At 50.2% G+C, this 57,671-nt stretch carries 47 protein-coding genes and 1 tRNA gene (1 of these 48 only partly in view); 16 read left to right on the plus strand and 32 right to left on the minus strand.

Features of this window, described 5'->3' with window-relative positions:
- Window positions 1–1,156: the 5' portion of a DUF885 domain-containing protein gene (locus ABFZ84_RS13020; protein WP_369314451.1), read on the minus strand. It extends 623 nt beyond the left edge of the window; only the first 1,156 of its 1,779 coding nucleotides appear in the window; the start codon lies at window positions 1,154–1,156; its stop codon lies off the left edge, out of view.
- 180 nt (window positions 1,157–1,336) lie between these two features.
- Here ABFZ84_RS13020 and ABFZ84_RS13025 point away from each other — a divergent pair, with 180 nt between their 5' ends.
- The gene (locus ABFZ84_RS13025; protein WP_369314452.1) at window positions 1,337–1,780 is read left to right on the plus strand and encodes a YHS domain-containing (seleno)protein; all 444 of its coding nucleotides are present in this window, start codon (window positions 1,337–1,339) and stop codon (window positions 1,778–1,780) included.
- Between the two features lie 159 nt (window positions 1,781–1,939).
- Here the strand turns inward: ABFZ84_RS13025 and ABFZ84_RS13030 are convergent, their stop codons facing one another.
- Window positions 1,940–3,676: a M28 family metallopeptidase gene (locus ABFZ84_RS13030; RefSeq protein ID WP_369314453.1), complete on the minus strand. Its 1,737-nt coding sequence runs from the start codon at window positions 3,674–3,676 to the stop codon at window positions 1,940–1,942.
- A gap of 108 nt (window positions 3,677–3,784) precedes the next feature.
- Complete coding sequence (locus tag ABFZ84_RS13035) at window positions 3,785–4,681, minus strand: FliM/FliN family flagellar motor switch protein (protein WP_369314454.1); 897 nt, start codon at window positions 4,679–4,681, stop codon at window positions 3,785–3,787.
- Window positions 4,682–4,811: 130 nt separating this feature from the next.
- Between ABFZ84_RS13035 and ABFZ84_RS13040 the strand changes: the two genes are divergently transcribed.
- From ABFZ84_RS13040 to ABFZ84_RS13060, 5 genes are all read left to right on the plus strand, one after another.
- The gene (locus tag ABFZ84_RS13040) at window positions 4,812–5,696 is read left to right on the plus strand and encodes a flagellar motor protein MotB (RefSeq protein ID WP_369314455.1); all 885 of its coding nucleotides are present in this window, start codon (window positions 4,812–4,814) and stop codon (window positions 5,694–5,696) included.
- A gap of 95 nt (window positions 5,697–5,791) precedes the next feature.
- Entirely contained in the window at window positions 5,792–7,096 is a 1,305-nt protein-coding gene (locus tag ABFZ84_RS13045; protein WP_369314456.1) for a flagellar hook protein FlgE, read from the plus strand.
- A gap of 31 nt (window positions 7,097–7,127) precedes the next feature.
- Window positions 7,128–8,597, plus strand: a complete 1,470-nt coding sequence (gene flgK / locus ABFZ84_RS13050) for a flagellar hook-associated protein FlgK (protein ID WP_369314457.1) — start codon at window positions 7,128–7,130, stop codon at window positions 8,595–8,597.
- Window position 8,598: 1 nt separating this feature from the next.
- Complete coding sequence (locus ABFZ84_RS13055; protein ID WP_369314458.1) at window positions 8,599–9,600, plus strand: flagellin; 1,002 nt, start codon at window positions 8,599–8,601, stop codon at window positions 9,598–9,600.
- 2 nt (window positions 9,601–9,602) lie between these two features.
- Entirely contained in the window at window positions 9,603–10,718 is a 1,116-nt protein-coding gene (locus tag ABFZ84_RS13060) for a flagellar basal body P-ring protein FlgI (RefSeq protein WP_369314459.1), read from the plus strand.
- A 49-nt stretch (window positions 10,719–10,767) separates the two neighbouring features.
- Here ABFZ84_RS13060 and recO read toward each other — a convergent pair whose 3' ends face one another.
- The 11 genes from recO to folK form a co-directional block, all read right to left on the minus strand.
- Window positions 10,768–11,496 (minus strand): DNA repair protein RecO, encoded by a 729-nt coding sequence (recO, locus tag ABFZ84_RS13065; protein WP_369314460.1) that lies wholly within the window; start codon window positions 11,494–11,496, stop codon window positions 10,768–10,770.
- Between the two features lie 26 nt (window positions 11,497–11,522).
- A complete protein-coding gene (gene era / locus ABFZ84_RS13070; protein WP_369314461.1) occupies window positions 11,523–12,461 on the minus strand; it encodes a GTPase Era in 939 nt (312 codons plus the stop codon).
- Window positions 12,462–12,515: 54 nt separating this feature from the next.
- Window positions 12,516–13,214, minus strand: coding sequence for a ribonuclease III (rnc, locus tag ABFZ84_RS13075; RefSeq protein ID WP_369314462.1), 699 nt, complete (start codon window positions 13,212–13,214; stop codon window positions 12,516–12,518).
- Window positions 13,211–14,068 carry a signal peptidase I gene (gene lepB, locus ABFZ84_RS13080; RefSeq protein ID WP_369314463.1) on the minus strand — a complete coding sequence of 286 codons (858 nt, stop codon included), beginning with the start codon at window positions 14,066–14,068 and terminating at the stop codon, window positions 13,211–13,213. The genes rnc and lepB overlap by 4 nt, the downstream gene beginning before the upstream one ends.
- Before the next feature lie 48 nt (window positions 14,069–14,116).
- The gene (acpS, locus tag ABFZ84_RS13085; RefSeq protein ID WP_369314464.1) at window positions 14,117–14,515 is read right to left on the minus strand and encodes a holo-ACP synthase; all 399 of its coding nucleotides are present in this window, start codon (window positions 14,513–14,515) and stop codon (window positions 14,117–14,119) included.
- A gap of 21 nt (window positions 14,516–14,536) precedes the next feature.
- Window positions 14,537–15,292 (minus strand): glutathione S-transferase family protein, encoded by a 756-nt coding sequence (locus ABFZ84_RS13090; protein ID WP_369314465.1) that lies wholly within the window; start codon window positions 15,290–15,292, stop codon window positions 14,537–14,539.
- 11 nt (window positions 15,293–15,303) lie between these two features.
- Entirely contained in the window at window positions 15,304–16,074 is a 771-nt protein-coding gene (locus tag ABFZ84_RS13095) for a pyridoxine 5'-phosphate synthase (protein WP_369314466.1), read from the minus strand.
- Window positions 16,071–16,655: an orotate phosphoribosyltransferase gene (gene pyrE / locus ABFZ84_RS13100; RefSeq protein WP_369314467.1), complete on the minus strand. Its 585-nt coding sequence runs from the start codon at window positions 16,653–16,655 to the stop codon at window positions 16,071–16,073. Before pyrE ends, ABFZ84_RS13095 begins: the two co-directional genes overlap by 4 nt.
- Window positions 16,642–18,924: a RelA/SpoT family protein gene (locus tag ABFZ84_RS13105; protein ID WP_369314468.1), complete on the minus strand. Its 2,283-nt coding sequence runs from the start codon at window positions 18,922–18,924 to the stop codon at window positions 16,642–16,644. The genes pyrE and ABFZ84_RS13105 overlap by 14 nt, the downstream gene beginning before the upstream one ends.
- Window positions 18,925–19,057: 133 nt before the next feature.
- Window positions 19,058–19,423: a DNA-directed RNA polymerase subunit omega gene (gene rpoZ / locus ABFZ84_RS13110; RefSeq protein WP_369314469.1), complete on the minus strand. Its 366-nt coding sequence runs from the start codon at window positions 19,421–19,423 to the stop codon at window positions 19,058–19,060.
- Window positions 19,424–19,551: 128 nt separating this feature from the next.
- On the minus strand, window positions 19,552–20,040 hold the full coding sequence (folK, locus tag ABFZ84_RS13115) for a 2-amino-4-hydroxy-6-hydroxymethyldihydropteridine diphosphokinase (RefSeq protein ID WP_369314470.1): 489 nt from the start codon (window positions 20,038–20,040) through the stop codon (window positions 19,552–19,554).
- A gap of 65 nt (window positions 20,041–20,105) precedes the next feature.
- On the opposite strand from folK, the gene ABFZ84_RS13120 reads away from it, so the two are divergent.
- The 3 genes from ABFZ84_RS13120 to ABFZ84_RS13130 are packed head-to-tail and all read left to right on the plus strand — an operon-like array spanning window position 20,106 to window position 21,983.
- On the plus strand, window positions 20,106–20,741 hold the full coding sequence (locus tag ABFZ84_RS13120; RefSeq protein ID WP_369314471.1) for a LabA-like NYN domain-containing protein: 636 nt from the start codon (window positions 20,106–20,108) through the stop codon (window positions 20,739–20,741).
- Window positions 20,742–20,752: 11 nt separating this feature from the next.
- Entirely contained in the window at window positions 20,753–21,454 is a 702-nt protein-coding gene (locus tag ABFZ84_RS13125) for a uracil-DNA glycosylase (protein WP_407067093.1), read from the plus strand.
- A gap of 31 nt (window positions 21,455–21,485) precedes the next feature.
- A complete protein-coding gene (locus ABFZ84_RS13130; protein WP_369314472.1) occupies window positions 21,486–21,983 on the plus strand; it encodes a hypothetical protein in 498 nt (165 codons plus the stop codon).
- Between the two features lie 5 nt (window positions 21,984–21,988).
- Here the strand turns inward: ABFZ84_RS13130 and smpB are convergent, their stop codons facing one another.
- On the minus strand, window positions 21,989–22,462 hold the full coding sequence (gene smpB / locus ABFZ84_RS13135) for an SsrA-binding protein SmpB (protein WP_369314473.1): 474 nt from the start codon (window positions 22,460–22,462) through the stop codon (window positions 21,989–21,991).
- Entirely contained in the window at window positions 22,462–23,343 is an 882-nt protein-coding gene (gene dapA / locus ABFZ84_RS13140) for a 4-hydroxy-tetrahydrodipicolinate synthase (RefSeq protein WP_369314474.1), read from the minus strand. Before dapA ends, smpB begins: the two co-directional genes overlap by 1 nt.
- 134 nt (window positions 23,344–23,477) lie before the next feature.
- Here dapA and ABFZ84_RS13145 point away from each other — a divergent pair, with 134 nt between their 5' ends.
- Window positions 23,478–26,216, plus strand: a complete 2,739-nt coding sequence (locus ABFZ84_RS13145) for a lytic transglycosylase domain-containing protein (RefSeq protein ID WP_369314475.1) — start codon at window positions 23,478–23,480, stop codon at window positions 26,214–26,216.
- A gap of 90 nt (window positions 26,217–26,306) precedes the next feature.
- A tRNA-Ser gene (locus tag ABFZ84_RS13150) sits at window positions 26,307–26,398 on the plus strand.
- Window positions 26,399–26,744: 346 nt separating this feature from the next.
- Here ABFZ84_RS13150 and ABFZ84_RS13155 read toward each other — a convergent pair.
- Window positions 26,745–27,620: a formylglycine-generating enzyme family protein gene (locus ABFZ84_RS13155; protein ID WP_369314476.1), complete on the minus strand. Its 876-nt coding sequence runs from the start codon at window positions 27,618–27,620 to the stop codon at window positions 26,745–26,747.
- An 843-nt stretch (window positions 27,621–28,463) separates the two neighbouring features.
- Here ABFZ84_RS13155 and ABFZ84_RS13160 point away from each other — a divergent pair.
- Window positions 28,464–28,784, plus strand: coding sequence for a YdeI/OmpD-associated family protein (locus tag ABFZ84_RS13160; protein ID WP_369314477.1), 321 nt, complete (start codon window positions 28,464–28,466; stop codon window positions 28,782–28,784).
- Window positions 28,785–28,852: 68 nt separating this feature from the next.
- On the opposite strand, the gene ABFZ84_RS13165 is transcribed toward ABFZ84_RS13160, so the two are convergent.
- The 5 genes from ABFZ84_RS13165 to ABFZ84_RS13185 all read right to left on the minus strand — a co-directional run bounded on the left by ABFZ84_RS13165 (window position 28,853) and on the right by ABFZ84_RS13185 (window position 32,474).
- Window positions 28,853–29,281 carry a TrmH family RNA methyltransferase gene (locus ABFZ84_RS13165; RefSeq protein ID WP_369314478.1) on the minus strand — a complete coding sequence of 143 codons (429 nt, stop codon included), beginning with the start codon at window positions 29,279–29,281 and terminating at the stop codon, window positions 28,853–28,855.
- 3 nt (window positions 29,282–29,284) lie between these two features.
- A complete protein-coding gene (locus ABFZ84_RS13170; protein ID WP_369314479.1) occupies window positions 29,285–29,518 on the minus strand; it encodes an RNA methyltransferase in 234 nt (77 codons plus the stop codon).
- 107 nt (window positions 29,519–29,625) lie between these two features.
- Window positions 29,626–30,708 carry a hypothetical protein gene (locus ABFZ84_RS13175; RefSeq protein ID WP_369314480.1) on the minus strand — a complete coding sequence of 361 codons (1,083 nt, stop codon included), beginning with the start codon at window positions 30,706–30,708 and terminating at the stop codon, window positions 29,626–29,628.
- A gap of 237 nt (window positions 30,709–30,945) precedes the next feature.
- Window positions 30,946–31,530: a nucleotidyltransferase family protein gene (locus tag ABFZ84_RS13180; protein WP_369314481.1), complete on the minus strand. Its 585-nt coding sequence runs from the start codon at window positions 31,528–31,530 to the stop codon at window positions 30,946–30,948.
- Window positions 31,527–32,474, minus strand: coding sequence for an XdhC family protein (locus tag ABFZ84_RS13185; RefSeq protein ID WP_369314482.1), 948 nt, complete (start codon window positions 32,472–32,474; stop codon window positions 31,527–31,529). Before ABFZ84_RS13185 ends, ABFZ84_RS13180 begins: the two co-directional genes overlap by 4 nt.
- Window positions 32,475–32,658: 184 nt before the next feature.
- On the opposite strand from ABFZ84_RS13185, the gene ABFZ84_RS13190 reads away from it, so the two are divergent.
- From ABFZ84_RS13190 to ABFZ84_RS13205, 4 genes are all read left to right on the plus strand, one after another.
- Entirely contained in the window at window positions 32,659–33,114 is a 456-nt protein-coding gene (locus ABFZ84_RS13190; RefSeq protein ID WP_369314483.1) for a (2Fe-2S)-binding protein, read from the plus strand.
- Window positions 33,111–35,411, plus strand: a complete 2,301-nt coding sequence (locus ABFZ84_RS13195; protein WP_369314484.1) for a xanthine dehydrogenase family protein molybdopterin-binding subunit — start codon at window positions 33,111–33,113, stop codon at window positions 35,409–35,411. The genes ABFZ84_RS13190 and ABFZ84_RS13195 overlap by 4 nt, the downstream gene beginning before the upstream one ends.
- 201 nt (window positions 35,412–35,612) lie before the next feature.
- The gene (locus tag ABFZ84_RS13200; protein WP_369314485.1) at window positions 35,613–37,832 is read left to right on the plus strand and encodes a TonB-dependent receptor; all 2,220 of its coding nucleotides are present in this window, start codon (window positions 35,613–35,615) and stop codon (window positions 37,830–37,832) included.
- A 23-nt stretch (window positions 37,833–37,855) separates the two neighbouring features.
- Window positions 37,856–38,662 carry a DUF547 domain-containing protein gene (locus ABFZ84_RS13205; RefSeq protein ID WP_369314486.1) on the plus strand — a complete coding sequence of 269 codons (807 nt, stop codon included), beginning with the start codon at window positions 37,856–37,858 and terminating at the stop codon, window positions 38,660–38,662.
- A gap of 44 nt (window positions 38,663–38,706) precedes the next feature.
- Here ABFZ84_RS13205 and ABFZ84_RS13210 read toward each other — a convergent pair whose 3' ends face one another.
- The 10 genes from ABFZ84_RS13210 to ABFZ84_RS13255 form a co-directional block, all read right to left on the minus strand.
- Window positions 38,707–39,810, minus strand: a complete 1,104-nt coding sequence (locus ABFZ84_RS13210; protein WP_369314487.1) for a hypothetical protein — start codon at window positions 39,808–39,810, stop codon at window positions 38,707–38,709.
- A 74-nt stretch (window positions 39,811–39,884) separates the two neighbouring features.
- Window positions 39,885–41,090: a M14 family metallopeptidase gene (locus tag ABFZ84_RS13215; RefSeq protein WP_369314488.1), complete on the minus strand. Its 1,206-nt coding sequence runs from the start codon at window positions 41,088–41,090 to the stop codon at window positions 39,885–39,887.
- Window positions 41,091–41,123: 33 nt separating this feature from the next.
- Window positions 41,124–44,960, minus strand: a complete 3,837-nt coding sequence (locus ABFZ84_RS13220; RefSeq protein ID WP_369314489.1) for an autotransporter domain-containing protein — start codon at window positions 44,958–44,960, stop codon at window positions 41,124–41,126.
- Window positions 44,961–45,038: 78 nt separating this feature from the next.
- A complete protein-coding gene (locus tag ABFZ84_RS13225) occupies window positions 45,039–48,161 on the minus strand; it encodes a TonB-dependent receptor plug domain-containing protein (RefSeq protein WP_369314490.1) in 3,123 nt (1,040 codons plus the stop codon).
- A 170-nt stretch (window positions 48,162–48,331) separates the two neighbouring features.
- Entirely contained in the window at window positions 48,332–50,377 is a 2,046-nt protein-coding gene (locus ABFZ84_RS13230) for a CapA family protein (RefSeq protein WP_369314491.1), read from the minus strand.
- A gap of 245 nt (window positions 50,378–50,622) precedes the next feature.
- Window positions 50,623–51,129, minus strand: a complete 507-nt coding sequence (locus ABFZ84_RS13235; protein ID WP_369314492.1) for an Lrp/AsnC family transcriptional regulator — start codon at window positions 51,127–51,129, stop codon at window positions 50,623–50,625.
- Between the two features lie 42 nt (window positions 51,130–51,171).
- The gene (locus tag ABFZ84_RS13240; RefSeq protein WP_369314493.1) at window positions 51,172–52,143 is read right to left on the minus strand and encodes a tetratricopeptide repeat protein; all 972 of its coding nucleotides are present in this window, start codon (window positions 52,141–52,143) and stop codon (window positions 51,172–51,174) included.
- Between the two features lie 141 nt (window positions 52,144–52,284).
- A complete protein-coding gene (locus ABFZ84_RS13245; RefSeq protein WP_369314494.1) occupies window positions 52,285–55,626 on the minus strand; it encodes a TonB-dependent receptor domain-containing protein in 3,342 nt (1,113 codons plus the stop codon).
- 144 nt (window positions 55,627–55,770) lie between these two features.
- On the minus strand, window positions 55,771–56,805 hold the full coding sequence (locus ABFZ84_RS13250; protein WP_369314495.1) for a FecR family protein: 1,035 nt from the start codon (window positions 56,803–56,805) through the stop codon (window positions 55,771–55,773).
- Window positions 56,802–57,389 carry an RNA polymerase sigma factor gene (locus ABFZ84_RS13255; RefSeq protein WP_369314496.1) on the minus strand — a complete coding sequence of 196 codons (588 nt, stop codon included), beginning with the start codon at window positions 57,387–57,389 and terminating at the stop codon, window positions 56,802–56,804. Before ABFZ84_RS13255 ends, ABFZ84_RS13250 begins: the two co-directional genes overlap by 4 nt.
- Window positions 57,390–57,671 lie beyond the last annotated feature (282 nt).

The raw sequence follows: 57,671 nt of genomic DNA on the forward strand, positions 1-57,671 counted from the left end.
GACCCGTCGTATAGTTTGCTGCAATTTCTTCGGGAACTGGCTCAACCGAATAAGGTTGGCGTGGAAGTTTACCGAAATAGGCAGGCAGCCGACCATCAATGTCTTTGGATAACCATGCTGCGCGCTCTAGCAATGCCTCGGGGGTTTTCGCGTAAAATTGTTCGTCCGTACGAAGAAATTCGATAAACTCTTTGAACGATCCTTTGAAACCTGTCTGTTTAATGACCGCGTCCATTTCTTTACGAATGCGTGCCACTTCTTTAAGGCCGAGCTTGTGAATCTTCTCAGGTGTCGCATCATCTAGCGTCGTATAGTAACGAACCAACGCAGCGTAATACGCCTCGCCATTTGGTAAATCATAAGCGCCCAAACTGTCGCGCGCGCCGGGCACATATTCTTCAGTCATAAAATCAAGCAGTTTTTGATAGGCCGGAATAATTTGCGACTGAACTACTGCACGCCCTTTGGCCCTTAGCGCTTTTTGTTCGGACGCAGAGATATTCGCCGGGAACTGCGTGAATGGCGCGTAAAATGGATGATCTTCTGGATTGTCTTTAACCTGCCCCTCAAAAGACGGAATAATAAAGGGCAATATTTCTTTAGGCTGCGTAAAGCCGTCGCGTAATCCCTGGCGCATATTTTCTATATTCTGATCTATATAGTCGGGCATCGCCGATAGCCGCGCTAAATAGTCATCATAGTCTTTCGCTGTGCGAAAGGCTGTTGATCCGACGATATAACCAAAATCCGTATGAAACCCAGTGTCCGCCAAAAATGGTATGCGCCAACTATCAAACACGGAAAGCGCAACATCATGTTTTAGAATAAACGCTAAAAGCTGTGCACTGACTTGTTGGTCCGGGTCTAACGCGTTAACATTAATAGCATTGAGCCGCGCAAGAAATGCCTCGGCTTCCGCCCGACGACGCGCTTGATCCGCTGGGGCCACACTCGGCACATCGCGCTCAAAACCGCTAACACCCGAATATGTCGCGTTAAACGGAAACTCCTCCATCTCATTTGACCAATAATCATCAAACAACGCATCGAGATCATCCGCCGGTGCCGCATAAGCCGACAATGAAAAGGCCGCAGCACTTACGGCAACACCAATCGCCTTACCCAAATTCGTCACACCGAACATCTTTACGCCCATTGAAAATCTCCTATCCCCTTGGTTCTTGTGGATATGCTAACATGATCGCTTTGTTGTTCCAGCCAAAACCGCTAGCCGCTGGCTACTATCTCCGCTCTCCCTGTCGTGAAGCAAAGTGTTTTGTGGATGTTCCGACACCGCCCTAAGCTATCGCTAGTTACAACAACAAGGATTTTCCACATGTTCCGCCACCTCATTGTACTTTTCGCCGCTATGGCTGCGGTGTTAGGCTTCGCCTTCGCAAAAGACCCGATCAACACAGGCCGATTTTCCAACCTTGCTATTGGTGGTTATGACGCTGTTTCCTATTTCACCGATGGCACTCCTACTAAAGGCGACAAAGAATTTACCTTCGAATATCAGGGCGCTGAATGGCGCTTTTCGTCTGCCAAAAATCTGGAAACTTTTACCGCTGATCCGACTGCGTATGCGCCCCAATATGGTGGTTATTGTGCGTGGGCAGTTTCGCAAAATTATACCGCGCCGGGTGATCCAAAAATCTGGAAAATCGTCGATAACAAGCTGTATTTGAATTATAACAAAAAAGTACAGGATGATTGGAAAAAAGACATTCCCGGTTTCATCAAGCTCGCTAACGAAAATTGGCCCGGTGTCATCAACTAAAACATCCTCCATTACTCACTGATACGCATATTAAACGCGCACAGGGATTGGTGGATAACTACGCACCGAAAGCGGGTTTCAGCACGAATTTCTATCACGCAATGTCACGAAACCACATTGATCAACCGGCGATTGCGTATCGCCGGTTGATTTTTTTGGTTACTGGCCGCGTTGCGCGTCGCGCAATGAACGGAACTCATTGCCTTCGTACCAGTTTGGCCAAGCATCCGTATACGCCATGTCTGCACCAATCTCAGAAAAAATTGTCATAGACTGGGTCATGCCGGTCAAATTCCAGTCAGGCGAATACTCATCCGACGGCTGGTGATAACGGTTGACGGTATAATCGTCGGCCATAGCACGGCCCGCTTCTTCGCCACCGTCAACCAGGTCGATCCCACTATCGGCATACAGCATTGGCACACCTTTTTTCGCAAGCGAGATGTGATCAGAGCGGTAGAAATAGCCTTTTTCCGGCTCTGCATCTGGGCGCAAATAGATATCGCGCTTATCTGCGGCTTTCTTGAGGAGGTCCTCAAGCTCTGACGCACCATAACCAACAACGATGATATCATTCGCTGGCGGTAAAGGCAGAACGCCGTCAATATTGATACCGCCTACAATGTTGGCAAGCGGCACAATAGGGTCTTCGGCGAGATAGGCCGAACCCAAAAGACCGGACTCTTCAGCCGTAACCGCAACAAACATCAAAGAGCGCTTTGGTTTTTCTTCGGTATTCATGAAAGATTCAGCAATCGTAAGAATTCCGGCGGTTCCCGTTGCGTTATCGACAGCGCCATTAGAAATTGCATCGCCTTCGGTCACGCTCGCATTGTGGCCAAGGTGATCCCAATGCGCCATGTAAAGCACATATTCATCTGGGTTTTCCGTTCCCGGAATAACACCTGCAACATTCGCAGACTCGCTCCGGCGAACAGTGTTTTTGAGCGTGCCTGATGATTTAAGATCACCCATCGCCACAGCTTTAAAGCCGCGTTCTTTGGCTGACTCAGTAAGGTCATCGAAATCAAGATCGGCTTTTTCAAATAACCCGCGAGCAACATCTTCCTGTAGCCAACCTTCGACCGCAACGCGCCCCTCGCCGCCATCTGGCCGTTCAAGATCGAGCTGAGCGCCAGTCCAACTGCCTTCAACAACATTCCAGCCATAGGCCGCCGGTGCGGTCTGATGCACGATGAGCGCAGCCGCGGCACCCTGGCGGGCGGCTTCTTCATATTTATATGTCCACCGACCATAATAAGCCATGGACCGGCCTTTGAAGAATTCCGGGTCATCGCTCGCATATCCCGGATCGTTGACGAGAATAACAACGGTTTTACCCTCTACGTCGATATCTGCATAATCATTCCAGTCATATTCCGGAGCGACCACGCCATAGCCAACGAAAACTAAATCACTATCCGTATAGGAAACATCCTCCATGACGCGCTTGGTCCAATAAACCGCCTCAGACCCGTATTCAACGACTTCGCCGTCAATGGTCAGGTTCGATTGCGTTGGGTCTACTGTCAGCTCAACAAGCGGTACTTTTTGTTCATAGCTATCGCCATTGCCCGGCTTAAGGCCGATGCTTTTCATCTCATTCGCCAGCCATTCACGAGTTTTCATCCCGCCTTCGGTCGCCGGCGCGCGCCCCGCAAATTCATCCGAAGAAAGCGTCGCAATGCGCGCCCGTAAATTCTCTTCGTTAATCGGTGCCAAAATGGGTGTTAGAACGGCAGACGCCTCCGCGGCTGGGTCGGGTGTCGCAGCAGGTGTTGATTGTTCGGTGCTAGGTGTTGTTGTCGTCGATGCGCCGCCATTATCGCTTTGGCCACAGGCCCCAAGCGTAAGCGCAGTCAAAGCCGCAATGGCGGCTGGAGTTCTGAAAGTCATGAAAAGGCCCCTCAGGAATCAATTGCAGAAGCCGCGACTTTGCACCCCTCTCCGCCACCGGTCAAATGACGAATAATCCAGCATATCCTCCCATTTTCAGGGGTGATTTTAGATTTTAATGTCGGTAACTTTAAGCGCCCGAGCACCTTCACGATTTCCAAGAGCACCATTAAGCGCAAGCTTGGATTTCGTTTTGAGTGCCGGATACATCGCAACATCATCAATGGTTGCCGCATTGAGGTTAATCACCTCACCAGCCTGCAAGTTCATCAACCGCTTTATGTCGATCATTTGTTCGGTCAGAACAGCGCGCATCGCAATCGGTGATGTGGCGGCAAGTTTGGCCAAATCGCGGGTCCATTTTTGTTCCGCCAAAACAAGCGTCGTTTCATAATAACGGCGCATCGCAATAAGTGATTTCTCAGCGACGATCATCGTTACGGAACCGATGGCTTCACCCTCGATGGTCTGTATATCAATCGAAAACAAAATAGATTTTTGCTGATCGTCATTAAATTCAAATCGCCGCGGATCGCCACCACTGGCCAATAATTCAATACCGCCCTTTAAGAGCCCGCATTTATCTGCGTTCTCGAATGAACATTCAGCCGTTCTAATCGCAAGTTTTTTTGCGAGACGCCGATCAATAGCGCTGACATTTTCGGGCGTCGGATCGGGAAGGTCACGCGACCCTGAAAGCGACCACCCGGCAGCACGTAGCGATGTGTCGATGTCAAAGATAAGAATGAACTCGGCTTCGCCATTTTGACGAAAATGATAAATTGCTGATTCAGAACCATATTTTGAAAGTGCGTCACCAAGACGACAAAACTCAGCCGGTTTACCTTCTGCGGATTCGCATTTCTCTCCGTAATATTCGGAAAAGGCCGCGACGGCCTGAGCGCCAATTTGCGTTGGGGAATCTTTAATCAAATCAACCGGCCCTTTATCGCGACCGGAACATTCCATTTTACGCTTAATAATCTTGGCGCTGTCTTCGCCCATGAAACTCTACCTTAGATATAAAAGTGCCGTCTTGGGTCCATATCAAACATGAATAGCTATAAATAGAGTAAACGCATAAAAGGCGCATAAAGGATTTATCGCTAACCCTTTTCTGTAAGTGCAGAAAGTTGTGTTGGGTAAATCGATGGCCGGTGGGGCAAAAGCAGTAGCGCCAATCATAATCAAGAAGAAAAAGGTGATCGCCGGAGGCGGCCACCATGGTGGCGCGTGGAAAGTTGCTTATGCCGACTTTGTGACGGCGATGATGGCGTTCTTCCTATTGATGTGGCTATTGAATGCCACCACCGAAGACCAGCGCAAAGGTCTTGCAGACTATTTCAACCCTTCAATCCCAATCAGTAAGGTTTCTGGCGGCGGCAGCGGCGCGCTTGATGGGTCATCAGTGTTTGAATCGCGTGACCTCGCCCGTGATGGTGCTGGCGCAAGCGAAGAATACCCCAATTCACAAGAACGCCCGATCGAAGGCGGCGAAGAACCAGTTGAAGGCCCGGCGGACGGGACTGGCGTTGCCGCAGAACTTGGTGCGGGTGCGAATGAATTGGCAATGATCGAGACTGCGATCAATTCACAATCTGTTAACACACCTGAAGATGGTCTTGCGAAACATATCCAAACCCGCATGACACCCGACGGACTTGTCATCGAACTTGTCGATGTGGACGGCGAGTCTCTTTACAATATCGGTTCGTCAAATCCCTCTCAACTATTACACGATTTGCTGTCTGTGATTGGGCCGGTTCTTGGTACCGTCAGTAATAAGATGGCAATCGTTGGCCATACTGACGGACGCGCTTTCTCACGGTCAGCAAATTATTCGAACTGGGAATTATCGACCGACCGTGCGCATGCCGCCCGTCGCATGTTGATAAAAAATGGCATTCCCGTTCAACAGATTGTTCAGGTTACCGGCAAAGCCGACACAGAACCTTTCTCCGAAAACCCACTCGCCGCAGAAAACCGACGCATTGCCATTACTCTTCTGAACCCAAATTAATTGAAAAAGAGCGCTTCTCATTAGGGCTTCCTTAAATCAAGCGGAGATATGACTAACGATAGTAGTAAAATTTATTCCGGAATGGAGCTTCTTTTATGGGCATTTCGTCGTCGCTAAACGCAGGTGTGATGGGACTCGCCGTTAACGCAGTCAAACTCGGCACCATTTCCGATAATATCGCCAACTCTCAAACCTATGGTTATAAGCGCGCCGACACGCTCTTTGCTGATATGGTGCTTGCACAGACCAAGGGTGACTATTCCGCGGGCGGCGTTCGCGCTGTTACGTATCGCGATGCAAGCGCCCAAGGGCCATTGATCGGCACAACAAATTCAACTGACATTGCGATCGACGGTCGCGGCATGTTGCCCGTCACTGATCTCGGCGGCGTTAATGCAAATAACGGTGATCGGTCGTTGATGTTAACGTCCACCGGTTCATTTAACACCGACGATCAGGGATACCTTCGTACCTTGAGCGGTCTCTATCTGATGGGTTGGCCCGCAGATGTGAACGGCGACGTCGGCGCACCACCACGAGATAGCTCAGCCGGTCTGGAGCCAGTGCGTGTAAACCTCAATCAAAACGCGGCCTCCCCGACACAAAACATCCAGTTGGGTGTGAACCTCCCAGCGACACAAACCGAAGCGGGTTCAGCGGGTACAGTCTATGACCTGCCCGTTGAATATTTTGACACGCTTGGCCGGTCACAATCATTGAATTTTGAATTTTCACCAACGGTACCCGCGACGGGCGCGAGTAACGAATGGACCGTCAATGTTTATGACGACGCCGGTGATCCAGCCGTATCAATCGCGACATTTACCGTGACCTTTGACGACAGTGTTTCTGGCGGCGGTAATATCGCATCGGTGACTGCGGGTGCAGGCGCAACTTATGATGCTGGTACAGGCCGCGTCGGTATCGCAACAGCCGGTGCACCCATGGAGATTTTTGTGGGTAGCGCAGGCGAGCCTTCGCCGCTCACGCAGCTTTCAGCTAACTTTGCACCGCTTAGCGTGACCAAAGACGGATCGCAAATCGGTAATTTGAGCAGCCTCGAAATTGACGAAGGCGGCTTTTTGCAAGCTGTTTACGACACAGGTTTCCGCCGCACACTTTACCAAATTCCCGTTGCTGACGTTCCGAATTTTGCCGGCCTAAATGCGGTTGGTAACTCTTCATATGTCGTGACGCCATCAAGTGGTGACGTCTATTTCTGGGATGCTGGCGACGGTCCTGCTGGTTTCACCAATGGTTATTCACTGGCTGAATCAACCACTGATATCGCATCGGAACTCACTGACCTGATCCAAACGCAGCGTGCATATTCGTCAAACGCTAAAATCATTCAGACTGTTGATGAAATGCTGCAGGAGACCACAGACATTATACGGTAACAGTAACCAGTAGTAGGAAGGGAACGTCAGTATGACCATCTCCCAAGCGCTCTATAATGCAAGTTCTGGCCTCACGGCAGCGTCGCGCCGCGTAAGCGTGACCTCCAATAACATCGCTAACGCACTTACGCCGGGTTATGCTCGGCGTACGGTGCATTTGGCCGAACAAACCACAGGCGGCGAAGGTGCTGGTGTGGGTGTTGCTGGTGTATCGCGCGCGGGTAATCCTGCGATCACTTATGAACGTCGGATTGTTGATGGTGAGCTTGCCTATTTTAGCTCTAATGCTGGTGCGATGACACGGGTTTCCGACCTTCTTGGCAGCGTCGAAGACCCCTCTTCCCTATTTCAGAAATACAATAATTTTGAAACCTCGTTGCGAAACCTCGCAGAAACGCCTGACAGTGCGGCGCTTCAGCAAAAGGTTGTCACGTCCGCACAGGATTTGGCCCGGGCATTGAACCGTACCGCAGAAGGTTATCAACAAATTCGTACCGATGCGGACCGCGAAATTAGTAATCGCGTGGACACGGTCAATGATGCACTAAAAACCATCGAAGATCTGAACGATTCAATCAGCCGTGGCATGGCGACCGGCAAAGATGTGAATGCGCTTCTTGATCAGCGCCAACAGCTAATTGATCAGGTCAATGAGAATATCCCTGTTCGCGAAATTCAGCGCGAATATGGCAAAGTTGACCTCATGACCACCGAAGGTACATTCCTGCTCGCTGGCTCGGCGCGTACTGTCGAATTTAATGCCTCGCCTGTTGTCACAGCAGACCTAACATATGACAACGGTGCAGGGTCCTTATCTGGTCTTAGCGTTGACGGCCAAGATATCACGCCGGGCGGTACAAGCGGTCAGGCACCTCGCGATGGCGCAATTGCCGGACTATTTAATGTCCGTGACGAGACCGTTCCGGAAATGGCATTGGCGTTAGATGCGCTGGCGTTCGATATTGCTGGCCGACTTTCTGATCCTTCCGTTGACCCTACCCTCAATCCTGGCGATCCCGGCCTCTTCACTGATGCCGGTGCGGCAACTGACGTTGCTAATCTTACCGGACTTGCAGGGCGTTTGGCCGTAAATGCCGCCGTTGATTCATCGCAGGGTGGATCTGCGTCACGGATACGCGACGGCATTGGCGCAGTTGTTCAACAAGCTGCCGGTACGGACTCTTTTGTTCGTTCGTTGCTATCCGCCCTCGCCGATTCTCGCCCTCAACATGCCGCGCTACAAACGGCCGGCGATTTAAGCGCCGCTGAATCGTTCTCGCATATGACGTCATTGGCCGCCGGAGCGCGCGTTGATGCATCGTCAAAACAAACCACAGCCGCGACCTTGGCAACCAGCCTGGTAGAGGCCGAACAAGCCGAAAGCGGTGTTGATACCGACCGAGAACTTCAAGATCTATTGGTTATTGAACAAGCCTATGCAGCCAATGCGCGGGTGCTTGAGACAATCGATCAAATGATGCGCCGACTGATGGAGCTATAACATGAACTCATATGGTTTTCCTTCGCTTCTTCAATATAGCCGCCTGAACACATCCATTGCAGACACCAAAGCAAAGGCCGAAACAGCCCGCATTGAAGTCGTCACTGGACGGATCGCCGATCTCGCGGCAGAGCTTGGCGGCAGCGTTGGTGATGCTCAGTTACTTCGCAAAGCAATTTCCGATGTTGAATTGATGGGCGCATCAGCCCAGCGCGCGCTTGGACGCGCCCAAATCGCACAGGTTGCGCTCAGCCGTTCAACAGAAGGCGTCGAAGTCACCGGCACCAATCTACTTAGCGCGATTGGCCGAAACGACGAACAGAGCATCGGCATCGCCGCAACCCAAGCCGAGCTTCAACTTGATGCGGCCATTTCATCGTTCAACACCAGATACGAAGGCCGCAGTCTTTTTTCTGGTGACGCTACAAATACACTCGGCCTTGCCGACAAAGAGACATTACTGACAGACATTCGCGCAATCTTCGCCGCCGCCCCTGACGCAGCGACACGCGAAGCGCAGCTTGATACCTATTTCAATGATCCCGCTGGCGGATTTGAAACAAACATTTACCTTGGCGGTGATGGCAACGCACCGCGTACGGAAATTTCCGACGGTGAGCTTGTCGAATATAGCGCCAAAGCCAATGAGCAACCGGTCAAAGATTTGCTCCGCAGTCTCTCGACACTCGTGATCGCTGACGAAAGTGATGCGTGGCCGGACCGTGAGGACGCCCTGACAAAAGCGGGCGCAGGAATGATCGCGGCATCCGAAGACATGGTTGAGGTCCGCGCCCGCGTTGGTGCCGCTGAAGAACGTATGGTCTCCGCTGTTTCTCGCCTTGAAGCCGAAGCCACTGCGCTCGGTGCCACCTATAACGAACGCACCGCGCGCGACCCCTATGAGGCGGCATCAATGCTGCAACAATTAGAATCACAACTCGAAGCCTCCTATCTCGTGACATCACGCATTTCACAACTCTCATTCGTCAATTACGTAAGATAAACATGATCCAAAATTTCAAACTGTTCTTCGTGGCTTTTCTTTTGGGCTTTGTGTGGTGCGTTGATGCTGCCGCCGAAGTCCGCCTTAAAGATATTATCAATATCGAAGGGGTTCGCGGAAACGATCTCGTTGGATATGGCCTTGTTGTCGGCCTTGATGGAACGGGTGACGGTATGCGCAATTCTCCTTACACGGAAGAAGCGTTGTCGAGTCTTCTGGAGCGTCTGGGGATTAACGTACAAGGCGAGGATTTTCGTCCACGCAACGTCGCGGCGGTTGTGGTCACAGGCACTTTACCGGCATTCGCGCGGGCCGGATCGCAAATTGACATAACCGTTTCCGCGATTGGCGATGCAAAAAATCTTTTGGGCGGCACACTTATTATGACACCGCTTCATGCTGGTGACGGACAAGTTTACGCTGTGGCCCAAGGCCCCGTCCTCGCGAGCGGCTTTAGCGCCGAAGGCGAAGGGGCATCGGTTACCTTTGGTGCGCCGACCAGCGGTTCTATCCCCCAAGGGGCGCGGATCGAACGCGAAATTGATTTTGACTTTGGCTCAATGGAAACGCTTCAGCTTGCTTTGCGCTCACCTGACTTTACGACGGCAACACGGGTCGAAACAGCAATCAACAATGCATTTGGCGGAAAACCAATCGCTACACTCAAAGACCCCGGCACGATTGAACTTGCTATGGCCAACACGGGCCTTAGTCCCGTGCATATGATCGGCCGCATCGAGAATTTAAGCATCACACCAGAACAAAAAGCGCGGATCGTCATCGATCAGAAATCCGGTACGGTTGTTCTTGGTGCCGATGTAAAAATATCAAAATTCGCAGTGACCCAAGGTAATTTGACCATCACCGTGCGCGAGACACCATTTGTCTCTCAACCGAACCCCTTCTCACGCCAGGGTGAAACCATTGTTCTACCTGATACGACGATCACTGTAGATCAAAACCCAGAACGCCGGATCGCCGAAGTTGACGAGAATGTTTCTCTTTCCGATCTGATCGAAGGCCTAAACGCACTTGGTGTTGGCCCACGTGAGTTGATTGATATCTTGAAATCCGTCAAAGCGGCGGGTGCACTCCATGCTGAGTTGGTGTTGATGTAATTATGGATTGCGGATCAAGTCCGCAATGACGGTCCCGCTAGCGGTAGTTTCAAACCGAATGAACTTCCAACAACTCAACGACCCGGCGGCGCGCTTCGGGTAGTTGTTTGTTTGACACATGTAAGATACGCGTCTCGATGAAATGCCCTGTGGTTGCAAGTGCATCCAAGGCATCTGTTAACGTCGCTGTTGTCGCCGCCCCCCGTAAAAACGCCGGTAGCGGCAAAAGTTTATCCTTATACGGCTCACCGGCTTCCTCGCTGACTGCGCAGGCAGATCGCGGCGACACGTAAATTAGGTTTTCTCGCTCGCCAGTCGCTGCGCATCGGTCAAGCGTCAGCCCGAAACCAAGTTCCGCCAACAGACCCAACTCCCACCGGGCCATAAGCGCTGGCCAAACATCGATGTCATCAAGCGTCGCCATCAACACCGACATCGCCGAATAGGCCCGCCCGTGCGCTTCGCGTTCGGGCAGTGTCGCTAGTGCCACAGCACAAGCCGCTGATAGCGCCGCCAACGATAAACGCTCTCCCATCGCTTCGCCAGCACGAGCATGAACCATCTCTAGCGTGAAATGCCCAAGCGTGTCTTCGCCGCGCCCCTTCCAATCGGCGTTGACCACATTGCCCGGTTGCAACAATGGCCGCATTCGCCGCCCTTGCCCGCCATAAACAAGCCCGGCCCAACGGCCATGGTCTTCGGTGAAGACGTCCACGATGGCGTGTGTCTCTCCATGGGCCCGCGCGTCGAGGATTATGCCTGTGTCAGTGAATTCCACTACCTAGCCCTTGAAAAGCATGATTATTACTCAACCACATCGAGACCCATTTGGCGTAGGCGCGCGGCCTCCTCTGACCAGCCTTCGCGGACTTTGACGTGTACGAATAAATGCACCGGAACGCCGAGTTGTTCGGTGAGCTCTTCGCGGGCGGCCTGCCCGATGATTTTCAAGGTCTGACCGTTTTTTCCAAGCACGATACCTTTTTGGCTATCGCGCGCCACATAAATGGTTTGGTCGATGCGAATGCCTTTTTTTGTTTCTTTCCAGCTTTCAGTCTCAACCGTCGAGTCATAGGGCAGCTCTTGGTGCAGACGTAAAAATACTTTCTCGCGTGTGACCTCGGCGGCCATAAGTCGGTCAGAAATATCAGAGAGCTGATCTTCTGGGTATAACCACGGCCCGCTTGGCGCAGATTTCACCAGAAATGCTTTTAGGTCTTTAAGGCCATCGCCATTTTTGGCCGAGATCATAAAGACATCGGAAAAGACACCCGCTTCATTGAGGCTTTGCGCCAGTGCCAACAACTTGGGCCGGGCGATATCATCAATTTTATTGAGGACCAAAACGGCTTTACGCTCTGATTTGATCAGACCATCAATGATCCGCTCTGCGTCGGCGCGCGATTTTCCGGCCTGTCCACGTTCGGACTCTCCGTCGAGAAACATCGGCGCGTCAATCACCAGCAAGGTTTGATCCGCGCCCGAAAGCCCGTCCCATGCAGCGGCGACCATGGCACGATCAAGACGACGACGCGGCGCAAAAATACCCGGCGTATCAATGAACACCAGTTGCGATTTGTCTTCGGTAATTATGCCCCGCACGCGCGCACGCGTGGTTTGTACTTTTTGCGTCACGATTGAAATTTTCGCGCCAACAAGCGCATTGACTAAAGTGGATTTACCAGCATTTGGCGCGCCGATGACCGCAATCATCGCGCAATTCGTTTCTGCGTTATCCGTCATTTCTGATACCTGCTAAAAGCCGTCAGTGTTGTTACTATTACCGGCTATAAAAATTCATTCTTTTCCCGACCACATGCCTTCGCGTTTTAAGAACGCGCGGGCGGCCGCCATTTGGGCTTCGCGTTTTGAACGCCCCTCGCCATTCGCGGGTTTTGCACCCTTGACCCGGACCTCGATCGTAAAGGCCGGTGCGTGGGCTGGTCCTTCGGCTTCGAGCACAGAATAGACAGGCGTGCCGAGCTTTTTCTGTTGGCTCCATTCTTGAAGCGCAGTTTTTGGATCTTTGTGAAGCCGCGAAAGGGTCTCTATATTCTTGGTCCAGAAAAGATCATAGACCTTCCGCGCCGCATCAAGCCCGCCGTCAATATAGAGCGCACCCAAAAGGGCCTCCATCACATCGCCCAAAATAGCTTTCTTGCGGCGGCCGCCCGCGCCATCTTCCCATTCAGACATCAGAATAAACTGATCAACGTCAAAAAACAGTGCGGCCTTCGCGCAGGTTTCCTTGCGGACGAGCGCATTGAGACGCGGAGCCAAATCGCCCTCGTTATATTCCGGATAGCTCCGCCATAGCTCCTCGGCGGTCAATAGCCCCAAAACCCGGTCCCCGAGAAATTCGAGCCGTTCGAGATCGCGAATTGAAGTGCCAGCGCCAGACAGGCTGGAATGGGTCAGCGCACGCTTTAACAATCTCGGATCAGCAAAGGTGTATCCGAATGTTTTTTCTAACGCCGCGAAATCTGAATTGCTCATTCAACCTTGTCGAGGATACGGCCATAGCGGATCGCGAATGGCCATTTCCAAACTTCCCAGAATTTTGTTTTTGCACCGTCTACGGAGAAAAAGAAGCGCTCTGCACGACCAACAACAGCATCTAATGGAATGTAACCCACCGCAGAGACCACGCGGCTATCTTGGGATTGATCACGATTATCACCCATCATGAAATAATGCCCAGCCGGGACGTGATAAACCGCCGTCGTATCGAGTTCACCATCATCACCCGAACATTCCTGCACGAGGTATGAAACGCCATTATCGAGTGTTTCTTTATAGGTCGGTGCGTCGCCGCCACCGCACACATCTTCGGCCACTTCGACGAATTCTTTTTGAACGGCGCTACCATTGATATAAAGGTGCCCACCCAGCATCTGGATCTGGTCACCCGGCATACCGATTACGCGCTTGATATAATCTTTGTTGCCGTCTTTTTTGTTTTTGAAAACGACAATGTCACCGCGCTCTGGCGAACCCGCAAAAATACGCCCGTCAATCGGCATCCGTGTCAACGGATAAACCAATGACGCTTTCGAATAGCCAAAGGTCGGTTTAGACACCACAAGAAAGTCACCCACCAAAAGGTTCGGCTTCATCGACCCCGACGGAATATTGAACGGCTGGAAAACCACGATCCGCAAAACCAGTGCGATGGCCACCGCCACCAACACAGTTTTTGCTAAATCCCACGCTTCTTCAGCGGCAGTCATGGGCGGCTGAGATTGTTCCATTGACGATTTCTCGGGCTTGCTTGGGGTTTTGGCGATCACTGCATCCTCAGAAGCGGTAGGATTTACAACCGCTTCGCCGCCATTGTCAGGTGTCGCCATACGCCAGATACCTCGTTTTGCCCCGACATTACGCAAGGGAAGATTACTCTATTTAACCTGCGCCTCGATAATGACAATGGCTTGGGCGTTAGGAAAATCATCTGTGATGGTCAAATGAATGGATGCTTCATGGCCTTCGGGGGTCATTTCCGCCAGTCTTTTTGCAGCACCGCCGGTTAATTTCATGGTCGGCTTACCGCCAGGCAGGTTCACGACCCCCATATCTCGCCAATAGACCCCACGCGAAATTCCAGTGCCTAACGCCTTGGAACACGCCTCTTTTGCGGCGAATCGCTTGGCGTACGACGCAGCGCGATTGTGGCGACGGTCTGACTTGATTTTCTCGACGTCTGTATAAAGCCGGTCTGTGAACCGCTTGCCATGGCGGGTAAGCGTTTTTTCAACCCGGCGAATATCAATGATGTCGTTGCCGATCCCAATAATCATGTCTTTTCCTCAGGGTTGGCCCTAAAACAGGCTCATCGGGCCGCGCGTAGGCTCCATAGCCCGCAGATAGGTCTCGTCCGTAACAGGGACACCGATTTCAGCGGCCAGATCACGTTGTTCGGGAACAGGCGTCTTAATTAACGCCGTTGCCCATTCGGTTGACCGCGCAAGCGCCGGGTGCGCCTCTGTTCGGGCAATCCATGCAGCGGCTTTGGGCCATTGCTCAGGATCAGGCTTCCACCGCGCGACCTGCATATTCCAAAAAATAACCGCGATCGAGATATCGCCCAATCCGATGTCCCCGAACAAAAAGCCATCGTCGGGCGCTATGGTCTCGAGATAATTCATGATTTCAACAACCGGCCCGGCCAATGCCTCACGGTAAGCTTTTACGTCACGCTTTTCATTCCAAAGTCCCGGTTTGAGAACGACAGAACCAAAACATTTCCAGAGAAAAATATCGGCCATACGGGTATCTGAAAATTCCTCAAGCCACCGCGCGGTCGCGCGATCACCGGGTGCCGAAGGAAACATACTTGGGGTCGGAAACGCTTCTTCGATATAAGCGGCGACAACCGAGCTATCGATAATTGTATTCCCATCATGAAGAAGTACGGGAATGCGGCGAAGCGGGTTCACTTTTAGAAAGTCTTCATCCGTATAGAAAGCAATGACAGGATCAATTTTATAACTAACGTTTTTAAGGTCCAAAAGCGCCAGCACTTTTCGCACGAACGGCGACGCCGGCGTGCCGATAATTGTTACCTCGTCAGCCATAATGACACCTTTCAATAATGTCCGCCCGTGCGCACATCCTGCATCAATTTTTTCATCTCACGCACAGCAGCGTCAAGCCCCATGAACACTGCCTCCCCCACCAAAAAATGCCCTATGTTCAGCTCGACAATTTCTGGAATGGCCGCGACCGGTTGAACATTGAGGAATGTCAGCCCATGACCCGCGTGGACCTCTAAACCCAGCTCATCAGCAAATTTTGCCGCCTCGCGAATTTTCTCTAACTCGGCGATAATCCGCGAATTCGTCGTTTCTGCCGTCGCTTCGTAATAAGCGCCCGTATGAATTTCGATTACCGGTGCCCCCGCCGATTTCGCCGCTTCTATTTGCTCGCGCTCGGGATCGACAAACAATGATGTGCGAATACCTGCATCCGTCAGCTCACGCACAAATGGCGCGATAAAATTATGTTGACCAGCGACATCAAGACCACCCTCGGTGGTGCGTTCGTTGCGGTTTTCAGGCACGATACAACAGCCGTGCGGCTGAACTTGCGTACAAAGTTGTAGCATCTCGGCGGTTGCTGCCATTTCGAAATTTAGCGGAAGTCCGATTTCTTCTTTGAGGCGGCGCATATCATCATCCCGAATGTGACGACGATCCTCGCGCAAATGCGCCGTAATACCATCCGCACCCGATGCTTCGACCAGTAATGCTGCGCGCACTGGATCAGGGTGCGGACCGCCGCGTGCATTTCTGATGGTCGCCACATGGTCGATATTGACACCGAGGCGAATTGGTTTTGTCGCTCCCGATTGGCTCACTGACTAACTCCGCGACTACCGGGCTTCATGGCTGGCGTGCCCTCGAGGTGTGGTGGTAAGTTATCCGGCTCCCACGCTTCCACTTTAAGCTCAACCAGCGGCAATATTGGCGCACCGACATCCACCGCACCCGCCGAGCGATCAACCAGACACCCCAACGCCAAAACTTCGCCGCCCGCTTTGGTGACAGCTGTGATTGCTTCGCGTGCGGAAAGGCCCGTTGAAACAATATCCTCAACCACCACTACGCGCGCACCCTTTTCGACCGAAAATCCACGACGCAGCTGGAATTCGCCATCAACGCGCTCAAGAAACATGAATGGTGCTTTCAAATGGCGCGCCGTTTCATAGCCATAAATAATCGCGCCCATCGCTGGAGAAATCACATAGTCGATATTCTTAACTTGGTCGGCAATTTTCTCGGCCAATGCACGACATAACCGTTCGGCGCGGTCGGGATGCATCGAGACAATGGATTTGTTCAAATAGGTGTCACTGTGCAACCCTGACGACAGAATAAAATGACCCTTCATCAACGCACCAGCGTCTTCAAATTCTTTTAGTGCATCAAAGTTCTTCATGATCACCCGCTCCTATCCGGTCCGCATCTATAACGCTGACACAGGCGCGAACGCCCGCAAGCATCTGGGTAAATTGTCGTGTGTCTTTCACTTCCACGTCCATGATAAAATCGACAAACTCCTTGGATCGGTTTTGAATTCTAATATTCGCAATCGAAACGCCATATCGGGCAACAATGCCCGCAATTTCACTCAACACGCCAAGCCCATTGCGCGTTGTTACCCGGAAACGCGCAAAGGCTGTCGCCTCAGCTTCGCGCTTGAGCCATTGTAGATCAAGCCAGCGCTCTTGGGGTGGGTCTTCTTCGGCTAATGTTTCACAATAGATCGTATGAACTTTGATCGTCGCGTTTCCGTCTTCGTCTGTGCCTTTAATTCCGACGATGCGTTCACCCGGCAGCGGCGTACAGCACCGCGCTATGCTTACCGTCGAGCCAGGAGTAAAACCAGTAATCGCTTCGCGCGGATGGAACGATCGTAAAGACGCTGCCCGAATTTCGCTTTCACTCTCTTTTGAAGCGCCGGGATAAACCGCCTCTATCACCTGCCCCACCGCAAGATCACCGCGACCTATACTCACCAAGACATCTTCAACGGTCTTTTTGCCCAAACGCTTCAGGCCCTCGCGCACACCCTTGAGCGAAAATTCAAGATGGGCACCAGTGAAGACCGTTTCAGCGATTGAACGCCCCAAGGCCAGATGCTCGTCATACTGCATCTTTTTAATGCGGCGACGGATTGCGCTACGGGTTCGCCCCATAACCGCAATGCTTTCCCATTCAGCGGGAACTGGCGCATTTTCGGACCGCAGAATTTCAACAACATCACCGGTATTGAGGGGTGTACGGAGTGGTCGTGGCACCCCGTTGATTTTTGCGCCGATACATTGATCGCCCACATCCGTATGAACGCCATAAGCAAAATCGAGCGGCGTCGCGCCTTTCAAAAGGGCGATCACGCGGCTCTTGGGCGTGAAGCAGAAAATCTGGTCTTGGAACAATTCAAGCTTTGCATATTGCAATGCTTCATCCGGGTCCTCGCCCGATTGGAACATTTCAACCAAGCGTCGCGGTGTTTCATATGGGTCAAATGGCCCACGCGCCACAATCTCTACACCGCCACCTTCGCCGGGGTCTTTATATTGCCAATGCGCGGCCACACCGCGTTCAGCGGTTTCGTGCATTTCATAGGTACGGATTTGAATTTCGATGCGCTGCCGCCGCCCTTCCGCGCTCGGCGGTCCAATCACTGCCGTATGAATTGAGCGGTAATTATTTGGCTTCGGCGCGGAAATGTAATCGTCAAACTCTTCGGGAATAAGCCGCCAATTAGAATGAATAACCCCAAGCGCCGCATAGCAATCAGCCTGTTCTTCGACCTTTACCCGGAACGCATAAATATCGGCCAGCTCATCAAAGGACACATTTTTTTGTGCCATCTTCCGCCAAATCGAAAATGGGCGTTTCTCGCGACTGCTGACTTGGGCTTTAATGCCCGCTGCTGCGAGTTTCTCTCGTAACACATTTGCAAGTTCCAACACGCCACCAAGCGAATTGGTCTGCAAATCTTCGAGACGCTGGGTGATGGTCGCGTGCGCGTCCGCGCTAAGCTCACGGAAGGAAATATCTTCCAATTCTTCGCGTATTTTTTGAACGCCAATCCGACCCGCCAGCGGCGCATAAATGTCCATGGTCTCACGGGCGATGCGCTGCCGCTTTTCCGCTTTTGGAATATAATGAAGCGTACGCATGTTATGCAGCCGGTCAGCAAGCTTCACCAAAAGAACACGCACATCCTCAGCCATGGCCATGACGAGCTTGCGGAAATTCTCTGCTTGTTTGCTAGCTTCTTGTTTTAGCTCAATCTGTGAAACTTTGGTGACGCCATCAACGAGTTGCGCAATCTCATCACCAAACAGCTTTCGAATGTCCTCAATTGTCGAGTCGGTGTCTTCGACAACATCATGGAGCAAGGCGGTCGCCACCGTCGCAGGGTCAGCACGCAGCTCGGTCAAAATTGCAGCCACAGCCAAAGGGTGAGAAAAATACGGATCGCCAGATGCCCGCGTCTGACCGCCATGGGCCTTCATGGCATAAACATAGGCGCGATTTAAAAGATCTTCGTTTGCATCAGGATCATACGCTTTGACGCGATCAACCAATTCAAACTGACGAATAAAACCGATGGGTTGGCGCGACACAGCTTTAGGCTGCTCCTGTTCTACAGGAGCGCTTTCGCTGGTGTCGCCGGCCGTCTGTTTATCCGCCATATCCCATCGGCCATCACAAAGTTACAATGGCCGTTGGCAGTATCTGCGGAAATTGAGGGCAGTTACAAAAACCAGCGGCCCGAAAACATTAGCCCTTAGCCCCTCAATCGTAATTCTTCGGGGCCCGGCAACTTTAGCCTTTAGGCAAAGTCTGCGGCGATGTGATGCCAGAAGCCTGAATAGCTTTGAGATATTCGTCTTCGGTCAGCGTATCGAATTCCGGCACATCCGCTTTTTCTTGCGCTGCGTCGGTTTCATCACCTTCATCCATCTCAACCTGTTTCTGGAGAGATACAACGAGATCTTCTTCGACTTCTTCCGGCTGCAATTCGCTTTCAGCAATTTCGCGAAGCGCAACAACAGGATTTTTGTCATTGTCGCGTTCGACCAAAAGCGGTGTGCCGGATGCCAATACACGGGCGCGATGCGCCGCCAGCAGGACCAGTTCAAAACGGTTCGTTACTTTATCAACGCAGTCTTCAACGGTGACGCGGGCCATTCACTTCTCCAGATCGCATAGATTTCGCGGGCTCCGGTCAATGGACCGAGGCAAGTCCTCTGCCTTATCCCCGCTTACGCGCTGAGACAAGCGTTGCACCGCAAAAAACCTTGAATAATCCGCCAAATTTAAGAAATCAACCGTATCTCGTCGGTATTGAGCCCCGCGAGCAAGTCTTTTGCCGGCAACCCACTATTCGGTTCAATCCAGTCCGGCACGATCTCCAAGAGCGGCACCAAAACAAAAGCACGATCAGCAATACGTGGATGCGGCAGGACCAAGCCGCCATCCGCGCCTTCAAAGCGCTCATTATTATAGGTCAATAAATCAAGATCGAGCGTGCGCGGGCCATTTTTCCTAGCCCGGATACGGCCAAAGCCGGCTTCAACCGAATGAAGCGCCGCTAAAAGCGCTTCCGGCCCCAAATCGCTCTCGATTTGTGCTACTGCATTTATAAAGGGAGGGTCTGTCGGGTCTGGCCATGCCGGGCTCTCATATAGTGACGATGCCGCCACAACCCGCGCAAAGCGTTCAATCGCGCCAAGCGAGCGTGCAACAATCTGTTGCGAATCAAGGCCACTCACAGGCAGACTTGAACCAATTGCGATTAAAAGCATTTATTACTCAAATGGATAGAGTGACAATTTTCCATATTTAATAAATGACATTTATAGAGGCGTTTATGAACTCATTTCTTGGACTTCGTGAACAAGAAAAGACCGCGTTTTTTATTGATGGCGCTAATTTATACAAAGCCGCAAGAAACCTCGGATTTGATATAGATTACAAAAGCTTGCTTTCAAAATCACAGAGCAGCTGTCAACTTGTGCGCGCATCCTACTACACAGCTATTCAGGAGGACCGTGATCAAGATTACTCTCCTCTGCGCCCTTTGGTCGATTGGCTCGACTATAATGGCTACACCATGGTCACCAAGATCACGCGCGAATTCACTGATTCTATGGGCAAAAAGCGCTTCAAAGGATCAACCGATGTAGAGCTTGTGGTTGATATGATGTTATTGGCTGACCGGCTCGACCATTTAGTCTTGTTCTCAGGCAACGGTGACTTCCGCCGAGCAATAGAGGCAATTCAGTCCAAGGGTGTTCGTGTCTCCGTCGTCTCGACGGTGAAATCGTCGCCGCCCATGGCATCTGACGAACTGCGCAGACAAGTCGATAGCTTTTTTGATCTGGCAGATCTTGAAACAACCATTGGTCGCCGCACGCCGCAGCGCAAGTCTCGTCCAGAAATAGTCCCCGATGATGATGACGAATTCGAGGACGATTATGAAGATGACTACGAAGACGTCGATTAGGCAATAAGAGCGTGGCAAAACCCAAAACCAAGAAACAGCTACCGGCTGCCGGTCTAACTGCACCCGATCCAACCACGCCTGATCCGCCAACCGATTGCCGCCTGTGTGATCGGCTGGCCGAATTCCGTGACGCGAACCAGCAGGCATATCCCGATTATTTCAACGGTGCAGCCCCCTCTTTTGGTGATAAACGCGCGCAGTTATTGATCGTTGGCCTCGCACCGGGCCTACACGGCGCAAACAGAACCGCTCGCCCGTTTACCGGCGATTATGCGGGCGATCTTTTATACGCGACCATGGCGAAATTTGGCTTCTCAACCGGCGAATACAAAGCCGACCCAAATGACGGTCTAAAACTTAAAGATGCGATGATCACGAATGCTGTGCGATGCGTGCCGCCTGCGAATAAACCCATCGGCGCTGAAATTAAAACGTGTCGGCAGTTTTTGATCAATCAACTCGCGGCGCTGCCAAGACTAAAAGTCATTATGTGCCTTGGCCGAATTTCCCACGATTCAACGCTCGCCACATTGGGGCTCAAACCGAAAGACGCCCCATTCGGACACGGCGCACAGCACGTTGTGAACCAATCAGGCTTACAATTGTTCGACAGCTACCATTGCTCGCGTTACAATACGAACACACGACGCCTTACGCCCGAAATGTTCGAATCCGTTTTCGCAGCAATTCGTGAAACGATAGATCAACGCTGACGCCAAAAAGAACAGTGCTGGAGACGCTTTTATGAGCAACAGGAACTGGGGCTTGCCTCCCAAAGGCGGTCAGCTTGCGTTTCGTGATGCTAAAACCGCAAAGCCGTTATTGACGCTCTTTATCAGCGCAGTTTTTGGCGTTATCGGTGCCGCCGTCGCGGTAATCAGCTTCGCCGAAGCCCGTGACACACTCTCTGATCTTTTCCATGGGCTTAGCCTTGCGGGCGCGATCGTCGCTGCGGGTTTTGGTTGTTGGACCTATATTTGGATCGCACGCCCGCGCTTTGCTGCACAATTTACAACGCGCGGTGATGCTTTTTCAAAACTGCTACGGTTCTATGCCCGTGCAATGGTTGCGCTTGCAGCGATGCTGGGCCTCGCACTATTGCTTAGTGGCATAGAACCGAAAATCATCAGTGTATTGCTTTTATGCGCTTCGGGCGGGGCTGGTGCGGCAGCGGCATTTCAAACAGTATTAGCATTCGTTCCGTATTACGAAGAAGATGCGAACGGCGCTAAAAAATCCTGAACGATTTATCCGCGATCGCGCAAAAGTCGTTGCTTTTGACGACCCCAATCACGATCCTTTGCGGTCTCCCGCTTATCATGCAGCTTTTTACCTTGCGCCAATCCTATTTCTAACTTCGCACGGCCGCGCTCGTTAAAATACAGCCGCAATGGCGTCAACGTATAACCTTTGCGTTCCACCGCTTGGGAAAGCCGAGCAATCTCGCGTTTATGCAACAGCAATTTGCGCCGCCGTTTAGGCTCATGATTTTCGCGATTGCCCGCAGAATATTCAGGAATATTCGCATTCACCAACCAGATCGCGCCATCTTCAGGCGACGCATAGCTTTCGGCGATATTTGCTTTTCCTTCGCGCAGAGCTTTGACTTCGGTTCCCGTCAGCATCAATCCGGCCTCGATCACGTCCTCGACAAAATATTCATGCCGAGCGCGGCGGTTCTCCGCAATGATCTTCCGGCCTTCGGGTGCCTTTGGTGCCATTAGCCGATAAGGCCAAGCTCACTGAGCGCGGCCTTCACCTTTGCTTTTGACGCGTCACTCGGAGTTACAAGCGGCAAACGTAACTCATCAGTACACAAACCCAATAGTGAAATCGCGTATTTGACTGGGCCAGGGCTTGAATCCGAAAACAATGCATCATGCAGTGGGGCCAAGCGGTCTTGTAGCTCACGCGCAGTTACATAATCATCATTCAAACATGCTTCTTGCATATGGGCACAAAGCTCTGGCGCGACATTAGACGTCACGGAAATACAGCCGACACCACCCATGGCATTAAAACCAACAGCGGTCATATCTTCGCCCGAAAGCTGGGTGAATTTCTTACCGCATTCAACGCGTTGAAGCGCAACCCGCGCCAAATCGCCAGTTGCGTCTTTAATACCAACAATGCGGTCGAGCTTGGAAAGCGTCGCCATTGTCTCGCGGGATAAACCCACGACCGTTCGTGCGGGTACGTTGTAAAGAATAATAGGAATGTCTGTCGCGTCATGCAGTGCGGTGTAGTGCGCGACCAACCCGGCTTGGCTTGGCCGATTGTAATAACCGGTTACAGACAAAATTGCATCGACACCTGTCTTCTGAAGCCGCTCAGCCATCGAAATCGCATAGGATGTTTCGTTCGATCCAGCCCCGCCGATAACCGGCACGCGACCAGCCGCGACCTTCACGCAAAGACGCACAACTTGCTCGTGCTCTTCATCTGTCAGGGTCGCTGATTCGCCCGTCGTCCCCACCGGCACCAAACCATGGGTTCCTGCCGCGATCTGTCGCTCAACTAAATCCGCAAAGGCGCGTTCATCGACTGCGCCATTCTTGAAAGGTGTAATTAAGGCCGTAATCGACCCTTGAAATGCTGTCATTTGCTCGTTTTTCTCAAATTTAAGGTTTGCATAGTCCTCTAGCACCAATTCAGCAAGGCAGTACTGTTTTGAACAAACCCAAGATGGGGTAATGTCAGGACTGCGAGCGAGTTTCAAGGGGATGATCGTTGCGTATGTCTGGCACTGATTTTGTGAAAACCGAATGGCGGCTATTCCGGGGGCTAGCCTTTCCACGCTTTATGCACCGAAAGTCCGCCGAATTACGCAACAACATGAGGCGCAAACCGATTGCATGCGCAATCAAAGCCGGATTGGTCTCCTTGGCGCTATACGCGCCGTTTATGGCCACCGCCAGCGCCCAGCCCGCGAGCTTTACTGCCGGCCCACGAATCAAACCACCGGCGCCCGGCCCAACCTATGTCTCCCTCGCCGATAAAAAGCGACTGGTTGCGGTAAAAGAAGCGCTCAAATCACGCGACTTTTCCACAGGCAAGGCACTGGCCGATCTCGTGGAAGATCCCATTGCCCGCGCGCTTGGCCAGTGGATGTATTTCATGGCGCAAGACCCAAATGTGGATTTTAATGAAGCCGACCAGTTTCTTGATGCCAATCCTGACTGGCCCGCACTGTCGCGTATTCACAGCTATGTAGAAAAACACATCCCCAGTTCAGCACCAGCCGATCAGGTCCTCGCCTTTTTCGATACGCGTGAACCCGTCACCGGCAAAGGCAAACTACAGTTGGTGCGGGCGCTTTTCGCGGTAGGTGACAAAACAGGCGGCGAGCATTTTTTGCGTAATGCGTGGATCAATGACAGTTTCACCGTCGCCGAAGAACGGCAAATCCTTTCGACCTATAAAAGCCGTCTCACCAAAGACGATCACGCCGCACGCGTTGACCGGCTGTTATGGGCGCGACAGGTTACGAATGCTCGCCGGATTTTCCGCGAACTAGACAGCAAAGAGCGCCGCAAGGCCGAAGCTCGCGCAGCGTTGTTGATGGCGGCATCAAGCGCCCCCAAAATGTACGCGGCCCTCCCCGAAGATGCCCAACTCGATTCCGGTGTTCTGCTCGCGGCTGTGCGCCATTTCCGCCGCCGTGGTGATGAGCAATATGCAATTTCGCTTGCCGACAAAGCCCCGACCGATCCCTCTTTGATCCGGAATGGCGAACGCTGGTGGGATGAGCGACAATTATTGATGCGTTGGGCGCTCAAAAATGGTCGCTTCTCTGACGCCTACTCTCTGGCGGCTGGCCACGGTCTTGAAGATGGCGGCGATTTTGCTGAAGCTGAATTCTATGCGGGCTGGGTGGCGCTTCGCTTTCTCAATGCGCCTGACCGTGCCGAGTCACATTTCCTTGCCCTCGCTTCTGCCGTTGGGTCACCGATATCGGTTTCACGCGCCTATTATTGGCTCGGTCGTGCCGCCAAAGCCCAAGGCAATGACATTCGCGCCCATAATTATTTCGTCGAAGCCGCGAGTCATTACTATTCCTATTACGGACAACTTGCAGCCGAAGAAGTCGGCGGCGCACTCAGCAATTCAAAATTCTCAACACCGATAGAGGCTTCATATACCGACCGCGCCTTGTTCGCGTCACGTCCGACTGTTGCTGCGCTACGTATCCTGACCGATCTCGACTTTGACTATGAGTTTATGGTCTTCGCCTATCATGTGGATGACCAGCTAGAGCGTCCCGGCGAGTATCTTGAATTTGCTAAACTGACCGATGGCGAAGGTGCACCGCATCTAACCGTTCGTGCGGGCAAAGTTGGCATTCAGCGCGGTGCCTTCGCGCCCGAAGTAGCCTATCCGATGGTTTTTGTACCAGATGAGGCAAAGCGTTTTGTTGCGCCGGAAATTATTCTTGGTTTATCGCGGCAAGAAAGCGAATTTAACCCCCGCGCCTATTCCCGCGCCGGCGCACGCGGCGTGATGCAAATTATTCCGAGCACGGCACAAATTACTGCGCGCAAAGAGGGCCTAACCTATTCGCGCACAGCGCTGCTCGACGATCCGGTCTACAATATGACCATCGGGTCTGCGCATCTCTCACACTTAATCGACCGTTTTGATGGTTCACTTATTATGACCCTTGCAGGATACAATGCCGGGGCATCAAGGGTTACGCGATGGGTTCAAGAATATGGTGACCCCCGCAGCCCCGATGTAGACCCGCTCGATTGGGTAGAGCTAATCCCGTTTTCTGAAACCCGCAATTATGTGCAACGTGTTCTTGAAAATGTGCAGGTCTATCGCGGTCGCATTGGGGATAGCGCTATCCCCGGACGGCTTTATGCTGATATCGAACGCGGCGGCCCCAAGGGACGCTCCGCGTCCGCCAAAGACCCATCTTACGTTTTGGCTAATCTCGCAGCGGTGCGCGGAAAACAGACCCTGCCACCACTGCCAGCGCGAACCGCCAACCGGGCAAAGCGCTTTGCCGAAGAAGCCGAAGCCGCGCTGAACCCGCCGCCGCCGGTTGAGGTCGAAACAACCGTGACACCGGAGGTTCGCAAAGGCAAAAAACGTGCTCGAAAAGCGTCACCTATCTCATTTCCGGTGGACAGTGCGCCCCTAACCACCGACGAGAGCACTAAAATTAAACAGACACCCGCCATCATATCAGCGCCCGAAATTATTACAGCGGACCAAGCTTCTACCAACAACACGCTACCGTTAACCGAAACCATAGCCGCAACCCAAACGCCTTCGATGGCCCGTCCAATCGAAGCGCCACTGGCGACTACCGAAACAAATGTAGATGCCGCCCTGGCCGCCGATAAGAAGATGAATAACTGCCTGACCTATCGCGATTTCATCGCCAGCAATGCCGAAGACGACGCTGAAGCGACCGATCTCAATGCGGGAATGCTCGCCGAGCTACGGGGCGGCAACGGCACCTGTTAACCGCGTCCTGCGCCCGCCGGGGAAATTCTGTCCACATTCCGTGGCCTTAGCGCCTTGCCAAATCGGATTTTTCCGGGCAAAAGCGGCGGTGGAGAGGTGGCCGAGTGGCTGAAGGCGCTCCCCTGCTAAGGGAGTAAGGGCTTTAACTCCCTTCGAGGGTTCGAATCCCTTCCTCTCCGCCAGTTGTGCCGTTAGCGCTGTTTTCTAATCGTAATGTTTCAACTGCGTGATTGTGCCTCTCAAAACGCCCACAGAAATCTTTCGTTTGGTTTTCCGTCGCCTTCCTCAGACACATGTGAGGCATCAGCAACCACTAGTGTCGGTTCGTCGGTCACGCGTTAACATTGGAGCCGCGCACACTGAGCGCCCACACCCCTAATAAAAGCATCGCCATTTGATGCAGAGGACGCTTATGAATTACGAAAGTGATCGCGTTGTTTGGTTATAAAATAAGATTGGCAATTCATAAAAACCACGCCTATCGGCAGGTCCGGTACTAACTCAATCACTCCGGACCCATTACCGTTCTTATAAATCGCCCACAGTGCGAAAGCCGACATGTGAAGATGAGAGAAATTTGTCTTGCGGCTGTCGTGATTCCGGCCGGTATCGAGCGCAATAATTCTCAGCACACAGATAGGATCCGCCTTTGATTACGACTACAGGCACATTAGGACTATTGGGGTCAAATCCATCCTTGTACCGCACTTTGAATTGTTCAGAATCATGGGTTGGGTAATAGGTGCTCGACGTCAACTCCCAAACATTACCGACCAAATCAAACAACCCTGCGCCGGTTGGTTCAAAACACCCTACGGGCGCAAGCCCAAGATAGCCATCTGCACCACTATTTGAGACCGGGAAAATTCCCTGCCAATAATTGGCATCTGGTGTGCCTTCATACTTTGCGTTGAACTGCGCTGCATATTCCCATTCAGCTTCGGTTGGTAATCGGCGCCCTGCCCACGCCGCATAGGCCTGTGCATCTTCAATAGCGATATGGACAACGGGGTACATTTCCCTGCCTTCAATTGTACTATCAGGACCATTCGGGTGTCGCCAATTCGCACCCTCCACAAACCTCCACCATGTCAATGGCGATGACCCAGCCAAAACATCCGGTGGTTCAAATATCAGGGATCCGGGTACGCGCAGCTCATCCGGAATATCAGGCGCTACCGTCTCGTCTAATCCCCGCTCGGCCCGGGTAACATAGCCGGTGGCTTCAATAAACTTCGCGAAATGTGCGTTCGTAACCTCGGTACTGTCAATCGAAAAGGGTTCTATAGAAACCTTTTTTACGGGCGTTTCCTCTGGGTAATAATCTAAACTTCCCAATTCAAACTTACCTGCGGGAAGTTCTATTGCGCGATCAACATCTGCCTTCGAACACTGCTCAATCACAGTGTCTTTTTCAGAGCATGACACCAACGAAAGGCACATTAGTATTGAGAAAAATTGTGTATCAATTTTGCCCGGCTTGCATCGCCGAAATAAATCGCTGCGCCCGTTTCCGTATTTCATTCACTGACCTGCCTGGCTTGTAAAACTCTGACCCGACTCCGATTCCCGCGAAGCCAAGCTCCAGACACTCTGCTACATTTTCATAACTAACACCACCAACGGCCAAAACACCGATCCCCTTAGATATAACCAGCCATTGTTGATTATGAATTTTCGAAACAAACAGAAAGGAATACCAATCGGGATATTTACCGTTTATCGCATCCAAAAAGAACTTCCGGAGCTTGCGCAAAAAACGCGTTACCCGGTGCCCACTTACTAAACCTTCACCTCCCTATGTGGTGGAATGGGACTGCCACAAGCTTTAAGCAAGATGGACATCGCGATCTGGCACTCTCATCCTTACGATGAAGTACGCACAATCAAAAGAACAAGAGCGGATATCATTGAAAATAGCATTCCGGCAAAGTTACTGCATAACTGTGCGCATTCGCATCATAGGTTAAATGCGCAGCAAACATAAGGTTTAGGAAATACTGATCAGAATACCGGCGCGCTTGTGGCATTTCTCAAGTTTTTCAGCGCTAGGTCGAATAATATTTTCATTGCAATACCCCAACCAGAAACAGTATCTAGATCACCCAGACGCGCCGTTAATACACATAGATAAAAGGTATTTTGCTATTCTTTCTGTGTATCTCAAACAATGGACGTACACTGAATGGGTTTCACGAAGTTGGCTGGCAACATAATTTTGACGCGTTACCTTAGAGAGAGGTGAATATGAAAAAGAAACTTTCAGGCGGTCTGGTACACGAGTTACCGACGGACTTGATCAATGCGTTGACTGAGAGCAACGAAATTATAAACCTCTGGGAAAACCTTACACCTATCGGTCGAAACGAATTTATTTGTTGGGTCGAAGACGCAAAACAAGAAAAAACGCGCCTAAGGCGGATCAAGCGAGCTGTGGAGGAGCTTCTCGACGGCCAAAAACGCCCTTGCTGTTGGGCAGGCTGCATTCATCGCACCGATAAGAAACCCAGCAAATGGCAGCAAGCAGTGTTGATAGACAAAAAGCCAAAAAAATCAGTATCAAAATAAATCTCGATCAGTCGGTCATTCCCACCGCTAATCCAAGCTTTAGACGCCGGCGGATTGCTCGGTAACAACTAACTTGACGATTCTTCGCGAGGCATCTCGGTTGGAAGCGGCTCAGCGCGTTTTCCCTTATGCCTACTATTACGATACTTGCTCTGATATTCTCGTCGTTGCTTGGCGACTTCATAAAGAACGATACCGGAACTAGTACCCAAATTTAAACTCTCGATCATCCCGAACATTGGTATTGAAATACACATAGTACTGTTCTCGACAGCAAGTTCACTGATCCCGTGTTTTTCATTACCAAACCAAACAGCGAGTTTGGTATGTGCTGTATAGTTACCTTCGTGCAAATATTTATTGGTTCTGCCTTTGACGTGGGGAGACGTGACGACGGAGACAAACTCCTTTTTCATCAAATGTTCAATGCAGGATTTGGTGCTATCGAAGCGTTTGACAAACATCCATTTCACAGCAGAAACAGATGTTTTCGACAATGATTACCGCTCGCGCATGTCTTGCCAGTCATCGGGAAGCGCCCCACGCGGATCGACGATGTAAACCTTCTCTACACCCAACGCATCCGCATTGCGGATAACCGTTCCGATATTTTTGATGCCTAATGGGTCTTCGATTCCTGCAATTAAATTCTTGCACCGAAAAGGCTTTACCGCGTTTGCACGACCACGGACCGATGCACGAACCTTCTTCTTTTCTTCTCCGACAGCATTCACAGCCACTTGACCTAACAGCGATTTATAATTTCATTGGCTATACGGTTCTAGCTATTTTTCAGATAGATCAAAATCAACCATTCAGTTTACCCCTCCTGGCTTGCTTATCATTCGGGGCACTTTTCTAATCTATTCGTAAGCGTAGCGATTTGTTGGTTTGTATCGAGAAGTTCCAACGATTCTTTCATATCCTGTAGCGTAAAACGGATACGTCCCAATTCTTTGGTCTTGATTTCCGCGGTTTTACCTGTGTAGAGCGCATTCATTGCTGCTGGCGTTAGCCCCGCCCATTGATGAAATCCATCGCCCCACTCCTGAGCGATCTTGCCATCGACGGTCAGCCTCTGTTTTTGGGGAATGAATTCCTCACCGTCGCCTTTGGCCGCCATATATAGGCTGTGGGTAGTCTCAAGTGCGACGCCTTTGGCATCATGTTTGGTCCGGACCATAATCCCGATACGCGCGACCTTACCATTAGCTACGGCTTTATCTAAGAACTCCAGATTTCGGGCATACAAAGTCCCCAGCTTTGGCGACCATGCCATTACCCAATGTTTATAGGCCACCTCGCCTCCGCACTCGCTAGGCTCTTTTTTCTTTGCCGCCATTTCCGCTTTTTTGATAGCGGCGATTGCGCGTTCATTTAGGGTGTCCATCAATCTATGCGCTTTTTTGGGGATCTGGTAATAGTTTTCTATCACCTCGCCCTTCAAATGCGTAACGACAGTATATAGCATAGTACCGCCCGCCAATTCACGAGCGATAAGGGCACAGCGTGGATTGGCTTCACTATCGACGGCCTCGTACCCAATAATCGGTACATTATTGATGGAATCATCATTGTTCGGATCGTCATCGATTTTTTCAAGCGCCGCCATCGCCGCGCCAAACAATTCGTGCTTAGGAACTGATTCAGCATTCCCCAAAGCTGGGCACTTATCTATTTTTGCGCGCTCTTTTTTTGTATGTTCAAACGCTTCCAATAGCGGAACGCCCGTGCGCCGATCAGCATAAACAAGAATGGCGACATCATTATAACCGGAATGATGAATTCGCCATACGTCGTCAAGAATTTCCCGGCCTTTCCACTGATATCCCAGTGGAATTTCCTCTCTGGTTTGGGCATGAACTGCCGACGCAAAGAATGCAACTGTACCCACTACGAATGCTATCACTGATCTGAATTTCATATATCTTCCCCATTTTTCATCGCAAGCATTCAATGCCCATCGTGACGCACAAATTAGCGACGAAATATAGCGGGATTTTTGACAAGGATTGATCAATTCTCAACCCCAGTCAGGCAATAAAGTTGAAAAAAACCTGCGACCAATAACAAAGGCAACAAATTTTACAGAACTACCCTATGGATGACATGTCATGGCCGTAAAATTGCCGTATTCGGTATTGGATTCTCAAATTGTTATTCAATCATCCGTCAACAAATCTTCCGGGTGATCAATATCTTTAAGGCACACCGCAGAAACAACCACTTCCGCTATACCTGAAAGCGAATCGAGAACACGTTTCGCACCTTGGTCACCCGTTAGAGATATCAACCCCGGGAAAGCCTCTCGCGTGAATAATGCCGGCGGTGTGTGCTGTCTTCCATCAGTACAAATCGCTGCCCGCCGATCGTCAATCGCAGATGCTAAATCCGCAAATATTTCAGGTTGAATAAACGGCATATCAGCGAGACACACGAAAACCGCTTTCACTCCAGCATTTTGCGAAAGCGCAGAAACCCCGAGAGAAAGGGATGCGCCCTGCCCCAGTTCGGCGGTTTGGTTTTCCACGATCTGAAAATTCCGCTTTCGGAATATATCGGACAACATGACCTCGCCGTTTGGGACAACAACGATTCGTGATCGAATTTCTGTCTTATGAATTGTGTCGGCGATATATTCCGCTATTGGCCGTCCATTTAGCATTGCCAAAAGTTTGTTCTGGCGCCCGAACCGTTTTGACAGTCCGCTCGCAAGTACCACAACGCCAGTGTCGCTCAATTTCACTTTATGGCCTGCGATTGTTGAAATGCTTCTATGATCTCTGCCAGCGTGGAAACTGCAAGCATTGATGCGTTGCGCATTGACGGCACCAAACCAATCGGCCCGCGCAGTCGCTTGAGTAGGTGTTCGCTAACACCATTTTGACGCAAAGCCTCCAACCGCGCATCATGCGTAACACGGCTTCCTAATGCACCGATATAGAACGCATCTGTTTTTAATGCTTGCTTGAGCAAAGGTGGCTCCCACTCATGTTCATGAAACAACAGGACGATCGCGGTCCATTCATCGCCCGACAAGCCATCAACATCACCCACAGCCGATAGATGAATTGATTTGCCGAAGCTTTCGCACTCAGCTTTGTCATCAATATCTGGTGTGTACGAAATAATATCAAAACCGGCCGCAGACGCCGCGCGCGAGAACTGTAACAATTCTAATCCACGGCCAGCGACGCGAATTTCAATTTTCGGCACATAGGTAAAATGAAATACCCCCTCGCATCTCCCGCCCTCAACGATCTCTATGCCACTCGGATCAAGCGCTATCTCAACCACTTTTCGCGCTGACAACCTATTCACAAACGCGCTAATTACGTTTTTGTCTGGCGTCGGCAAGATCAACAAATCGACACCACCGCCGCAAGGCAATTTGACGTCAACAAAAGGTGAGCCTTCGCCGAATTGAACTCGTTTCGCCGTACCAGTCCTAATCACATCAAGCGCCATGGCGACAACATTGCCATCAATGCAACCGCTTGAGACGGAGCCAGCATAGCTTCCGTTTTCACACACAATCATATGCGCTCCGACTTGTCTCGATGCGCGCCCAATAACACCAACAATAGTAACAAGCGCGGTTCGCAACTTTTCTTGATGACATTGGTCCATGAAGCGGAACTGTTCTAACGCGTGTTCACCAATGTCACATCTTTGTTTTACCGACTGCATTTCACCGCCAAAAAATTATCTTATATCGTGACACCAAACCTAAAGAATATAATTCTTTTACCGTGCTATTCTATAACGCTTACGTGATCTCGCAAAAATCGCTGACATTCTTCTGGTGCATCTAGGCGCATCAACCTATAGTGCCATTCATTGAAATCACAGCACATTCACGGGGATCCGGACTATGGCTGAACTCACCATTAACGGCGAAAAACACTCTATCGATGATGACGAGACCATACCGCTTTTGTGGTATTTGCGAGACGTTCTCGAAATGCGTGGTACTAAGTTCGGATGCGGTGTGGCGCAATGTGGCGCTTGTACGGTCCATGTGGATGGGGTTGCGGTCCGGTCTTGCGTAACGCCCGCCGCATCAGTCGATGGCCGCAAGATAACAACGATTGAGGGACTAAGCGACGCTGGCGATCACCCGGTTCAAAAAGCATGGCGTGAACATAACGTTCCGCAATGTGGTTACTGCCAATCTGGTCAGATGATGCAGGCTGCGTCCCTACTCGCCAGTAACCCGAACCCGAGTGACGAAGATATAGACCAGTCGATGCAGGGGAATATCTGCCGCTGCGGCACCTATCCGCGAATTCGCGCTGCGATCAAAACTGCTGCGAGGACTGCACGATGATCAAAATTGAAAATGTTTCCCGAAGGGATGTCCTACGCGCTGGCGGCATTGGCGGTGCGTTCATATTGGGCACGACACTTATTGGCTGCGGTGACAAAAGCAACGGCCTGACCGAAGTGGCTGCGACCAAAGACTCAGCCCTCGAGCCGCTTAATCTTTTTGTCTCTCTCAATGAAGATGGCAAAGTTCAAATCTTGTGCCACCGCGCAGAAATGGGCCAACAAGCGCGAACCGGATTGGCGCGCGTAATCGCCGACGAACTGGAAGCGGACTGGGACAAAATTGTCGTTGTGCAGACCGAAGGTGAAGCGAAATACGGTGATCAGAACACGGACGGATCGACTACCATTCGTGCTGATTTCACCCGCCTCCGCCGCATCGGCGCAAGTGCGCGCTCAATGCTTGAACGGGCCGCCTCACAAAAATGGGATGTACCGCTTAAAGAGTGTAGTGCCGAACTCCATGAGGTTGTTCATAAACCTACGGGTCGCCGCTTGGGGTACGGCGAGCTTGCATCGACGGCCGCGACTCTCGACCCACCCGCCTATGAAGGCGAAGATATCGAAGCGATCGTGACAAACTCTTATTCTCTAAAAGAACCTGATCAATGGCGTTACATCGGCAAGGCTGCCGCATCAGTTGACCTTGATGATATGTTGGTTGGCAATGCCATATATGGACAAGATGTCAGCCTACCGGGGATGAAAATCGCAGTCATCGCACGGCCGCCAGTGCTTTACGGCAAAATCACCTCAGCTGACTTAGACGCCGCAAAGAACGTACCCGGCGTATTACATGTTCTTGAAATGCCGATTGGTGAAAACAAAGGCGGATTTAACCCTGTTGGCGGAATTGCCGTCGTAGCAGAAACAACATGGGCCGCCATCCAAGGGCGCAATGCACTATCAATCGAATGGGATGATGGCGACAATAGCGATTACGACTCGGCCACTTATCGTAAAGAGCTAGAAGCATCTGTTGCGTCACCACAAAAAGTTGTACGAAACAAAGGTGATATCGACACAGCGTTCCAAAGCGCCGCCCAAACAATCACGGCAGACTACTATGTGCCGCATCTAGCCCATGCGCAGATGGAACCGCCTGCTGCGTTGGCTCAGTTTTTGGACGGCAATGTTGAAGTCTGGACCTCGACGCAGAATCCTCAACAAGCACGCCTCGACCTCGCCAGAATAATGGAAATCGATTACGCCAATGTGCGCGTGAACAATGCTCTGTTGGGTGGCGGTTTTGGGCGCAAATCCAAGCCAGATTTTGTCTATGAAGCGGCGCTCCTCGCACGGGCGCTGAACATACCCATCAAAGTGATATGGACACGTGAAGACGATATCCAACATGATTACCTGCACACGGTCGCCGCACAGCGTATCGAGGGTTCACTCGATCCGGACGGCAATCTGACCGGGTGGCGACAGCGAGTTAGCTTTCCATCAATTAGTTCAATTTTTAATCCCGCGACAGAATATGGTTCTGCGGGCGAATTGGGCCTTGGGTTTTCAGACAATCCATTTGCAGTACCAAATTTGCGACTAGAGAACGGCAAAGCCAAAGGCAAGATCCGTATTGGCTGGCTGCGATCTGTGAACAATATTCAACATGCATTCGCAACTCAGTCTTTCGCAGCGGAACTAGCCCACGCAGCCGGACGTGACCCAAAGGACTACCTATTGGAATTGATCGGAGAGGATCGCATCATTGATCTCGCCCAAGAAGGCTTGGAAGTTGACTATAGTAACTACAACCAATCTTATGACGAACATCCGATTGATACCGGCCGCCTAAAAAATGTGATCAGAACGGCTGCAGATAAGATCGGCTGGCGCACCGACCTGCCCGAAGGTCATGGAATGGGCATCGCCGGCCACCGCAGCTTCCTCAGTTATGTTGCAACCGCCGTTGAGGTCAAAGTTGATGGCGATGGAAAGCTTGAAATTCAAAACGTCTGGGTCGCTTGCGATTGCGGTGTCGCGGTTAACCCAGAATCTGTTCGCGCCCAAATGGAAGGGGCCAGCGTCTTTGCGCTCTCCAACATGTTTGAAAGCGCCATAACCGCATCAAATGGGCGTGTTGATCAAAGCAATTTCCACGATTACAAATTGCTACGTATCAATAATTCACCACACCAGGTGAATGTAGAGATGATAAAAAGCAACGCCGCACCTGGTGGCGTGGGCGAACCGGGTACGCCGCCTTTTGCCCCGGCACTGACCAACGCTATTTTTGCGGCGACAGGAAAGCGCATTCGCGAACTCCCGATTGGCGATCAATTATCGGCCTAATCACCGACATCTTCTTTGAAAAGCCATCGCCTCTCGCGATGGCTTTTTTTATGCCCACTTCCTCAAAATAATTCCTCTTAAACTTTAATGCCAAAAAGTTGATCAGACTTTACCCCCATCGACAGTCATTGGCGCTATTGTCCGTGTGCTGGTGAGGGCCAGTCATTTACATTTTATTGCTCTGTAAGGGGATATTTCTGCGTGCCAATCTCAAAGCTCACATACCAATACATTTTATTTACAGCATGTGGCCTTTCATTGCATGCCACGTCATTGGCACAAGAGCCCACTGATATCGTTTTGGTGTCGGCTCAAAAGCGAATACAAAACATTGACGATGTACCGGTCTCAGTCAGTGTCATTAATGATGAAGCGCTGAACGCGATCAGCGCGGCAGGTGAAGACATCCTATTCCTCGCGGCGCGGTCACCCAGTCTTTACGCCGAAGCATCATCAGGACGAACCTTCCCTCGGTTTTACATTCGTGGGTTAGGCAACACGGATTTCGACCTGAATGCAAACCAACCGGTCAGTCTCGTTTATGACGAGATTGTTCTCGAAAATTCTATCCTAAAAGGTTTTCCCGTTTTTGACCTCGATCGCGTAGAAGTTTTGCGTGGGCCTCAAGGAACTTTATTTGGCAGAAATAGTCCCGCAGGCGTCATTAAATTTGAGTCAGCAAAACCCACCGAATATGTCGAGGGCTATGGCCGTGTTTCCTATGGTAGCTTTAACAGCGTCGATATCGAAGGCGCTATTAGCGGCCCTATCGCTGGCGATAAGCTTATGGGACGCTTATCAATTCTAACCCAACGGCGAGATGATTATGTTGATAATAGTTTCTCAGGTGGTGAAGAAGGGTTTGAAGAATTCTTTGAATTTGCCGGTCGAGCCCAGTTACTGTTCAAACCCAATGACCGGGTGTCGTCACTTTTGAACATTCATGGTCGGCGTCTCGACGGTGGATCTAGATTATTCCGTGCAAATATTATTAACCCGGACACAGGAGGCTTGATCGAAAATTTCGATCGTCGCACCACGGCGCAAGATGCGACACAAGTTCTCGAAGTTTATAATATTGGCGCGAGTCTGAAAACGGAAATTGATTTGGACGTTGGGGTGCTCACTTCAATTACTGGTTACGAACAAATTGGAATTTCCGCACGCGGTGACGTCGATGGCGGGTTTGGTGCGGATTTCACCCCCCCCGTTGGCACCGGCTCTATTCCTTTTGCTGCTGAAAGCGCAGACAACATCACCGATCATGACCAGTTTACACAGGAATTGCGCTTCAACTTCTCACCGACAGAAAATACGAATACAACCATCGGCGGCTATTTCTTTTACGAAAAGCTCGACATCGAGAATTTAAGTTTCGATACTCTATCAGGCGGCATAGAAAATGGTCGCGCGATACAAAATCAAGAAACCTACGCATGGGCTGTTTTTGGCTCAACCGAATGGTTAGTGAGCGACCGCATAACCCTACAGGGTGGTTTGCGAATTTCCGGCGAAGACAAATCATTTATCGCCGAACGGCTTGTTGGACCGTTTGGTTCCGGCACCCTCGCCCCGATCCAACAAGACCTTGATGATGTCGTGATCTCTGGCGACGCAAGCGTCACTTACTCGCTCACGTCTAACACAAACATTTACACGCGTTATGCCCGTGGTTTCCGCGCACCAAACGTACAAGGGCGCATTGTGTTTGGCGATGCTGTTACTGTGGCAAACACCGAGACGATTAATGCATTTGAAGCTGGCGTTAAAGGAACGCTTTTCTCCGGGCTAGGCTGTTACGCCATATCCGGCTTTTATTTTGAGACCAGCGACCAACAGCTCACCGCTGTTGGCGGTGCGGGAAATTTCAATCAACTCCTTAATGCAGATAAAGTGATTGGTTATGGATTTGAGGCTGAAGCGTCCCTCTCGCCAGTATCTGGCCTCGACCTGACAGCAGGTCTAAGTCTCAACGATACAGAAATCGACGATCCTGATCTCGAAGTTGGTGTCTGTACTATCGGATGCACAGTGCTCAATCCAATTAATCCACTCACAAATAATGCGCTGATAGACGGAAACGCGCTGCCGCAAGCGCCGCGTTGGATCGCAAACGCTACCCTCCATTACACCCTTCCCGTACTCAATGGACGTGGAGACGTTTTCGTTTTTACTGACTGGGCTTACCGAAGTCGCATCAACTTCTTTTTGTATGAAAGCGCAGAATTCCAAGATCAAAAGCTAATCGAAGGTGGTATTCGCGTAGGGTATCGAGAAGCGGGAGGCCGGTACGAAGTCGCCGCGTATGGCCGCAACCTCACTAATGATACCTCAGTCGAAGGCGCGCTTGATTTCAATAACTTTACCGGCTTCGTCAACGAACCCCGGGTTTGGGGTGTCGAAATTTCCTCGCGGTTCTAACCGGTCCAAAACTAAAGGTTACAATGAGAAAAATACTTTTTGTCTTCTTCAGTCTTCTATTATCATCGCACGCACATAGCCAAAACCTTAGTGCACTCGGGAAATGGACGAACACCAGCGATAAAACCATCGACCATTCAGAATGGGCCATCATTCTTGAAACCTATGTCGATGCTAATACGGAAGACGGCGTGAATCGGTTTTTCTATAGCGAAGTAACTGGCCCTGACAAAAAACGACTAAAGAGTTATATCAAATTTCTCGCCCAAATTGATCCGACGGCACTCAACAAAGAAGAAAGCTTCGCCTATTGGGCCAATCTATACAACGCGCTCACAGTTGACCTGATCCTCGATAATTATCCGATAGAAAGCATCAAAGATATCAAACCGTCTGTCTTTGCGTTTGGCCCATGGAAAATGGATGTCGTTAAAGTTTCCGGTCAAGAATTATCGCTTGATGATATTGAGCACGGCATTCTACGCGCTTATTGGACTGACGCGCGCATACATTACGCAGTAAATTGCGCATCAATCGGATGCCCAAATCTGCGCGCGGTGCCGTTTAGCGGTCAAAGCCTGGAACGAGATTTAGAAAGTGCCGCTCGCGCCTATATCAATCACCCGCGCGGGGCACATGTCGACTCTGAAGGACGATTGATCCTTTCGTCTATTTATGATTGGTACAGCGATGATTTCGGCGAATCCGATAGCGCTATTATCGCTCATCTTTCGCTCTATGCCGATGATGATCTCGCATCGAAACTTAGCTCAATTAAAAAAATCCATAATTATAACTATGACTGGAGCTTGAATATAGCGAATCCATAATCTCGGCCCCGCTATACATAAAAATCGACCGCCGATAAAAACGGCTACAAAAACTGGTCCATGGCTTGATCGAGATAATCGATCATCAAATCGCGATTGTCAGAGCGAACATCGCTACTTTGTTCGATATGTAAATAACGATGTGTGTTACTCGAGTCTTCAGCGGCCGTGTCACAAACATCGGGTGATCCATTGGTATAACGACCCGAAGTGTTTGTCGTACCACCTAGGCTGGTCGTATAAAGATCATCTCCTTCCACATCGAGAAACGGGCTATACATACATGCCGATATCTGCCCGCCGTTATTAATCACTGACGCAAGTGTCGTCATCAGTGTAACACCGCTGGCATTTACCAGCGACCGAGTCTCACTTAAATTTACGAGTTTATCGTTGTCGCCGGGCGCACATTGCGACTGTAACGTTGTCAGACTAGCGGAACCAAAACCATGAAATTCTATATAGTGAACATCGTTGTTAAAGTCTTCGATGGATTTTTGGGCGACAAAGAAAAGATGTTCGTCATTATGAACGGCATCACTAACACGATAGTCGCTAAAATTTTGGCAACTACTTGCCACAGGGCTACTGCGCCGGTGAACACCTGCCATTAAAAAATACCGGACATCCAACTCAAGATAAGCCGCGATCCCTTCAAGATTTGTGTTCTGATCAAACTTAGGGTGCGGCACATGAATAGCAACGTTACGCGATGCCGATGGATTAAAAATGAATGTTCCGCCACCTGCGCTACCAGCCGTCGGTACCGGAATTTTCTCACGCAATAAATAATACGTCTTCCCTGTATCCGTATCCAAAAACTCGACAAGTTCATAACCGATCGTTTCTGCTGTTTCATGGGCATCGGTGTACCGTTCATTCAAAATATCTGAAACAACTTCGCTTAAACTCGTGCGTTGGGAGGCAGTTGGTACGTCAAAAATGTCATCATTTGCCTGACCAAATTCCAACGCCGTTAGATAACCGTTCAAACTGCCGGATTGCGTAGGAACTGGATCGACTGGTGCCGGTGGTGGCGTCACTGGTGGTGATGGCGGCGGCGTGGATGGTGCATCATCATTTCCACCAGAGCATGCACTCAATAGCAAAACCGTGACCGCTACAAAAAGGGTTCGTTGGAGCATCATTATATTCTCAATTTTCCGGCGCTTCACCGAACATTTCGTAACTATCATTAGGACAGAAAGGCTTTGTCGGCAGTCTAATTTCGCGACGCTTTATCCTTACCGAGATCGTCTTCGTCGTAGGACAAAAGAATTCGCATCATCTCTTCGGCAAAGACTACCGCGCTGCGTGATATCGCTGCTCTATTTGTCTCGTCGCCAACTTCATAAGTCATGGATGGCGCACCAAATCTTCCGAATGAATAATTCTTCGAAGTTGGCAAACTCCGTTGATGACGTTCCTCGCGTGAGAAATCGTAATAATCAAACCGTTCATCAGCCGACTCGAGCCAACGCGCAGTGAATTTTTCTGGTTTGGTTTTTTCTTTTTTTGTCTGGGTATAGAATAAGTTCTTTTTAGTAGAATGGAAATCAAGCATCAGACGAAGTTGACTGTTGGGATCATCCGCAATGTCATCAAGTAATTTTTTCGCGGCCTGTGTTTCTGGCTGCGTGAAAGGCCCCCAATCACGGTTCAGATCTTTTCCATTTACATTGTGACGCCAGTTTCCATTCGCCACCCCATCTGGGTTCATAAGAGAAACAGCAATGATGCCAAAACGGTTGCGAAAATCGGTGGCTAATTCAGTGTCAGCAAAAACAGTGCTCACAAAAGCCAACATAGCAAACGCACCCGAAAGTTCCGGGGGGTGCTGTCGTCCAAAGAGAACCACGTATTCACGATTAGAATCTGGCTCAGAAGGTGTGCTCTTCAGTGCATAAATTGGCCGTCCTTCCACAGAGTTACCTATTTTGACACGCTCAAGATATGGGTGCTTGGCAACCATTCCTTTTTCCCAGCTTTCATAGGCCTGTCCGCTGATCAACTCTTGTGCAGAAACGATGAATGGTTCCGTCCCCATTTCGAGGGTCATGACCACGCGTTTTCCCTTTTGGCGTTCTCGAACATAGATCGCATCGATCAAAGCCCACGTACGGCCATCATCACTACGCTTAGGGCGATAACGATGCTTTCCATAGCTATAGCGTATACTGACTTTTAAGTCGCCTGTTTGCTTCGGCGTCACGCGAAAAGAATACCACGGGCTTGGGTTGATCGGTTGGTCCTCCGGATCAATCCGGATTTCAAAACTATCCCCTTCAACAAAACATGCCGAAATCCGGGCCCCTTCGAAATCTGCATCAAGTTTCGCGAGGTCGTTTTCGCATGTTTCATTTGCCCATGAGACGGAAAGCAAACCACTTGTAAGAAATGAAGCAATTCCGAAAAGCAATGTCCGCATTGTAAAATCCCAATTCACAGTCGATCTGAATAGTTAGAAACGCACATCAATACGAGCCATCGCACCGTTCCGGAGATAACCACCACCGTCGCCATATCGATAGTTGATGGATGCATTCCACCACTCGCTGCCGACCGAGAGTCCAGCCGTTCCCGATATCACCTGACTTGGAAGATCCACGCCTTGAGCAATCATTACGCCGCTCGCATTGGCATTACTAAAACGTGCACGCACATCGGACGCCGTCCCCGACAGGCGAGTATTCCAGGTTACTTCCGCCTCAGGACGAATGTTGAGACCATTCCCGAGTGTCCAACTTTTAGAGACATAAGTTCCGATTTTTGCGTAAGAGATTGATTGCTTTTTCTTGTCGACAGCTAAGCCCAGTGCGGTGTCACCGCCTTCTTCGAATTCATCTTGCCGCGTAGCGTAATAGTCAAACGTTACGCTCGGGCGCAGTTGGAAACTCGAATCTTTCCCAAATACATCGTAAGAAAATCGATTATGCAAAACGAGTGAGTTTGCGTCGAATTCAGATTGAGCAGTCGCACCACTGAGGCCATTTGCAACGCCGCGATTGGCATCAAAATTTGATTTCGCATAAGCAAGCAACGAACTCACAGCGACTTTGCCGAAGTCGACGACGGCATAGCCACCAAAACTATAGGTATCACCACGGATTTCAGAACTAAGCCCATTCGCATCGGTAGACGAGAATCCGAGCATTGCCCCTAGCGCTACGCGACGACGTAGTTGAGTATCAAAACCCATCGCAAAGGATTCGTCCGAGATGTCATAAGCTACCGAACCATCCTCAAGATCATAGAACGCATCGCCCACAGATAGCGTTGACCACACATAGTTACTCCGGTCGCGATCTTCTTTCACAAACGCACGCCGATCGAATGCCGCCGTCATTGCATCAAACTGTTCAAACAACATCAACGTTGGTGCATTCGTGTAAATTTCTGGCGACACCCCGCGCAGCGCATAGTCCAGCGTGGCTCCGTTTGAAGCACCAGACACAACCATCAATTCATCAAGAACATCGGCATCGACAGCACCGCCAAGTTCATTTTGCAAAACGGCTGCTGCTGAGGTCGCGTTTACGGAAAGTGGAATTGAAGTACCATCAAGAAGCTGATTAACGCGAACAACAACCTCGTCGCCGGACGTTTCAATATCTGCGATTTCCGCAAAGAGAAGGTTAGCCCCTGAAATCGACAATGGCGTGTTTTCGACGACGCCGCCATCTGCTGAGATGATTGTGATCTCACTTCCAACACTCGCAAGATTTCCGGACAGGTTAATCTCACCGCCATCGAGGATCGCTTGCCCTGCCACATCGATAAGACTGGTAGTACCAGAGGAGAAGAAAATCGTTATGTCAGCGCCAGGCGAGACCAAGAAGTCACCGCCAATTCCAACGGTACCGGCTTGACCGGACGGATCGCCGACCAAGAATGATCCCGCTAGGTCAAGGTCCCCGCTAATGCCACCCAACCCAGAAAGAACAGCGCCATTTGCCACGCTGACATCCGCATCAAGCAACGCACCGGACATGATGTTCATGCTACCGCCGTTAATTGTGGCCGTATCAAACGTAATGTCATCGGTCACATTGCTGATACCAGAAAGTTGATTCAGAATTTCAAAATTCGAAATCTTCGCCCCAGAAAGGTTTGTCTCAGCATTATCAATTATAAATGTATCAATGTCGTCATCGCCATTGATGGTTCCGGAAATAGCGTCGGCACTTGCCCCGGAAAGAATAAACTGGTCGTTATCGCTGCCAAGGTTAATCCAGCCATCCACGGTTCCGTCATTTACAATTCGAAAAACGTCTTCGCCGCTTTCCAGAATGGAATTACCCGTAATGCTGCCTGAGTTCGTGATATCTTCAGTTCCAAGACTACCATTAATTGCATATTCTGCAGCGCTACCGATGATAATACCGTCAGCATTGTTGATCACAGCAACAACTTCACCCGACGAACCACCAATGATATTGATACCTTCACCATTCGCCGCGCTGATCAATCCGTTGTTTGTGAGTGTACCGACGCCCTCGTCGAATCGAACGCCAATCGCACCAGCCCCGCCGCTCGCAACGATACTTCCGTCATTTTCCAGTTGAGACCCGGTTCCCAGAACAACGCCCTCGGCACCATCGCCCGAAACCATGATGGAGCCGGTAGCCCCAATTGAGACAACAGAATCATTGTCGCTGTCGATACCGTCAGCATCGACCCCTGTCGTCAAAATAGAACCAAGCAACGTGATATCACTGTCCAGCACCGCAAATACGCCTTCAGCACCGACACCAGCGGTAGATATTGATCCGGTGCTTGTGATTTCGACAATACCAGAATCTACAACTTGAATTCCCTCGCCTTGGTCACCCGTTGTGACGATTGAACCCGCGTGTTCAACAATCGCGATATCACTGGTGAGAATTCCCTCTGCGCCCTCACCGCTTGTTTCGATTGTCGCTCCGGTTGCGACAGTGATCATTGATCCCGTGCTCGTCTGGATCCCTTCCGCATTCTCGCCATCAGTCTGAATCGAGCCTGTGTGTGTGATCGACACGTCATCACCACTGTCGATCCCCTCAGCAAAATTACCAGTCGTCACAAGATCAGCATTATTGATCAGTGTAATGTCGTTACCAGTAAGAATCGCCTCGTCATTGGCAACAGTAATATCATTATTGTTAATGATAGTTCCATTGCCAGAAAGAATAATCGCACCCGAAAGCGGTGTCCCCGCAGCGATCGTCACCGTCGTCGGCATACCGTTCGCAATGATATTTTGAGTCTCAAAGCCAGTAATTGTGAACAAACTCGCAGTGCTACCACTCGCATTAAAGATCAACGATACTGCGTCGCTACCGTCGCCACCATCAAGCGTGCCCGACATCATACCGGCACTTAGATCAACAATTTCTGCTGTATCGTCACCAAGACTAAGATCAACAGAACCCGTTAGCGTTGAGCCATTTACAAGGCGGATGGAGTCAGCACCCGCACCCAGCAAAACATCACCTGTAATATCGCCAGCATTCACAACATTTTCGATTGTCGCGTCGCCGACCAAGGTACCCGCAGTTAAGATTGCACCGCCGCCACCCGAAATAACGCCGCCCGCATTATTGGTGATGTCAGTAATATTGCCAGGATTATCGTCGTCAACGAACACGCCATAACCGAATGTCGAAAGAATTTGACCGCTATTGTTTAATGTGCCCCCAGCTTCGTCGAACAAAACACCATGAGAATCCGTAACACCGCCGTCAACCGCGCCTTCTGATGAAACTAAACCACCTGCAAGAACATTGACCGTCGATCTTTCACCGGCGAGAATACCGCCTGCGGAGTCGCCGGTCGTTCTAACAATCCCGCCGTTACCAACCGTAACAATGCTATCGTCATCGACGTCAATACCATCAGAATCAAGACCATTCGTTGTAATTGTGCCTGTATTGAGAACGGTAGTATCGTCATCTGTGTTGATGCCATCTTGGGAATCATCATTGATTGTAATCGTGCCCGTGTTAGTAACATCACCACGGAAATCAACTTCGATACCGCGGTCAGTACTACTGGTGATATCGCCTGCGTTCACCACCGTTGCGTCGTTATCGAGGTAAATCCCCACAGCGACGTCGGCCCCGACTTCGACATTCAATGTCACGTCATCCTGTGTCGGGGCAATGAACCCATCCGCATCAACACCAGAACAGGTAATAATCGTACCGGAGGCAAGTGATCCATCTGTCGTATTGGGCGTACAGTCTGCACTCGCCGTACTAAATATACCAATACAGTTTACAAGAACGGTCGTGCCAAGAAGCTGTGACAATACTCTCATAGGAGGTTCCCCCAATACTCAATTCTCAAAATAGAAATAGCGCGCCGCCTTTGTCAGGCGGCGCGCTATGTCAAAAAATTAGAAACGTTTCCGAACATCGAAATAGAAATAGCGTGGCGTTACAGAATGTAGTCTGCCGCTATAACCGGCGGAATTATCATAAAATGGCGGTTCGTTGTTTGTGAGATTGTTGATCCCAACACGAATACGCGTACCGCCGAGAAGCCCGCTTTTTCTGAAGCTATAGTCGGCATACATATCCAGTCGATACCAACGGCCAACTTCAAAATTGATTTCAGAACCGTCATCAAGCGTAGCTGTCACGTCTGGATCAAATACCCGGCCCACATACCGGGCATTCATACCCACACCGACATTAGCATTATAATTCCAACGGAAATTTGCTGATCCGCGCCATTTTGGCCGGCTTTCAATCTGGATTAGGTCGCCAACAGATGACGGATCAATTGTTTCTGATCCAATCGGATCGTCCAAGAGTGGCAACACTTCGTCAAAAGGATCTTGCTCATACTTTGTAAGAAGCGCAGCATTCACACTTACCTTAAATCGACCATACTTCGTACGTGGCGTTTCATAGCGCCCAAAGAAGTCAAAACCAGATGTACGACGCGTTTGAAGATTCAAGAATGTTTCGTTGACGAAAAGGATATCGCCAAATGGCTCAATCGATGTTCCGTTTGCAATATTATATGCTTCAATGTCGGCTACGCGATCAGAATCCGGATCTTCACGTTCGACATTGGGGTTAAAGCCTTGTCCAGTGCGTCGCAAAAACTCGTCAATCGCAATTTGATCATTACGAGGAATTGTTCCGACCGTGCCGTTCAATTCGATCGACCAGTAGTCCGCTGTAAACATCCAACCGTCGAGCGGCTTTAATACGATACCCGCTGAAATGTTTCGGCTGGTTTCAGGCTCAAGATCAGGGTTACCCGAAATAACAGACGTTACAGCAAAATCGAGGCAACCAGAACCGCTTGATTGTTGAACAAACGTACAATGCGCCCAGTCTTCTTGGAAATTTGAGAATCGCGAGAATGACGGCGTCGATGTTTGAACCAAGTTGGGAGCCCGGAAACCGAGCGAATACGCAGCACGGAAACTAAGCTGTTCTGCTGGTTCCCATGTTGCCAGAACCCGCGGTTTCATAACCGTCTCTTCAATATCGGTGTAATGCTCCACCCGACCCGCTGCTTGGATTGATGCAGAACCGGCTGCGGTATCCGTAAAGACCGGGAGAATAACTTCGCTGTATGCGGAGAACACATTTCGGTCGGCCGCAACGTCCGCTGTCGCGCTGACACCCAACAAATCACTCTCAAAGAATTCGCCGGTTAGCGGGTTGGTGAAAGAAATTGTTCCGTCAAGACGTTCATCTCGATCATCTTCAATGGTTTCGCGACGCCATTCGACGCCCCAACCAAATCCGACATCGCCACCAGGTAACTCGAACAGTCGCGGTGTTGATGCCCGAAGGTCCCATGTCATCAACGTGTTTATACTTTTACGTGTAACGTCGACACCAATACCTGATGCTTCGACCGCAGCAACATCGGCAATGTCCGGCCCATCAAAAATATTTAACGCGTCGGCATCCGTGCGAGACAACTCAGCATACAGCGCCGATCTGCTGACCAAAAGCCCTACGTCTTTCGCAGATGAGCGAGAATACCCAAACGCCGAATCCCAATCCCAATTCTTGTAAACACCGCGAACGCCGCCCAATGTCCGCCACTGGGTTTGGGACACGTCAATTGTTCGTGGCCCAAGTTCATTAAACCGATATCGACGAACAGCAATATCCAACCCTTCGGCAGGCGCATCAATATCCGCGAGACGGTTAGGATTTACGGAACCGTCAGGCAACATTTCTGCACCAAATGGATTCCAGTAATAGCTCGCCGGAATTACAAAATTATTCGACGTTGACAGAACCGATGGACCGAAGAATTTTTCTGACTCAGAATTATAGAAAATGAAATCGCCATAAACCTCAATCGAATCATTGAGCTCATGGGTAACGTTCATCGCAAAATTGATACGCTGCGTATCTGGAATAATTTTGCGGAACACATTCTGATTTTCATAAAGCGGGCGCGTTCTATAAACCTCATCACCAACGAGGACATCCAAACCGTTTCCTGATGTCGTCGATGAGGAGGTAAACGAGCCATCGTCAAGCTCCAATCCATTCCCAAAAGGAAGACCGAGCTGGGATGAATTCGGGAAAAACCCTTCTGGCTGAAGGTGGAACAAGCCCGCGCTGCTGGTTAACGAGTCTCCGTTTTGGCGAACCCGCTCGCCATCAATACCGTCCGCACTTGAATCTGCGTTACCGACACGGAATTCACCAAAAGGAGAAAAGCTTGAATGGTTACGGAAGCTAGTCGAGCCAAAAAACGGGCTGTCCGGTGATAGGCGCGGATCAAACTGGTGATCGGCATCAGCGGTGAAATCCAGCTCAGACGCATCAAGCCCTTCGCGGTCATAATATTGCGCTGAGAAAGAAACATTTGTTCGGTCATCATTGAAATATTTCCCGCCATAGACGCGCAAATTCAAATCGTGCTGACCGGTTCCCTCTGCAAGACCATAACGCACCCTCGCATTTAGCCCCTCATAATCGTCTCGAATAACGGCATTCAATACGCCTGAGATCGCGTCCGAGCCGTAGAGCGCCGATGCACCATCACGCAGGATCTCAATACGTCCCAGACCATAAGTCGGGATAGCATTCATGTTAACAAACTGGATTGGCACGCCGCCAAATGTTTGCGTCTGGGGATGTGCCACCATACGTCGGCCGTTGACCAAAACCAGCGATGTATCCGCACCCAGCGTACGGAGGTTTAGCGAAGCAATATCGCCGCGCGCGTCGTTTGAAAGCTCAGCGGTACTATTGAAGTCCAACCCGCCCGCTTGGGGAATATTGGATAAAAGCTCTTCGAAAGTCAGATCACCTGCGCCCTCAATATCGTCACTGCCAAGCACGGTAACCGGCATTTCGCCCGCGATATTCGCACCCTTAACCTGAGTTCCGACAACAACGATCTCATCTCGTTCGGGTTGCCCCTCAGAATCCGTTGTATCATTCACGCCTTGTTGCGCATTTGCGACGCTCGAAAACGCCAATAAGCTAGCGGTGCCGAGTAAAAATTGGCCAAACAGGTTCTTTTTCACGATATCCCCTCGTGTCATTTTGATTCATTCCAAGTTTGAGTGTGACACCGACCAGTTCACACACCAAATACGCATTGTTTACACATCAATAACCAAAACACATACCTAAGCACTCGCACACGCTTAGGACGAATATGCGTCGCAAAAACAATTATCTGTGGAATAAGTGTTTATTTATCAGTGTGTTGACTAATAACAGTCAGGTCACATGCCGACCTATTGTAGGTTTGAATATGACTAATCCCGGCTACGTCCAGCGCCTCAACAGCATCCATTTGAGAATATGGGGTTTTCCACTCGATAAGCGAAAGATTATCCAGCCCTACCCGCGCTGATTGGTCTGTTTGGTTTTCCAACTCCAACAATACACGTATCGAGCGCGTACCCACCCGCGGACTCGCGAAGTCAAATTCAAGCCCATTTTCACTGTCCGGGGTTAGTATCGTAGAGCCAAGAACAATGGTCGGCCCATTAGAAAGCGCATCACTAAGACCCTGCGTCGACTTACGTCGTTGCAACTTCGCGGTAACTCGAACTGGGGCATCTGTAGACATGTCAGCAGCCAGCGTCATCGTCGAACCATTTTTATATACACGCAAGAATTTGCGCATTCCGGTTGTCGCGCTCTCGTCTGGTCCTAGCTCAACCACTAACTGCTTATCACCTGCGTGATCGTCATCCTGCGCCAATGATATGCGTTTATCATTATCAAGCCAGCTTCGATCGTCACTCGCAAAGTTGTCATAGGCATCAAAATCCCCGCGCGACAATAAATCTTGCCCTAGGCGAACTTTTGAAGGCGCTGGGCAATTCGCGTCGGCCTGAATTGTTGTCACACGGTTGAACCATGGTACCCCCTCTAAGGAATGCAGGCGTCCGTCACCGCTAAGGAGCGTTTGTACAGAATTAGAATGCGCATCAACACTCTTCGCTTTCGCAAACAAGTGCCCACCAGAGGGTGATAAATGAAGGTTCTTACCCGCTGACAACGTCATAATCCGCTGATTGATCATCCGGCGCATTCGATCGGTTGCCGGGGTCGGTTTATAACCTTTTATGTATAACGGAACCACTTCGGCACGATGAAATTCGCCACCATCAAGCCAGACATAAAGTAACGCCGATGCTTGCGGCGAGTAGAAATATTGATCGAAAAGAAAATTCCCCAAGGACCAAGCAATCAAACGATTGTTGTATAGCTCTAATCCTTGAAAAACATGCGGGTGATGACCGATGGCCAATGCAGCACCAGCATCAAGCGCAAGTTTTAGCTTCGTTTCCATATCCAATGTGGGGCGATCAGCATATTCTAGCCCCCCATGATATTGAACAATAGGGTGCCCCCCATTCGCTTTGCTGTTTGAAATATCCTTAAGAATATTCGCTGTCGTTCCTAAAGCAGCGCCACCCTTATTTTCGGTTGCGGACTGCGTGGGGTTACCCCCCTCCCAGCCCACATAACTCATAAAGGAATATAGGCTGCCCGCTAGTTTAGTCTTGTGCGGTACCAACGCTTGTTTCTCATTTAGGCCGGCACCAGAATACCCAAGATTACTCTTACGCACGTGCTCCAGCGTTTTCTTTAATCCGCTATCGAGATAGTCATAGGTATGATTATTTCCGAGCGCCACATAGTCGACACCCGCTGACTGAAGCGCGTCAAGGGTCTCTGGTGGCGAGAAAAACGTCACGAGTTTTGCCGCAGCATCATTAGGGGGGGCAGAGAAAATCGACGTCTCAAGATTTACTGAGGTATAATCAGCGACACCAAGATATGGTGCAATTATATCGAGCAAACCCTTTGTGTCCTGCCCGACGCGATCAGAATCAATTAATTTCGGCTCGCCTCGGAACGGTTTAGCATAACGTCTACCCATCATCGTATCGCCGCCAAATGCGAGCATCACGCGATCTGGTTTTTTCGCGACCAATTGAATATCAGGCAAATTTCCTGCGCCATCCAAAGCCATACCAGTCGCGATTTCGCTGGCGCTATAAGATTGGACCATCGCATAATGCCCCGGCGCGCTGACATTCAATGTGAAGGTTTTAGTATCGGTTAAAGGGATTGAAAATTCGCCAGATGCTTGCGTCTCAAGATTATTGCCTTCGACATTTATGAGCGCAGATATCGGTGTGCCGGCCTCATCCGTTACACGGCCACGAAGCGTTAGGTCTTCTGCGTGGGCTGGCATTGCGCCAATCGCAACCGCCATTCCTATCGCTGATCCTATCAAAGTTGAGTAAACCCGATATTTTTGCACCACTATTTCCCCGTCGAAAATTACCGGCGGAGCATAGTCAGCATCAATAAGATATCGCAAGTGTTTCCTAGTAATTTACCGTATAAGCACAGAATTACAAAAGGTTATAGACCAACACCCGCAGTCTATGGGTGGTTGAATTACAAAACTATCACAGAAACCATTTCTCTGTACACATCATACTTCGAGAAACAAAACTACGCACAATTCCCGAGCATCGGTGACGTCACAGGGACTTTCGTTTCTGCCTTTAGCTCTTCCATCGAAAAATATGCGCTAATGTCGTAAACGCCTTCTATTTTAATAAGCTTTTTGTAAATACCGTCATACTCCTCGATATTCCGCATAACGATTTTCAAGAAATAATCGACATTTCCAGCAGTTCGATAAAATTCCAGGACTTCCGGAATCTCATTCACGTTTTTAACGAACCGCCTTAGCCATTGCTCTTCGTGATGGTTGGTTTTTACAACCACAATCGCCAGAACATTATAACCAAGCATTTTGCGGTCCACCAATGCGACCCGTCTACGGATTAAGCCCTCTTCTTCCATGCGCTTAATCCGCTTCCAACACGGTGTCTGCGATAAACCAACAGCCTCCGAAACCGCCATAACACTCAAAGAGCAATCGGTCTGTAGAAGCGCAAGTATTTTTCGGTCATAGGCATCAAGCGTAATCATTTCGGCCGTTCCCTCTGACACTTATTTCTCCACCATGTCCATTGATGCGTTCATCAGAGACTATTATTTTTGGCTTTGTTCTTTTTCGGCTGCGAGATACGCCCATGTGCTCCAGAAAGGTGTTTTTATAACAGCCTTATGAAGGGCGTCTGCCTTATCAGATTGCCCTTGATACGCATACCAATTACCCAAACCATAAGCGACTGTCATATCGCGACCATTCCATTTCTCTACTGATTTATCCTTATCGAGAATGTCATCTGGGCTGAATACACCTTTATAAAGCATCACCCGCTTGTAATATGGATAAGTCGTATCAGCTTCGATATCTTCTGGAATGCGTGAAAGAAGCATTTCGGCTTTTTCGTCTTGGCCCATTCTGCGATAAATATTGTACAACCAATCAGATGCACCAATCAGCATGTCGCCAGTTTCCGCAGTATTTATACAGCGTTCGAACGCGCCAGCGGCCGTTTCATAATCCCCGTGAAGATAATAATATAGGCCAATGTGGTACCAAACCCAGTGTTCATAAGTACCATGAGCCTTACCCTTTACATCATATTCATATTCACGCACATCAGATTGTTCGATCAGCGCCACAGCTTCGGTAAAATCGACAATCGCAAGCTCTAGCTCGCGTACGGTCATATAGCGGTGACCGCGATGGCGGCGCAATTTATATGACTCCGGGAATTTCTCTAACCCTTTTGTATAGGCCTTAATTGCATCTTGGTAGTGCCGACGCGATGCCTGTAGCCCGCCAAGCGCAATATAGTCATCCTCAGATAGCGTGGTGCTTTTTTCAAGTTCCTGAATTTGCGCTTTTAGGTTTTCATCCAGTTCGCTGTCGATAGCTTGCTGATATAACGGGGTGCCTAAAAATGATGTTGCTTCTACTATTTTTGTAGCGCCGTCGGCTTCTTGTTTTTGTGTCGTGCTTTTGTCTGTTGCATTTTCCGCACCGATCGAAGCAGCACCACAACTCGAAAGAAATACAACAGATGTAAACAAGATGCTTGTCAATTTGTTCATTTAATCCAACCCGTCTTTTTGTTTATTGGGCTTAAAAAAGCCCGCTTGAGCTGTGACGCTGATTAACCGCAATATGGCATAACCAATCACAACAAATGGTCACAGAACGATTGTTCGCTCTGTGACCAGCATTATTTTCGACTAGAATTTTACAGTCGCACCCGCGAATACATAACGCCCTTGGGCATCATAAATTTGTGGGTATGTATTACCGCGACCGGCATCTTCGCCACCGCCAAAACCAGCGAGCGATGTAAGAGGTGGATCACGATCCAGAATGTTATTCACCCCAGCGCGAAGTTCTACGCCGTTCGAAAGTTCATACTGTGCTGAAAGATCGAAATAGGATGTTGCTCCGAGGAAGTTCACATCGGTTGGTGATGTTGAATATTCCTCAACGCTTGAGAGGTAGCGCCAGCTAAGCGTGGTGCTTAAGCTGCCAATGCCCCACCCCACATTCACACGGTGACGATATTCTGGTGACGGGTTATCACAAGCGCCGCCGTGGAAACCGGCACAATCAATCGCTGGGTTACCAGGAAGTGACTGTTCGCTCAGTTCGCTAAGGAAGGTTGCAATATATCCCAGACGTACATCGCCTACGTTGCCCAAACCAAGATCAGCTAGATCAAACGTGTACGACGCATTCACGTCAAATCCGCTGGTCGTTAGGTTACCAGTATTGATGTTTGTACCCTGAATAAAGGCTTCACCCGGAATAAGGAACAACGTTCCGGCTGAGTCGCGGTTGATCAAGCTACAGTAACTTGGATCAGCTGTATCAAGGCACTGACCAAGCGCATCATTAGCATTCACAGTACCAATAAAGCCCTCAACGTCGATTGAGAAGTAATCGACACTAACAACAAGGCCCGGCACTGCGTTCGGTGAAAGAACCACACCAGCAGTCCATGTGTTTGATGTTTCTGGCTCTAGGTTCTCATTACCGCCGATCAAGGTTGCGATGTTACCCGCACTATCCAAAATCGTTCCGTACTGAGCAGCCGTCACACCTGTACGAGCACATTCTTCAAAGCTTCGTCCAGGTTCAGGAACAGAAGTACCCGCATCAAAATCACCCGCGCACGGGTCTTTTAGACCGTTCGCCCCGCCCGAAAGCGTTTCAAGACCAAATTCTTGCGGGTTGAAAAGCTCAATCGGGTTTGGAGATCGTGTTGCCCGCTGATATTGCGCCCGCAATCTGATGTCTGGTACCGGTTGCCACGCAACACCCATTGAATAGGTGTGCTGAGAACCCGTTGTTTGATAGTAATCAGAGAAACGATATGCGCCAGAAAGTGTAAACTCTTCTGCAAATGGTAGGTCTTGCAGAACAGGAACCTGCATCTCGCCGAAGAATTCATAAACACTAACAGTGCCATCTACGGGCACGCGAGTGTTCGTTGTTGTATCACTATCGTCGGGTGTCAAAGAAAGTGAGTCTTGACGATATTCAAAACCAGCCGCCATTTGAACGCCCTCTGTCGCGAAGGGGCTAACAATTCCCCACCGATCAAGACCGCCCGACAAGCTGCCGCCAAAAACAAGCTGGCTTGTGTCGCCAATACGAAGACTTGGCGTAGAAATATAACGACCCGCCGCATCGGTAATCGGAGCACCAGTGAAAATGTCAAATGGTGCACAGTCTGGATCTTCGCCAGAAAGCACCGAACGACAAATTGGGTCACCGGAAAGTGGGTCAGACACAATATCGAGTGCACGCGCTACTTTTGACAATGAAACATCGTTCAAAAATAACTCGGTATAATCGACTTTTGAAAATTGTCCGAATACTTCGTAATTGATGCCTTCCATCACTTCGCCGCGGAAACCGCCGACAAAGCGTTGTGTTTTTAGGCTATACTCAACATTCCGAGGAAATTCTACGTTCCGGCGACCCACATTCAATGGCGCGCGTTCGACACCATCAGAGTCTGTGAATACAACTGAAGGATCACAGAAAACATTCTGCATATCGGCGGTCAAAAGCGGATTGTCGCAATTAATTGAGCTGGTTTGGCCGAGTGAAACACCACCACCTGCGATTTGTGCAGTGGTCGTATTATCCGCACCGGAGAAATCAAAGAAAAACTCGACATTGTCTTTGATGTCATACCGAGCAAACGCGCCATAGGTGAAACGTTCACGCGGGCGCTGAAGATAATTGCCTAGCGCAAAGTTGAACGCATCTGTTCCGCTATCATAGTTGCGAAGAAGGCCGGTGTCTTGATCAACAGCTAAATTGAAACCGCCCACACCTGTCCGGCTATAGCGTGTGTTTGCTGGCTGGGCATTTGAACCACTACAGGAAAATTCAGTTCCGCCATTACGTGTACCGAATGGGCACGCCGTAATATCGCGGTCTTCCCAGCGGATTGCGTTGTCTTTTGAATAGCCGAAATACGCAGTGATATTGCCACGACCATCATCAACATTGCTACCCGCGACCATATTAAAGTCGAGTGTACGGCCATCTATGATGCTACCGGGATCAGCCTGATCGAAATCCGCAAGAACAGATTCAACGGCTGAGTTATTGTTGTCAGCTTGGAAAAAGCTGCCTTGGAAACTTGCTTCCAGACCTTCAAAATCACGTTTCATGATGAAGTTAACAACACCAGAAACCGCATCCGAACCGTAAACCGCAGTCGCACCACCGGTCAGAACATCAACGCGTTCGATCAACTGCGATGGAATTTGATTGAGATCAACAGCCGCGTTGATGGGCGAGCCGTAAGGTAGCCTCTTGCCATCCACAAGAACCAATGTACGGACAGCACCAAGACCACGAAGATTGACCGTTGCTTGCGCGCCATTAACCCCGGTTGTTGATGATTGACCTGACATTGCTTGTGGCAATGTGTTGATTAAGTCTTCAACCCGCAGAATACCGCGCGCATTGACTTCTTCAGCACCAAGCACCGTAACCGAGCTGCTTGATGTGAGGTTTGAATTTGTAATACGCGAACCGGTAACAACAATAGTGTCGCCGCTTGCGTTTGCTTGATCGGATTGCGCAACCGCACTACCCGCACCGGTAAAACCGATAACAACCGAAGATACACCTCCGGCTAGTTTTGTTAGTAATGACTTCTTGTTCAACTGCCCCTCCTGGCTTGCCAACTTGTCAGGCGTACGTGAAATTGTAATCACGCCGCTCTTTGTAAGGCCGCCAGAAAATCCGATGTCGCGAAGCAGAATTTGCAACGCATCTTCGACAGTATACTCACCAATTACAGGGTTAGCCCCAGTAACACCCGCAAATTCAAAGGGATAAAGCGCCAAGAAACCCGACTGATCCGCGAATTCCTTTAACGCGGGGCCTAGCTGATCCTCGTCAATATCAAAGTCATATTGAAGAGAAGCATCTTGTGCGTTCGCACTATTCACATAAATCGCTGGTGCTGTAAGCGAGCAAGGAACAGCAATAAATCTAAGTGCGAGCGCAGCCCATCCATTCTTATTTGCGACCGTGGTTAGCATCCTTTGCGCATATTCACGCCGGCCTCACATGCTATGATGCCGGTAGTCACAAAACCCCCAGTTCGAATTTGCATTTTTTGCCCTCTACGTCATTTTATTTATAGCGCGGCATTATTCCCCCCAATCGACACCGCAAATATTGCCTTAAGAAGCGCGGGAAATTTTTATACTTTTTCCGCCCACATATTCCACATCAAGCCCGAAAGTGACCTCCAACGCATCGAATAACGCGTCGATCTCCCCAACACGGAAGGTGCCACCCACCGGAAGTGACTGTAAATCCGCATCAGATATTTCAATATTTAGCTCTGTATAGCGACTAATGTCTTTAATCACCTCAGATAGCGGCTCGCCTTCATAGGCAAGCAGCCCAAGCCGCCACGATGCCTTTCGCGTCAATACATTTGGTTCTATCGCGATAATTGACTCGACCTTGTCGGTGAACACTGCATTTTGACCCGCGTCCAACGCCGTGCCTTGTAGCATCTGGTCTTTGACAATGGTCGTTCCCACCGGTGTTTTATCGACCACCTCTGGGGCCATCGCGATACGTCCCTCTGCTACGGTAACCTCAACCTCCGCAGTCGGCCGCAAACGCACAGTGTATGCTGTCCCCACTGCAGTGAAGACACCTTGCCCGGCGTGAACGGAGAACGGGCGCTTCGGATCTGTTGCAACAACAAAATGCGCCTCACCACGCTTCAACAATATTTGCCGGGACGTCTTGTCGATATTCACTACGATCTGAGTATCGGTATTTAGCTGAACTTCTGAACCGTCGACGAGACGAATTGTTCGCTGCTCCCCGATGGCCGTGACATATTGATCGGGCATAGAAGAATAGAGCTGCACAACGCCGCCGACGCCAACGACCATTGCGACCGAAGCCGCCATCGCAAATGCCGCGCGGCGGTTAATCAACGGCCCCTTAGATGGCTGGCTATCCGCCGCCGAGAGCGCAATATCTTCCAATTCCTTGAGTGCGCCTAAACCGTCCCAAAACTTGGCGATGCGGTCAAAAGCCGCTTTATGGTGTTCGCTTTCGGCCATCCATGAACGAAATGCTAGCTGATCTTCGGATGAGACTTCGTCACGATCCAAACGCGTCAGCCAAGCCGCAGCTGCGGCATCAAGCTCGGCCCGATTTGGGAAGGCTACAATTTTGTTGCTTTCACTCATCGTTCATTCGCCACTGTTTTACGCTTATGAACAGCGGCCGCCAATGCAGTTTTATCCGCTGACGAAAACTCCGAGGGCTCCAATCCTTGTTGAAGCAAATAATCGTTACACTTTATCACGGCGTTAGTTACATGCTTCTCTACGGCGCTAACACTGATGTTCATACGGTTGGCAATTTGCTTGTACCGCAGACCTTCGACGCGCCTCATTAAAAATGCCCGCCGACACTGCGGCGGTAGGGTCGCAACAGCCTTTGCGAGGATGACGAGCTTGCGCCGTCCGTCAATCTGCTCCCCCGCACCGGGTTGTTCCGTATCTTCTAAGAGTTCCATGCCGCCGGAATCCTCAAGGTATCCCACATGATTTTTTCGTTTTTTTCGCATTTCATAAAGCGCAACATTCTTGGCGATCCGGTACAAAAACGCCTTGGGCTCAAGAATATCCGTTTTGGTTTCGGCGGCGAAACCCTTTAAAAACGTTTCCTGTAGGGAATCATCGACGTCTTGCGCATTCCGCAAGAAACGCGAAAGGTAGCGCCGGATACCTGCCTCGTTCTCTTGAAAGGATTGCAATATTTTCGACACGAGCGACTGACCTTTTCGGATTCCCATTTTCTCAGGTACAACAATAGATTATGCCCGCCCCCACAACTTTATCAAAGAAAATTACCGGATCGGGGTGGGGATTTATGGCTAATTTGAATCCCACCTACTGAGGGTAATATATTCGCCACACCTTATTTCGATTTTTTGACCCAACTATACTTTGTCAAAACGTCGACAGAATAAGTAACCTTTAGGTCTTGCACTGATGACCCTCAGGTCAGTCCAACTTAAAGGTCAATGTCGATGAAATGTGGCTTTTCT

The sequence above is a fragment of the Hyphococcus lacteus genome (assembly GCF_041058985.1).
Classification (GTDB): Bacteria; Pseudomonadota; Alphaproteobacteria; order Caulobacterales; family Parvularculaceae; genus Hyphococcus; species Hyphococcus lacteus.

Excerpts from the sequence above, each read along its gene's own strand:
- era (WP_369314461.1), bottom strand. The coding sequence starts at position 12,461 with ATGACGGATAACGCAGAAACGAATTGCGCGATGATTGCGGTCATCGGC.
- ABFZ84_RS13130 (WP_369314472.1), top strand. The coding sequence starts at position 21,486 with ATGAGCAACAGGAACTGGGGCTTGCCTCCCAAAGGCGGTCAGCTTGCG.
- acpS (WP_369314464.1), bottom strand. The coding sequence starts at position 14,515 with ATGATTATTGGGATCGGCAACGACATCATTGATATTCGCCGGGTTGAA.
- ABFZ84_RS13025 (WP_369314452.1), top strand. The coding sequence starts at position 1,337 with ATGTTCCGCCACCTCATTGTACTTTTCGCCGCTATGGCTGCGGTGTTA.
- ABFZ84_RS13185 (WP_369314482.1), bottom strand. The coding sequence starts at position 32,474 with ATGCAGTCGGTAAAACAAAGATGTGACATTGGTGAACACGCGTTAGAA.
- ABFZ84_RS13190 (WP_369314483.1), top strand. The coding sequence starts at position 32,659 with ATGGCTGAACTCACCATTAACGGCGAAAAACACTCTATCGATGATGAC.
- ABFZ84_RS13175 (WP_369314480.1), bottom strand. The coding sequence starts at position 30,708 with ATGAAATTCAGATCAGTGATAGCATTCGTAGTGGGTACAGTTGCATTC.
- ABFZ84_RS13105 (WP_369314468.1), bottom strand. The coding sequence starts at position 18,924 with ATGGCGGATAAACAGACGGCCGGCGACACCAGCGAAAGCGCTCCTGTA.
- ABFZ84_RS13205 (WP_369314486.1), top strand. The coding sequence starts at position 37,856 with ATGAGAAAAATACTTTTTGTCTTCTTCAGTCTTCTATTATCATCGCAC.
- folK (WP_369314470.1), bottom strand. The coding sequence starts at position 20,040 with ATGCTTTTAATCGCAATTGGTTCAAGTCTGCCTGTGAGTGGCCTTGAT.
- ABFZ84_RS13035 (WP_369314454.1), bottom strand. The coding sequence starts at position 4,681 with ATGGGCGAAGACAGCGCCAAGATTATTAAGCGTAAAATGGAATGTTCC.
- ABFZ84_RS13145 (WP_369314475.1), top strand. The coding sequence starts at position 23,478 with ATGTCTGGCACTGATTTTGTGAAAACCGAATGGCGGCTATTCCGGGGG.
- ABFZ84_RS13195 (WP_369314484.1), top strand. The coding sequence starts at position 33,111 with ATGATCAAAATTGAAAATGTTTCCCGAAGGGATGTCCTACGCGCTGGC.
- ABFZ84_RS13160 (WP_369314477.1), top strand. The coding sequence starts at position 28,464 with ATGAAAAAGAAACTTTCAGGCGGTCTGGTACACGAGTTACCGACGGAC.
- ABFZ84_RS13230 (WP_369314491.1), bottom strand. The coding sequence starts at position 50,377 with ATGGCGGTTGCGATTGGCGCAATGCCAGCCCACGCAGAAGACCTAACG.
- flgK (WP_369314457.1), top strand. The coding sequence starts at position 7,128 with ATGACCATCTCCCAAGCGCTCTATAATGCAAGTTCTGGCCTCACGGCA.
- ABFZ84_RS13090 (WP_369314465.1), bottom strand. The coding sequence starts at position 15,292 with ATGGCTGACGAGGTAACAATTATCGGCACGCCGGCGTCGCCGTTCGTG.
- dapA (WP_369314474.1), bottom strand. The coding sequence starts at position 23,343 with ATGACAGCATTTCAAGGGTCGATTACGGCCTTAATTACACCTTTCAAG.
- smpB (WP_369314473.1), bottom strand. The coding sequence starts at position 22,462 with ATGGCACCAAAGGCACCCGAAGGCCGGAAGATCATTGCGGAGAACCGC.
- ABFZ84_RS13220 (WP_369314489.1), bottom strand. The coding sequence starts at position 44,960 with ATGAGAGTATTGTCACAGCTTCTTGGCACGACCGTTCTTGTAAACTGT.
- ABFZ84_RS13240 (WP_369314493.1), bottom strand. The coding sequence starts at position 52,143 with ATGAACAAATTGACAAGCATCTTGTTTACATCTGTTGTATTTCTTTCG.
- ABFZ84_RS13210 (WP_369314487.1), bottom strand. The coding sequence starts at position 39,810 with ATGATGCTCCAACGAACCCTTTTTGTAGCGGTCACGGTTTTGCTATTG.
- ABFZ84_RS13055 (WP_369314458.1), top strand. The coding sequence starts at position 8,599 with ATGAACTCATATGGTTTTCCTTCGCTTCTTCAATATAGCCGCCTGAAC.
- pyrE (WP_369314467.1), bottom strand. The coding sequence starts at position 16,655 with ATGAAGAACTTTGATGCACTAAAAGAATTTGAAGACGCTGGTGCGTTG.
- ABFZ84_RS13045 (WP_369314456.1), top strand. The coding sequence starts at position 5,792 with ATGGGCATTTCGTCGTCGCTAAACGCAGGTGTGATGGGACTCGCCGTT.
- ABFZ84_RS13030 (WP_369314453.1), bottom strand. The coding sequence starts at position 3,676 with ATGACTTTCAGAACTCCAGCCGCCATTGCGGCTTTGACTGCGCTTACG.
- rpoZ (WP_369314469.1), bottom strand. The coding sequence starts at position 19,423 with ATGGCCCGCGTCACCGTTGAAGACTGCGTTGATAAAGTAACGAACCGT.
- lepB (WP_369314463.1), bottom strand. The coding sequence starts at position 14,068 with ATGGCGACACCTGACAATGGCGGCGAAGCGGTTGTAAATCCTACCGCT.
- rnc (WP_369314462.1), bottom strand. The coding sequence starts at position 13,214 with ATGAGCAATTCAGATTTCGCGGCGTTAGAAAAAACATTCGGATACACC.
- ABFZ84_RS13060 (WP_369314459.1), top strand. The coding sequence starts at position 9,603 with ATGATCCAAAATTTCAAACTGTTCTTCGTGGCTTTTCTTTTGGGCTTT.
- ABFZ84_RS13250 (WP_369314495.1), bottom strand. The coding sequence starts at position 56,805 with ATGAGTGAAAGCAACAAAATTGTAGCCTTCCCAAATCGGGCCGAGCTT.
- ABFZ84_RS13215 (WP_369314488.1), bottom strand. The coding sequence starts at position 41,090 with ATGCGGACATTGCTTTTCGGAATTGCTTCATTTCTTACAAGTGGTTTG.
- ABFZ84_RS13245 (WP_369314494.1), bottom strand. The coding sequence starts at position 55,626 with ATGCTAACCACGGTCGCAAATAAGAATGGATGGGCTGCGCTCGCACTT.
- ABFZ84_RS13120 (WP_369314471.1), top strand. The coding sequence starts at position 20,106 with ATGAACTCATTTCTTGGACTTCGTGAACAAGAAAAGACCGCGTTTTTT.